Genomic DNA, 56,972 nt, shown 5'->3' with positions numbered 1-56,972 from the left:
GAGTTCGACCGCGATGTCCACCGGCCTAACCCAGTGCGGCATGCAACGCTGCGCCGAACCGTGCGACGCCGAGGTCGATCTCGTCGGCGGTCACGACGAGTGCCGGGATGAGTCGGACGACGTTGGCCGAGGGGCCGCAGGTCAGCGTCAACAGACCCTGGGCCGTGGTGGCCTGCTGCACCGCGACGGCGGCAGCGGCGTCGGGCACGGTGTTGCCGGCCGCGTCGGTGGTGATGAACTCGATGCCGGCCATCAGACCGAGGCCGCGGACGTCGCCGACGCCCGGGAATCGTGCACACACCTCACGCAGGCCGGCGAGCATCTGCTCGCCGCGCACGCGGGCGTTCTCCACGAGTCCCTCGGCCTCGATGACCTCGAGGGTCGCGATGGCAGCCGCCGCGGCCACGGCATTGCCGCCGTATGTACCGCCCTGCGAGCCCGGCCACGCCTTGCTCATCAGCTCGGTCGGCGCGGCGATCGCCGAGATCGGGAAACCGGAGGCCAGGCCCTTTGCGGTGATGATGATGTCGGGAGTCAATCCCTCGGCGTGCTGGTGGCCCCAGAACCTGCCCGTGCGACCGAAGCCGGCCTGCACCTCGTCGAGGATGAGCAGGATGCCGTGCCGGTCGGCGCGTTCGCGCAGCCCCTGGAGGAAGCGAGGCGGAGTCGGCAGGTAACCGCCGTCGCCGAGGACGGGTTCGATGAGGAACGCGGCGGTGTCGTTGGGGGCGACGCGCGACTGCAGGAGGTAGTCGAGCTCGCGCAGCGCGAAGTCGACGGCGGTGTCGGTGTCCCAGCCGTAGCGGAAGGCATAGGGGAACGGCGCCATGTGGACGCCGCTCATCAACGGGGAGAAGCCGGCCGAGAATCGCGTCCCCGCCGTGGTCAGGCTCGCCGCGGCCACCGTGCGGCCGTGGAATCCGCCCTGGAAGACGATGATGTTCGGCTTGGCGGTCGCCATCCGGGCGAGACGAATCGCGGCTTCGACAGCTTCCGAACCGGAGTTGGCGTAGAAGACAGAGTCCAGGCCTGCCGGGAGGACCGCACCCAGACGTTCGGTCAGCTCCAGCAGCGGCGGATGCAGAACCGTCGTGTACTGGGCGTGGATCACCTTGGCGCACTGGGCCTGTGCGGCCGCGACCACATGCGGGTGGCAGTGACCGGTGCTGGTGACCCCGATGCCGGTGGTGAAGTCGAGGTAGTCGCGGCCGTCGGTGCCGTGAATCCAGGACCCCAGGGCATGGTCGACGACGACGGGCGTCGCCTGTTTGAGCGCAGGACTGAGCGAGGCGGTCTGATGGGTGCGGGTGGGGGAGTCAACGCCGGCAGTCATGGGTACACCGTGACGGGAGATCGTACGATTGTCAACAATGTGACAGTCAGCGGTGGTGGGGGTCCTTTCGATACGGCTCCTCGCTGCGCTCGTCGCCTACTCAAGGAGCGGGAGGGCTCCGTTGTCAACCGGAGGTCCGGCTTGGAGGTTGAGCCGGTAGCGAGCGGAGCGAGCCACCGCGTCGAAACCTCGCGCCACGCTGGTTGAGCCGGTAGCGAGCGGAGCGAGCCACCGCGTCGAAACCTCGCGCCACGTTGGTTGAGCCGGTAGCGAGCGGAGCGAGCCACCGCGTCGAAACCTTGAGCCGGTCGGTGGGGTGTGGTGGCGGGCGGGTTTCGACGCGACGCCTCGCTTCGCTCGGTGTCGGCTCAACCGGCATTGGGGTTGCTCGGTGTGTAAGTTTCGGCGCGTCGCCTCGCTTCGCTCGGTGTCGGCTCAACCGGCATTGGGGTTGATCGGTGTGTAAGTTTCGACGCCTCGCTTCGCTCGGTGTCGGCTCAACCGGCGGGGGGTTGCTCGGTGTGGCAGTTTGGTGTCTCGGCTCGTGCCTACTCAAGGAGCGGGGAGTGCGTCGTCCACTCGACGAGTGCAGGGGGATCGGGGTTACGGTGGCCGTATGAGCACCCGACGACCGGTCCTCGCGCTCCTCGGTGCCCCAGGTGTCGCGCCGCCGCCGAACCTCGACCAACTCGCCGACCTCGCCGAGATACGCCATTGCGTCGCAGACGATCTCGCGCAAGTCCTACCTGGTGCGGACGTGTTGGTGTTGTGGGACTTCTTCTCTCGCGCGCTCGCCGACAACTGGGGTGACGCGACGTCGGCGCTGCGCTGGGTGCACGTCTGCGCGGCCGGGGTCGACTCGTTGCTCTTCGACGAGTTGACCGCCTCTGACGTGGTGGTGACCAACGCGCACGGGGTCTTCGACCGTCCCATCGCGGAGTTCGTTCTTGCCTCGATCCTCGCGCGCGACAAGCGTTTACACGAGTCGATGGCCCTGCAGCGCGATCATGTCTGGAAGCATCGCGAGACCGTCGGCACGTCTCGGGGTTCGGTCCTCGTGATCGGCACCGGCGGGATCGGTCGTGCCACCGCGCAACTACTCCGTGCGGTGGGGATGCGGGTCGTCGGTGGAGGGCGGACCGCGCGGGAGTCCGACCCCGACTTCGGTCGGGTCATCCCCACCGCCGAGCTCGCCGATCACGTCGGCGACTTCGACAACGTCGTCACCATCGCGCCGCTGACCTCGCAGACCGCTGGGATGATCGACGCTCGAGTGCTCGCGGCGATGAAGCCGGGAGCGCACCTGATCAACGTCGGACGCGGGGAGCTCGTCGACGAGCCGGCGCTCGTCGAGGCGTTGCGCGCGGGGCACCTCGGGGCGGCCTCGCTCGACGTGTTCGCCACCGAACCGTTGCCCGCCGACAGTGAGCTGTGGGATCTTCCCGGTGTCGCGATCTCGGCGCACATGAGCGGCGATGCCCTCGGCTGGCGCGAGGCGCTGGCCGAACAGATCCTCGACAACCTGCGCAGATATGTCGGCCTGGAGGCTCCTGCGGACGGTGCCGCGCTCGCCGAGACGCTGGTCAACGTCGTCGACAAAGAACGCGGCTACGTAACGGCCACACTTCGACAGGGCGGATGACGTCGCCGCGGCCCTGCCGATAGTAGGCTGTAGCGCGATGACCACCGTCTATTTCCTGATCGCCGCCGTGGCACTCGCGGGTGCGGGCGTCCTGTTGTGGCTCGACCGGCAGCGGTCGAGCGTCGCGCGACACCAGCGTGCGGTCTGGGGGGACGAGCACGAGTTCAAGTTCCGCGAGACGGACACCAAGCTGCGCAAGGTGTTTCGCAGGGCGACGATGAATGTCCCCGATCATGTCGAGGTCCGCGACGTCGCGTATGGCCGCTACGGCGGCGTGGAGACCGTCGTCTTCGATCTCGCCGAGACCGCGACCGTGATCGCGGTCCGCCGCTCGTCGCCCTCGCCCGTCGTCGTGGACCTGCGTCACGAGGATGTGCTGGCGCCGGCCGAGGAGGACGTCGAACTCCTCGGTGCGATGGGGCCGCGAGTCATGTTCTCCAACAACCTCGACGTCGCGCGCCGTGTCTGCGACCGGCGGATGGTCGCGCTGGCCAACAAAGCCCCGGCGTTCGTCGAGGTGCTGTGGAACGAGGGCAACTGGGCGCTCGGTTCGCTGCCGTTGACCAACGACCCCGCGACACTCAACACCGGCCTCGAGGTGGTTCGTCGTTTCGCCGACCTGCTGCGTGTTCTCCCGCCGGTGCGCGAACCCGAGGACTCGCCGGACCCTCGCGATCCACACGGACCCACGCGCGCCGAACTCGCCGACGAGAAGACCGAGTCGATGCGCGACAAGCGTCGTCGCCAGGCTGCGGCGGCTCCCGCTACGGAGGCTTCTGCGGCAGCCAGGCCGAGCGCGCCGCCGGTCCGCAAACCGCCGGCGACAGGTGCAGCGCAGACGACGACCGGCCGGGGCATGGCCCCTATGCCCGTCCGCGGTTCCGGCTCGCGGAAGCCGGAGGATTCGCGTCGCCCAGACGACACGGGCGATCGCTCCAACCGTCACCGCAGCTGATCCGACAGGGCTGATCTGACGGTGTCGCGGACACCGTAGGGTAATCGTCATCCAGTGCACACCGGCCCACGGCCGGCGAGTTCGAGAGTGAGTAGTCGCATGTCCTCGTCAATCCCGGTTTCCGACGACACGCCACCCCAGGTCGACTCGGCGGGCCGGGCACGACTCGCCGAACTGGTCCGCGAACTCGCCGTCGTGCACGGCAAGGTGACGCTCTCCTCCGGTAAGGAGGCCGACTACTACGTCGACCTGCGCCGCGCCACCCTGCATCACGAGGCCTCTCGGCTGATCGGCCGGCTGATGCGCGAGCTCACGGCCGACTGGGATTACGTCGCCGTGGGTGGATTGACGCTCGGCGCCGACCCGGTCGCGACCTCGATCATGCACACCGACGGCCGCGACATCGACGCCTTCGTCGTGCGCAAGGCCGCCAAGGCCCACGGTATGCAGCGTCGGATCGAAGGACCCGACATCGTCGGCCGCAACGTGCTCGTCGTCGAAGACACCAGCACCACGGGTGCCTCACCGTCGACCGCGGTGGAGGCCGTGCGCGAGATCGGCGGCAACGTCGTCGGTGTCGCCACCGTCGTCGACCGTGCGACCGGTGCGGACGCCGTCATCACCGGGCTGGGCGTGCCCTACCGCTCGCTGCTCGGGCTGAGCGATCTCGGCCTTGCCTGACGCGCTCGACCCAGACACCAGCGTCGCCGGTCCCACCGAGTGGGTCACCGGACCGCCGGTGGGTGTGGGCGCGTGGTCCGTCGAACATCCCGACGAGCCTATCCCGGACGACGAGCGCCTCGACCCCGAACTGCTGGCGAACGGGGACACCCGCAACGTCGTCGACGCGTACCGGTACTGGAAGCGCGAGGCGATCGTCGCCGACATCGACTCGCGTCGCCACCCACTACACGTGGCGATCGAGAACTTCGCCCACGACGCCAACATCGGCACTGTGGTGCGCACCGCGAACGCCTTCGCCGTCGCAGCGGTCCACATCGTCGGGCGTCGTCGATGGAACCGTCGTGGTGCGATGGTCACCGACCGCTACCAGCACCTCATGCACCACGACACGGTCGGGGACCTGATCGACTGGGCTCGGCGCGAGGGGCTGGCCGTGGTGGCGGTGGACAACACCCCTGGATCACGGCCGCTGGAGACCGTGGAACTCCCGCGCGAGTGTGTGCTGCTGTTCGGCCAGGAAGGTCCGGGCGTGAGCGACGACGCGCAGCGGCAGGCGGACATGACGGTGTCGATCGCCCAGTTCGGATCGACCCGCAGCATCAATGCGGGTGTCGCGGCCGGGATCGCGATGCATGCGTGGGTACGCCAGCACGCCGACCTCGGTGACGCCTGGTAGCGGACCTCGATACCGGTTCGCGCCTCCGCGGTTCGGGGCCTACTCGGCCGGCGGGGTGGTGGCCGGGTCCTTCGACGGGGCCAGCGGCTCCTCCTCGACGACACCCTTGCGCGACCGCAGGATGCGCTTGACGATCTCCGAGATGATCGGCAGCACCGACACCAGCACGATGATGATGAAGATGTAGTCGACGTTGTCGCGGATGAACTCGATCTGCCCGAGGAAGTATCCGAGCAGTGTCACACCCACGCCCCAGGCCACCGCGCCGACGATGTTGTAGGTCAGGAAGACGGCGTACCGCATGCGGGCAGCGCCGGCGACCAGCGGTGCATAGGTCCGGACGATCGGGACGAAGCGGGCCAGGATGATCGTGACCGGGCCGTGCTTCTCGAAGAACTCGTGGGCCTCGTCGATGTAGGCCTGTTTGAGGACCTTCGCGTTCGGTGTGAACAAGGTGTAGCCGAGTTTCTTGCCGATCCAATACCCCACCTGGTCGCCCAGGAACGCAGCGATCGGGATGGTGACCAGCAGCACCCACAGCGGCGCGAAGGGCTCGATCTCCGCCGACTTCGCCGCGACGATCAGGCCTGCGGTGAAGAGCAGGGAATCGCCCGGGAGCAGCGGGAACAGGAGCCCCGACTCGATGAACACCACCAGCAGCAGACCCGCCAGCATCCAGGTGCCGAACGAGTTGAGCAGGTTGACCGGATCCAGGAATCCCGGCAGAAGAGCCAGGTTGGTGGTCGTGGTGGCAAGTGCTGAGTCGATCACGGGATCCCAGAGTACCCACGAATGCGACCTGGGCAGAATCTCGCGAAATCGACGACGACGAATCGCGCCGGGATCGGGAGCGGGGCGTGCGACCGGTTCGGCGGCACGAGACGACTTCACCGGATGGTCCCGCCCCGCCATCCCGACCGGTCCGAACTAAGCTCCTCGCATGATGTCCGGTTCGTCGAACGACCCCTCCCAGCACCCCTCCGCAGACCCCGACGACACCGCGGACGTGATCGTGGTGGGCAGCGGGTTCGGTGGCGCCGTCTCGGCATTGCGGCTGGCCGAGCAGGGTCGGCGCGTGCTGGTGCTCGAACAGGGTCGTCGGCACTCGCCCGAGGATCTCCTCGCCGCCCGCACCGACCCGCGCAAGTACCTGTGGATGCCGGAGCTGGGGCTGAAGGGCTTCTTCTGGCAGCGGGTGCTGCGACACGTCGGCATCATCGGCGGCGCCGGTGTGGGAGGCGGCAGCATCGTGTGGGCCGGCGTACTCCTGGAACCCAAAGAGGAGTTCTTCACCGACCCCGCCTGGCCCGAGGTGGTCGACGGATGGCGCGCCCAGCTGACCGCGCACTACCGCACCGCCGCCCGCATGCTCGGACGCGAGACGACGCGGTTCGTCGGCGAGATGGACCGCCACCTCGAGACCACCGCGGAGAAGATGGGCGCAGGACAGACATACGGCCCCACGCCCATGGCGATCTGGTTCGGTGCGCCCGGTGAGGAGGGCGTCACCGTCCCCGACCCGTTCTTCGACGGCGAAGGCCCGGATCGCACCGGGTGCCGGCTCTGCGGAGCCTGCCTGATCGGCTGCCCGTACGGCAGCAAGAACACCCTGGACCTGAACTATCTGTGGCTCGCCGAGCGCCGGGGAGTCCGGATCAGCCCGGACACCCGCGTCGAGACCGTGGCCGCGATGCCGGAGGGCGGATACGAGGTCCGCACCGCCGACGGTGAGGTCCTGCGCGCGGCCGAGGTGGTGCTGGCCGCGGGCGTGCTGGGCACGGTCGAGTTGCTGTTCCGCTCCCGCGAGCAGGGGCTGCTGCCGCACGTCTCGCCCCGATTGGGTCACGGGGTGCGCACCAACTCGGAGGCCATCACCGCGGTTCTCGCCGACGATCCGGACGCCGATCTCACCCGAGGCCCGACCATCTCCAGCGAGTTCTATCCGGACGAGGCCACGCACGTCACCCAGAACCGGTACGTCGGCGGTTGGCACATGCGTCTGCAGCTCGGCCCGCTGATCGACGGTGAGGTCCCTTCCCGGCGACGGCGCGCGGCGCTGGCGGAGCTCGGCCGCCACCCGTTCCGGCAGCTCCGGCTGATGACCGCGCGCAACTTCATCGAGCGCCTGAGCGTGTTCACGGTGATGCAGAACGTGGAGAACGAGATCCGCCTGGTGATGGACCGCTCCCCGGTCACCCCGTGGCGCCGCGTCCTGCGGTCTCGAACCGGTGGGGCCGCCCCGGCCCCGAGCTACCTGCCGCAGGCCAATGAGGTGGCCCGGAGATTCGCCGAATCGGTGGGCGGCCGGCCGCTCAACCTGCTGCTGGAGAGCGTGGGCGGCAAGTCCATCACCGCACACGTCCTCGGCGGGGCCGCGATGGGGACCGACGCCTCCGACGGCGTGATCGACACCGACCACCAGGTGTTCGGCCATCCCGGCCTGTACGTGGTGGACGGCTCGTCGATCCCGGCGAACGTAGGTGTCAACCCCAGCCTGACCATCACCGCCATGGCCGAGCGGTTCGCCGCCCGCTACCGTGCCCGCCGGACCTCGTCACCCGACCACACCTCGAGCATCGGAGCACAGTGACCACCACCCTGCCCACGTCCCTGGGGCGCCTACGCACCCTGTTCTCGGAGACGTCGCCCCCGACCACGCTGCCCGCCCCCGGCGACTACCTCATCACCTTCGTGGGACCGGCCCCTCTGAAGGCGATGGCGCCGCGGGCGATCGCGCTCGGCGGGATGCGGGGCTGGCGCGGGAAGCGGTTCGCCGCCGATGGTGACGCCGTCAACCTGGTCGACGACGCCGACGGCTCCCTCCGCGAGCTGATGCCCATGCAGGTGACGCTCGAGCCCTCATGGCTCGACGGCCGGCCGGTCATCGTGTGTTCATACGGGCAGGACGGACCGATGCCGTGGCGGTGGGTCCGTGACGAGTTCCGGGCACTCGACGACCGCCGGCTGCTCGGGCTGACCTTCGCCGGCGGCCGGTGGTCCGCACCGCTGGCCGCGCCGTTGTTGCTCACCCGCTCCTGAGCCGAGGACGGTGCAGGTCCGGGGCCTCAATGGTGGGCGCACCCGCCGGTGTGGCACCTGCCATACTGAGGGAAGTCCGGCCGCGGGAAGTCCGGCTGCTCGCCACGGAGAACAACCGACGGCGAGAGAACCCGAACACCAGAGCACATCAACACCCTGGAGGATTCGTCGATGCCCATTGCAACCCCGGAGCAGTACGCCGAGATGTTCGACAAGGCGAAGAAGGGTGGTTACGCATTCCCCGCGATCAACTGCACCTCGTCGTCGACCATCAACGCCGCGATCAAGGGCTTCGCCGACGCCGGCAGTGACGGCATCATCCAGTTCTCGACCGGCGGTGCCGAGTTCGGTTCGGGCCAGGGCGTCAAGGACATGGTGACCGGCGCCGTCGCACTGGCCGAGTTCGCGCACGTCGTCGCCGCCAAGTACGACGTCTTCATCGGCCTGCACACCGACCACTGCCCCAAGGACAAGCTGGACACCTACGTGCGCCCGCTGCTCCAGATCTCGCAGGAGCGCGTCGACGCCGGCCGCAACCCGCTGTTCCAGTCGCACATGTGGGACGGCAGCGCCGTGCCGCTCGACGAGAACCTCGAGATCGCCAAGGAACTCCTCGCCAAGGCGGGCGCCGCCAACATCATCCTGGAGATCGAGATCGGCGTGGTCGGCGGTGAAGAGGACGGCGTCGAGAACGAGATCAACGACAAGCTGTTCACCACCCCCGAGGACTTCGAGAAGACCATCGAGGCCCTCGGTGCCAGCGACTCGGGCAACCGCTACCTGCTCGCCGCGACCTTCGGCAACGTTCACGGCGTCTACAAGCCGGGCAACGTCAAGCTGCGTCCCGACGTGCTGAACACCGGCCAGGAGGTCGCCGCCAAGAAGCTGGGTCTGGCCGACGGCGCGAAGCCCTTCGACTTCGTCTTCCACGGCGGCTCGGGCTCGCTGAAGAGCGAGATCGACGAGGCGCTGAGCTACGGCGTGGTGAAGATGAACGTCGACACCGACACCCAGTACGCCTACACCCGTCCGGTCGCCGGCCACATGTTCGGCAACTACGACGGCGTCCTCAAGGTCGACGGCGACGTGGGCAACAAGAAGGTCTACGACCCGCGCAGCTGGTCCAAGAAGGCCGAGGCGAGCATGAGCGAGCGCGTCGTCGAGGCCTGCAACGACCTCAAGTCGAACGGCAAGTCGCTGACTGCCTGATCGTCTGACACACGATTCTGCCCGCACCCGGAAGGGTGCGGGCAGAACTGTTCTCCGGGGTCGAGGGGAGAGGTGAGGCGGCCGCAACCGGCGTCAGGAGGTCAGCAACCCGACCATCACCGCAACCGCCAGTGCGATCATCACGAGCGCGGCGACGACGACCGCCGGGTCGGTGCGCGAACCTGACCCGGTGCGGGAACGCGCATCGGTGTCCCCGGGATGTGCCGGCCGGATACGCCGCGACGGGCCGCCCGAAACCGGCGGCGGCGTGGGTCGTCGAGGAGTGAAGTAGGCCGGGACGTCCGAGGACTGCTCCCCGGACTCCGGCCGGCCTTCCTGCCGGTCCGATCGCGGGGCGTGGGGCGGCGGAGGGGATGTGGTCGACGGGGGACCCCACCCCTGACCGCCGGTCACGTGGGGTTACACACCTTCCAGGCATCACCGTCGCGCTGCAGGTTCAGCGTCACGGTCTCGGGTGTCTCCGGCGAGCTCGTGTGCACCGCGACGACCTCGACCACTGCCAGGTCGCCGCCCTCGACGACCCGGACGGCGTTGATCGCCTGCGTCTGGACGAGCTCGTTGCGGGCCTTCTGCGCGTCGTAGGTCTTCTGGTAGGCGGCGTCGTCGAAGTCCGTGTAGAAGGCGTGCAGCTCGCCACACGTCACCGACCGCAGGGTCTCGAGATCGCCTTCGTACAGCGCGGTTGTGTAGTCCAGCGCCACCTCGGCGGCCTCGTCGGCCGGCGGGGTCGCCGTCATGTTCTGGTAGGCGAAGATGCCGCCGATGGCCGCCACGATCACCACGAGGAGCGCGACGACGGCGATCAGCGGACCCTTGCCGCGTTTCTTGGTGGTCTTCGACGGCTTGCTGCCGGGGATGACCTGAGGCTGGTGGGTCGTGGTCGTCCACTCGCCGGTCGACGACGGGGCGACCGCGGGCTCCGGGACGGTGTCGGTGCGCTCATCCGTCGCCGGCGACTTCGTGCCCGCAGCGGTCGCACCGGCAGCCGCGGCCCCGGCGGCTGCCGCCGGGATGACCTTCGTGGCGGCGTCCGAGTCGGATTCGTCTTCGGGCACGTCCTCCGACGCGGCGCTCAACTCGTCGGTGTCCTCGGCAGTCGGCGGCAGCACGATCGCCTCGGTGGGTGCCTCGCCGGACGGCGCCTCTTCGTCGGTCTCGGTGTCGTCGGTCTCGGTGTCCTCGGCTCCGGTGCCCTCGGTTCCGGTGGCCTCGACCTCGACGGGCTCGTCCGACGCGGCCTCGTCCTGGACCTCCGTCTCGGTGGCTTCGGCGGTCTCGGTGGGCTCCGCGGTCTCGGCGGCAGCGTCTCCGGCGGGCTCGGTGGCGGCCTCGTCGGATTTGGTGTCCTCTTCTTCGATTGCCGCAGTGGAGGTTTCGGCTTCCCCGTCCGCGGCTGCGTCCACCGCTTCGGGTTCGCCGGTCTCATCCTCGACGGAGGTGTCCTCGTCGGACTCGCCGGTGCTCGCCACGGCAGCACCGGCGGCTGCTGAGCCCGCTGCGACGGCGGCGACGGTGGCGCCAGACTCACCGGCGTCGTCGGCGTCCTCTGCTTCCCGGGTCTCCGATGCACCGGACTCAGCCGACTTCTCGGTGCCCGACTCCTCTGCGCCCGACACCTCTGCGCCCGGCACGGCGGACTCGTCGTCGTCCGCTGTCGTGGCCTCCGCCTCCGCCTCCGCCGTAGACGCGCTCGCCGGGTTTTCGACTGCTTCGGTTTCGGTCTCGGGCGCCGCAGTCGCGTCGATGTCGTCGAGATCCTCGAGTTCGCTCGGGTCGGGAAGGTCCTCGCGGCGGATCACGGTGGTCTTCGAATCGCTCGGACCCAGACGGGCGGGCTTGCTCGTCGGCGCGGCCGGGGTCTCTTCACCGCTGGTGCCCGCATCATCGGCCCCGAGCGGATCGATCGTGTCCAGATCCTCGAGATCCTCGGGTGACGGGAGATTGTCCCGACTGATCACCTGGGTGGCGCCGTCGATCCCGCGTCCGCCCTTCGGCTTCGGTGCCTTCGCAGGGCGGGGCGCGTCAGTAGCGTCGGTGCCGGTGGCCGCCGCCCCGTCGGCCTTGTTTCCGTCGGCCTGGTTCTCGGCGGTGTCGTTCTGGGTGGGATCGTCCACGGTTGGCTCGTGGCCCTCTCTGCTGGTGCTCCGGTTCCCGGCGTCCTCGCCGGTCGGAACATTATCCGGGGTGGTGTCTGCGATGTCCGTGTGAGACCCGGAATCCTGGCCGGACTCCCTCTTCGGCCCGGGAGGACTCAACGGGTCGGTGCCCGGTGTGTGGCCGGTCCGCCGCGCGCGACGTTCGTCCCGGACCTGGCGCAGCGTCGAGAGTGCTTTGGTGACAGCAGTTCTCGGCCCCTCTGATCGAGCCATCGACTGATCACCCCGCATTCTTGCCCATCGCATGGTTTCGGTCCGGCCGCCGAGTGACTCGGTGACAGGACCGATTGCGTCATTCACCCTAGCGAATCGCCGGCCGGTCGAGCACTAGGGCGTTCGGTCGATACGGTCGCCTCCGCGGTCACGATGCTTGAATGGGTACATGACGTCATTCGGAGATCTCCTCGGCCCGCAACCGGTTCTGCTCACCGGCGACGACGACGCCGAGTCGGACCTGCTCAACGGGGCTGTCCCCGCCGAGGTCGCGGCCGCCCATCCCACGGCCTCCATCGCGTGGGCATACCTCGCCGAGGCGGCGCTCGAGACCTCGACGGCTGCCGGTGAGGCGGGTGACACCAGCGCGGTGATCGCGGCCTACGCCTACGCCCGGACCGGCTACCACCGCGGCCTCGACCAGCTGCGCCGTCACGGATGGAAGGGCTTCGGTCCCGTCCCGTGGAGCCACGAACCCAACCGCGGCTTCCTGCGGTGCGTCGGCGCGCTCGCGCGCGCCGCCGAATTGATCGGCGAGGAGGACGAGCATCTGCGTTGCCTCGACCTCCTCAACGACAGCGACCCCCGGGCGGCCGCCGAGCTCGGCCTGGTCTGAGCGACCCGCGACCCGTCGAATGCCGGCAGCCGCGAGCGGTTCGTATCCGCGCCGGGTCTACGACTCCCTGCCCGGGACCGTCAGACGACGCCTTCGGCGTCTGAAGATATCTCTCGTCCCGATCGTCCAGTGCGCGCTGGCCGCCGGGGTGGCGTGGTGGATCGCCATCCACGTCTTCGCACATCCGGACCCGTTCTTCGCACCCATCGCGGCTGTCATCTCGCTGGGACTCGGTCTCGGACGCCGATGGCGTCGATCGGTCGAACTCGTCGGCGGTGTCGCGATCGGCATCCTCGTCGGCGACCTCTTCATCGGGGTGGTCGGTGAGGGCGCCTGGCAGATCATGGTCGTCGTCGTCCTGGCCATGTCGCTGGCTGTCGTGCTCGACGACGGTCTGCTGATCCCCATGCAGGCGGCGTCGTCGGCCGTCCTGGTCGCGACCCTGCTGCCGCCCGGCGGTGTCGCCGGGTTCCACCGCGCGATCGACGCGCTGATCGGCGGGGTTGTCGGGATAGCGGTGGCTGCGTTGTTCCCGGTCAACCCGGCCAATCGGGCGCGGGAGGACGCAGCGGGCGTTTTGCTCACCATCCGAAACGCGGCGCGGTCGGTCGCCGCGGGTCTGCGCGACGGGGATGCGGAGACGATAGCCGCGGCGCTCGAGGCCGCACGCGGGACGCAGACGGCCATCAACAACATGCGCACCGACATGACCGGCGGCCGGGAGGTCACCCGGATCTCGCCGCTGTACTGGGGTTCGCGTGACCGTCTCGACCGGCTCGTGAGAACCGCGGACCCGATCGACAACGCGGTCCGCAACTTCCGGATCATCGCCCGTCGGTCCCTGGCCGTCACCCAGCGCGGTGAGCGGGTCCAGCCGGCGATCATCGAGATCATCGAGGACGTGGGCGGAGCGTTCGAGGTTCTCCGGGAGATGATGCTGGCCGACCCCGGTGAGGACCCCGACCCCGTGGAGGCCGCGCGCGTCATCCGCTCGATCGTGCGCAAGGCGCCCACCGACCTGGCCGTGAACAGCCATCTCTCGGAAGCCGCGCTGCTCGCGGAGGTCCGCTCGTTGCTCGTCGACCTGCTGATGATCGCGGGGTTGCGCCGGTCGTCGGCGCTGGCGACCCTGCGGAGCTGAGGCCGCCCGCCGGACACGGCGGACTGTTGCCACATATGCGAACTTGTGCATATATTGACCGCCATCATGGGTCATTCACATTCGCATTCCCACACCCCCGGGACCGGTGCCGCGGGGGAGCGGCGGCTGTGGCCGATGGTGCTGGCGGTGGCTCTCATCGGCGGGTTCTTCGTGGTGGAACTCGTCACCGGCATCGTGGTGAACTCCCTCGCCCTGATCGCCGACGCCGGGCACATGCTCACCGACGTGGTCGCGCTGATCATGGGGCTGATCGCGTTGCTCCTGGGCCGGCACGGCCGTACCACGGACACCCGCAGCTTCGGGTGGCATCGCGCCGAGGTGTTCACGGCCGTCGCCAATGCGGTCCTGCTCATCGGGGTCGCGGCCTTCGTCCTGTTCGAGGCCATCGAGCGCATCGGCAACGATCCCCAGGTTCCCGGCCTCACGCTGATCGTCGTGGCACTGCTGGGTCTGGCGGTGAACCTCGTCGTCATGCTCCTGCTCCGCGCAGATGCGCAGGAGTCCATTGCCGTCCGCGGCGCCTACCTCGAGGTCCTGGCCGATGCGGTCGGCAGCGTCGGGGTCCTGATCGCCGGCATCGTCGCGCTGACCACCGGGTGGGGTTACGCCGACATCGTGGTCGCGGTCCTCATCGCCCTGTGGGTGGTGCCGCGGGCACTCCGGCTCGCCATCGACGCGCTGCGCATCCTCAATCAGCAGGCGCCCGCGCACGTCGACGTGGAGGCGCTGCGTGCCGACCTCGCCGGTATCCCCATCGTCGACGACGTCCACGACCTGCATGTCTGGACGCTGACCACCGGGATGGACGTGGCCACGGTGCATCTCGGCAGCAGCCGCCCGAACGCCGAGGTGCTCCCGGCGGCGCAGGCCGTCCTGGCCCGTCACGGACTCGAACACGCCACCGTTCAGGTGGACCCGAACGACGATCAGCGACGATGTCGTGACGAGATGACGTGGTGAGCCCGCGTCGCTGAACCCAAAATGTCGGTTATGCCTTAAATTCCCGGCATGGAACGACGCGACTTCCTCGCGGTCCTCGCGGCCGGCACGGTGGGGGCCCTGAGCGCGAGCACCGTGACGGGGTGCGCCTCGCCGGTCCCGGCCGCCGAGATCACCCCGTCCGGCACTCCGCTTACGCTGCCCACCTCGCCGGCCGGCCCGCCCACGCCGGCCTTGTCCCGTGCCGGACTGCTCCCGCCGGCCGTGGGAACCCGTCGCGCGCTGCCCGCCGAGCCGATCACGCGACTGCCGGGCAAGGGCAGGCACATCGCCCTCACGGTTGACGACGGCGCCAGCTCCGAGGTCATCGGGGCCTACGTGGAGTTCGCCCGTGACACCGGTGCGCGGTTCACGTTCTTCGTGACCGGATCGTTCGACGGGTGGACCGATCACCGCGCCGAGCTGGCCCCGCTCGTCGAATCCGGGCAGATCCAGCTCGGCAACCACACCTGGACCCATCCCGCTCTCACCGAACTCTCGGCCAAGGGGATCGCCGACGAACTCGGACGGACGAAGCGGTTCCTGAAGAAGAACTTCGGCGTCGACGGCACGCCGTACTACCGACCACCCTTCGGCTACCACAACGCGGCGGTCGACGCGGTGGCCGCCGACCTCGGCTACACCATGCCGACGCTCTGGTACGGCTCTCTCTCGGACTCCGGCCTGATCACCGAGAGGTACCTCGTGCAGTGCGCACGCAAGTACTTCCGGCCGCAGACCGTCGTGATCGGCCACGCGAACCACGATCCCGTCACCAAGGTCTATCCCGAGCTGGTCGAGATCATCCGCCACCGGAAGCTGCGCATGGTGACGCTCGACGACTATTTCGCGTCCTGACCGCCACGACAGCGGACCCCGCCGATGCAAGCCGGGCGGGGATTTGCGCTCACGCTGATTCGTAGTCGTCGACACCAGGCGTCTCGCCGCTACCGTGAGCCGGTCATGGCCTCATCTCTGCGGACTTCCGCCTCCCCCACGGTTCACGAGACCGACGCCGAGCGCCGCAAGCGACTCCGTACGGTCGTGGCCGCGAGTCTCCTCGGCACGACGGTCGAGTGGTACGACTTCTTCCTCTACGCGACCGCCGCGAGTCTGGTGTTCAACACGCTGTTCTTCCCCGACCAGAGTTCTTTCGTCGGGACGCTGCTGTCGTTCGCGACATTCGCGGTCGGATTCGTCGTGCGACCGATCGGCGGAGTGATCTTCGGGCACATCGGCGACCGGATCGGACGCAAACGCACCCTCGCGATCACGATGGTCATGATGGGCGTCGCCACCGCGCTGATGGGTGTGCTGCCCACGGCCGCGTCGGTCGGCGTGATCGCCCCGATCCTGCTGTTGCTGCTGCGCATCGTGCAGGGTTTCGCGCTGGGCGGGGAGTGGGCCGGCGCCGTTTTGCTGTCCGTGGAGCACAGCCCGAACGGCAGAAGAGGTCTCTTCGGCAGCATCCCGCAGATCGGGCTCGCCCTCGGTCTCGCGCTGGGCACGGGCGTGTTCGCACTGCTCCAGGTGGCGCTCGACGACGACGCGTTCCTGACCTACGGCTGGCGAATCGCCTTCCTCGTGAGCATCGTGCTCGTCGTCATCGGATTCGTGGTGCGGCTGAAGGTCGACGAGACCCCGGCGTTCACCGAGGTGGCCGAACTCGCCCAGAAGTCGACGGCACCGATCCGCGAGGTCGTGCTCCCGCCGAACACCCGCAACACCGTGCTCGGACTGCTCGCCCGCTGGGGTGAGGGGTCGGCGTTCAACACCTGGGGCGTGTTCGCGATCGCGTACGCAACGAGCGAACTCGACATGGAGAAGGTTCCGGTCCTGGTGGCGGTGACCATCGCCTCGCTGGTGATGGCCGTGCTGCTCCCGGTGTCCGGGCTCCTCACCGACCGGTACGGCGCCAAACCGGTCTACCTCGCCGGCATGACCGCCTACGGGCTGTCCGTCTATCCCGTGTTCGCGCTCTTCGGCACCGAGAACCTCGTCTGGTTCACCGTCGCCCTGGTGATCGTGTTCGGCGTGGTCCACGCCCTCTTCTACGGTGCCCAGGGCACGCTGTTCGCGAGTCTGTACCCGACGCAGGTCCGCTACACGGGTCTGTCGGTGGTCTACCAGTTCTCCGGTATCTACGCCTCCGGGCTGACCCCGCTGATCCTGACCGCATTCATCGGTGCGGCCTCCGGGTCGCCGTGGGCGGCCGCCGGCTACCTGGTGCTGACCGCGGTGATCAGCGTCGTGGCCTCCTCGTTGATCCGTCGCGAGGACCTGCACCTGACCACCGGGAAGGACGCCGTCGCCGAGTCCGCCGGAGATCCCACGCAGACGCCGGCCCCGGTCCCGGTCGGCTGAGCCGGCCTGTCAGGGGCGTACGAGCAGCAGATCGGTGACGTGGCGGTAGAACGTCGACCGCTTCAGTACGCGCTCGTTCACGACGCCCTCGCGTTCCACCACGATGTTGGTGCCGCCCGTCTGCACCGCCCGGCCGGCGACCCACCGTCCCGGCAGCAGCCAACGCTCGACCTGGGCGCGCAGGCCGGGACCCTCGAGGGTGGGTTCGATGAGGACCGAACGCACCTCGCCGTCGAAGAGTCGTTCGCTGTCGACGTAGGACTCGCCGTGCAGTTTGGCGCCCTCGGCGCCGAGATGACGGGCACTGCCGAAGATGACCGTCGCGGCGTCGTCGCGGATGAGCGGCACCGGGCTCGCGGTGCCGTTCTCGGCCAGCTGACGGGCGGCCGGCCCGTGTGGGAGGCGGTACCGGCGCGTCGCCGGGGTGCCTTCTGCCGAGACGTATGCGACTTCCACGTCGAGACGTTCGGTGGCCATGAGGGCGGCCACGACCTGCCCGAGGAAGGTATCGTTCTCCTCGGCGACGGTGGGTGCGAACCGTTCGGCGACACGGGGTTCGACGATGAGGCGGGTGACGGCCGCATCGGACAGGGCGTCGGTCACGGCGGCACGGATCGTCTTCTTGTCGTCGGCGCGACCGGCTTGGGTGATCAGGGCGAAAGGCACGCGGATAGGGTATCGGGGGCTTCGACACAGTAGTGTTGGTGAGGTTTGTTCTGATCAGTTCAAGCGCGCCACACGAAGGAGTACCTGAATCATGGCCGCGATCGTGCTTATCGGCGCCCAGTGGGGCGACGAGGGCAAAGGGAAGGCCACCGACCTGCTCGGCGGCCAGATCAACTGGGTTGTCCGGTATCAGGGCGGCAACAATGCCGGCCACACCGTCGTACTCCCGTCAGGTGAGACCTTCGCCTTGCACCTCATCCCGTCGGGCATCCTGACCCCCGGCGTGCAGAACGTGATCGGCAACGGCGTCGTCGTCGACCCCGGTGTGTTGCTCACCGAGCTGGGCGGACTCGAGGACCGCGATGTCGACACCTCCGGCCTCCTGATCTCGGCCGACGCGCACCTGTTGATGCCGTATCACGTGGCCATCGACAAGGTCACCGAGCGCTTCCTCGGCAACAAGAAGATCGGCACCACCGGCCGCGGCATCGGTCCCTGCTATCAGGACAAGATCGCCCGCGTGGGTGTCCGGGTCGCCGACGTCCTCGACGAGAAGATCCTCGCCCAGAAGGTCGAGGCCGCGCTCGAACTGAAGAACCAGATCCTGGTCAAGATCTACAACCGCAAGGCCCTCGATCCGGCGCAGGTCGTCGACGAGGTGCTCGGTCAGGCCGAAGGATTCAAGCACCGGATCGCCGACACCCGGCTGCTGCTCAACCAGGCGCTCGAACGCGACGAGACGGTGCTCCTCGAAGGATCGCAGGGCACGCTGCTCGACGTCGATCACGGCACCTATCCGTATGTGACCTCGTCGAATCCGACTGCGGGCGGCGCTGCTGTCGGTGCGGGTATCGGCCCCAACAAGATCACCACCGTCCTGGGCATCCTGAAGGCGTACACCACGCGCGTCGGCTCGGGCCCGTTCCCGACCGAACTCTTCGACGAGCACGGTGCCTACCTGGCCAAGACCGGTGGCGAGGTGGGCGTGACCACCGGCCGCGCCCGACGCTGCGGCTGGTTCGATGCGGTGATCGCGCGATATGCGACCCGAGTCAACGGCATCACCGACTACTTCCTCACCAAGCTCGATGTGCTGTCGAGCCTCGACACCGTGCCGATCTGTGTGGCCTACGAGGTCGACGGCGAGCGCATCGAGGACATGCCGATGACCCAGACCGGGTTCCACCACGCCAAACCCATCTACGAAGAGATGCCCGGCTGGTGGGAGGACATCTCCCAGTGCAAGACCTTCGAGGATCTGCCCCAGAACGCGCAGAACTACATCCTGCGACTCGAAGAGCTGTCCGGTGCGCACGTGTCGTGCATCGGTGTCGGACCGGGCCGCGACCAGACGATCGTTCGTCGCGCCATCGTCTGACCCTTCGATACGCCCCTCCGCAAGGTCCGGGGCTACTCGGGGCTCCGATGTCAAGCGGTGGTCGGGGTTGCTGGCTGAGCCGCCGCGTCGAAATCTCGCGCCATGCTGGTTGGTTCGGTGGGTGGGTGTGGCAATCGGGTTTCGACGCGACGCCTCGCGTTGCTCGGTGTCGGCTCAACCGGCGTGGGCTTCTGCTGGCGAGCCGGTAGCGAGCGGAGCGAGCCGCCGCGTCGAAATCTCGTGTCGTGCTGGTTGGTTCGGTGGGTGGGTGTGGCAATCGGGTTTCGACGCGACGCCTCGCGTTGCTCGGTGTCGGCTCAACCGGCGTGGGCTTCTGCTGGCGAGCCGGTAGCGAGCGGAGCGAGCCGCCGCGTCGAAATCTCGTGTCGTGCTGGTTGGTTCGGTGGGTGGGTGTGGCAATCGGGTTTCGACGCGACGCCTCGCGTTGCTCGGTGTCGGCTCAACCGGCGTGGGCTTCTGCTGGTGAGCCGGTAGCGAGCGGAGCCACCGTGTCGGAACCTCGTGTCGTGCTGGTTGGGTCGGTGGGTGGGTGTGGCAATCGGGTTTCGACGCGACGCCTCGCGTTGCTCGGTGTCGGCTCAACCGGCGTGGGGCGAAGGATCTGCCAGCCACGCCCCGTGAAGTCCCGAGGGAACGCGGAGCGGTAAGTCCACAGTCGCGATCGGGCCGTCCTCGGGTGCGTCCACGGTGAGCAGGTAGAACCGAGACGTCATATCGGTGGGGTCCGTGCCGATCGCACCCCAGTAGTCGCGTTCAGCACCCGGGATGTAGATCGGTTCGCCGATCGCGGCACCCGGCGTCCAGACCTTCTCCGTCCCGGCGACGAGGTCGTGGAACCACAGGCTGTCGAGGTCGCCGCTGTCCCTCGGTCCCTTGGCGACGCTGGCGATGCGGTGATGCTCCCGCGTCAGCATCCGGTCGTCGACCCGGGGGAACTCCATGTCCGGCTCGGTGCTGTTCAGGACGGTCTTGGTGATCCCGGCGTCGGGTCGGATGACTGCGCGCGTCAGCGACGACGACGCTCGTGTCGGCTGGTCGGCGAAGCCGCCCGGATAGGTCCATTCCACATAGTCGACGGTCACCGATCCATCGGGATTGTCGAAGGCGTTGGCGAAATGCCAGACCCAGAACGGGTCGGCGTCGACCCAGCGCACCGCGGTGCCGTCCCGCGGGATCAACGCGATGCGCGTGCCCCGCTGCGGTTGCCAGGACAACAACGACCCGCCGCTCATCACGGACTCGATGTCGAAGACGAGCGGGCACACGAACAAGACGATGTACCTGCTGGTCAACGCCATGTCGTGGATCATGATCGGCGCATCGAGGCCGTCGACCGGCGTCGGCTCGCGGGTTGCCCGCCCGTCCGGACCGACCACCGCCCAGGTCAGGTAGGGCGCCTCGAGGACGTAGTTGAACAACACCAGTTCACCGGTGGACGGATCGATCTTGGGGTGAGCGGTGCTGCCGACGAACATCGCGCCGTCGCAGTCGGTGCGGGCCAAGGTGGCGAGATCCGCGGGTGCGAGCTGATACGGCCGGTCCGCCTCGGCCATCGCCAGCAACCGCCCACCGTGCCGCACGATGTTGATGTCGGGGAGTTCGCGCACGGTCCCGGCCAGCTGGTCCCCGACCTCGGCTGCCGACGGAGTGTAGCCGTCGGTGATGCCCGACCAGATGGCATGTCCCGCAGCCTCTTCCGCCAGCACCATCGGGGTGCGGACGAACCGGTTGCGATACGACGCCCGGCCGCCGTCGAAGCCGATGCGGTGCACCATCGCGTCGCCGTCGATCGGGTAGACGTACGAGCCGATCGGGTCGAAGCGCAGGTTTGGTCCGTTGCGCAGGTAGCTGCCCCGCAGGTCGGCGGGGATCTCACCGCTGACCGGCAGGTCGGTGGCGTCCACCTCGTCGCGCTGTGGGGCGAACACGCCGGTCAGGAACGGGTTGCGGGACATGTCGACCGGCGCGGGCCGGGTCGGGACATCGGATGCGGTCATGGCGCTGCTTTCGGCGAGCCGAGGGAGACGATGATGCGTCCAGGTTAGGGTGTTCACCCAGGTCGTGGCGCCCAGTTCCCCTGCTCGTCCCGAATCCGAGGGCCGCACACGGGCGATGACGGCGGTCGTCGTGATTAGCTTGGGCATGCTTGCGAGACGGGGGAGCCGCGACTACGGGTCGATCCTGCTCGGCTCTGCCGACGAGAGCGGTTTCGCGCAGCGGGTCCGGATCCAGACGTTGCTGACCACCTCGATCGTCGTGGCGAACCTGGTCGGCGCGATCGTTGCGGCCGCGCTCGCCGCGGTCGGCATCCCGGAACCGACCGTCTTCACCGCCGAACTGTGGTGGGTCAACTTCATCGTGGTCCCGGTGTACATCCTCGCCGCGTTCGTGATCGGCATCGGATGGGGAACGGTTCTCGGCGTTCATGTTCTGCGGTGGGTCATCCGCGACGAGGTTCCGACCAAACGAGACGCGCGCCGGACGATGCGACTGCCGTGGCGGCTGTCGCTCGTGCAGGGTCTCCTCTGGTCGGGTGCCGCGGTGATGCTGACGATCATGTACGGCATCGTCGATCCGCAGCTGATCCCCAAGACACTGTTCGTCGTCGGACTGAGCGGTGTCGTCGTGGTGGCGATCTCCTACCTGTTCATCGACTTCACCCTGCGTCCCGTTGTGGCCGACCTGATCTCGGCCGGATTCCATCGCCGGAAGCAAACGGGCGTGAAGTCCCGTGCGGTGGTGTCGTGGATGGTCGGCTCGGCGATCCCGATCATCGGCATCCTGCTGGTCGTGGCGTTCGGGGTCGCACGCGACGAGACGTCCAAACTCGATCTCTTCGTCGGGGTGACGGTCCTGGGACTCACCGCTCTGTTCACCGGTCTGCTGCTGACCCTGTTGTCGTCGATGAGCATCACCGGGCCGATCCGCAGCGTACGGGCGGGGATGAACCGCGTTCGCGCGGGCGATCTGGACAACGCGGACCTCGTGGTCTACGACGGCACCGAACTCGGTGACCTCCAGGTGGGCTTCAACTCGATGGTCACGGGTCTGCGGGAACGGGAGCGAATGCGCGACCTGTTCGGCCGGCACGTGGGCCACGAGGTCGCCGAGGCGGCGTTGTCGTCGGACCCCGAACTCGGCGGCACGGAGCGCGTGGCCGCCGCGCTGTTCGTCGACGTGATCGGGTCGACGACCCTTGCGGCGCAACGCCGTCCGACCGAGGTCGTGGAGATCCTCAACAAGTTCTTCGCGGTCATCGTCCGGGCTGTCGAGGACAAGCACGGCCTGGTCAACAAGTTCGAGGGGGACGCGGTCCTCGCGATCTTCGGCGCGCCCATCGAACTCGACGACCCGGCCGGTGCGGCGCTGGCGGCTGCGCGACGCATCGTCGCCGACCTCGCGGTCGAGGTCCCGGAACTGTCCGCGGGTGTGGGCGTGAGTTACGGGTCGGTCGTCGCCGGAAACGTCGGTGCCATCGAACGTTTCGAGTACACGGTGATCGGCGACCCGGTGAACGAGAGTGCCCGGCTGTCCGAACTCGCCAAGCGGGATCCGGCGAGTCCGCTCGCTGCGGGCCGTGCGGTCGACGCCGCGGACCCGGCGGAGGCCCGGCACTGGCGGCGACAGGAGACCCTGTCACTGCGTGGCCGGACCGCCGAGACGATCGTTCACGCGGCCGCCGTCGGGGAGGAGACGACGACCGCGCACACGACGCCGGGGGAGAAGGCGCCGGGGGAGACGGCGGCCGGGTGAGAACTCAGATGGCGTCTTCGGAACTGATCAGGATGCCGTCGGGCCCGACGATGCTGAGGCCGAGCCCCTCGAACACGGAGTACTTGTACCCGTTGTTGTAGGCGACGAAGTAGTGACGGCCGCTGCCGTTCTCCTGCTCGTGAACCTCCGCCACCGGAATGCACAGGGTGTTACCGGTGCTGCGTGCCACGCCCCGGTACTCGAGGCTGCCGTCGCCCCACTCGCAGATGGTTGCGGCCGACTTCGCGGTGACGACCGAGGTGACGGTGTGCTGGCCGGCGTCGCACGACGGCGCGATCGGGGCCGCGGCGGCCGACGAGGTGCCGGTGACCAGAGCGCCGGCGGCCAGGACGAAGGACGCGCCGGCGGTGGCCAGGCGGATGTGGGTGGTCTTCATGAGAACCGAAGTTAGAGCAGAACTGTCGTCTGCAACATGGGCAGAACTCCCCGCCATCGGTCGGATGGATGACCCTTCGATACGCCCGGGGTCACGCGTCGCGGTCGTCCTGTCCCTCGGCGAAATCCAGGCGGCGGAGCGCGACCCGGAGGACCTCGTCGTCGATGCGTCCGGCGTTGCGTTCCTCGATGAAAACCTTGCGCTGCAGGTGCAGGAGTTCAGTGCGTATCCGGGAGCCAGCAGCGGTGGGGCTCTCGCCGATCGCCTCCGGGCCACGGCCGAGTTCCTCCCATGCCACGTTGCGCTGCGAGGTGATCCACTTGTGCATCAGGACCACCTGCATGCGTCGGGGGTCGTCGTCGGCCAGACCGGCCGCGATCTCCTCGAGTCGCTGCTCGGCCTCGCGCGCGGCACGGTCCTGAGCGGCGGCGTATGCGAGACGGTCCTGTGCGCGTTCGTCGCCGGTGACGCCGAGCGCCCGCGCCACCCAGGGCAGCGTGGTGCCCTGGATCAGGAGCGTGCCGACCACGACGACGAACGTCAGGAGCAGGATCTCGGCACGTGCCGGGAACGGCTCGTCGGCCTCGGTCATCAGCGGGATACCGAACGCGGCGGCGAGCGAGACGACCCCGCGCATACCGGCCCACGACACGATGAACACCGAGGACGGGGTGGGAACGGTTCGCGTTCGCGGATACGGCGGACGAACAGGCGCGGCAGGTACGCGGCCGGATAGATCCAGATGAACCGGATCAGGATCGTGGCGGTGAGGACCGCTGCGGCGTCGATGCCCACCTGGACCCAGGACTCGCCTTCGACGCCCTCGATGATGAACGGCATCTGCAGACCGATGAGGAAGAAGACGAAGGCCTCCAGGATGACGTCGATCGACTTGCGGACCGCCTCGTCCTGCAAGCGGGTCGCGTAGCCGACGCGCACCGAGCGCTGACCGAGGAACAACCCTGCCGTGACCACGCCGATGACGCCGGAACAGTGCAGTTGCTCGGCGACGAAGTACGTGGCGAACGGGACCAGTATCCCGATCGCGGTCTCCATCGGCGGATCGGTCAGCCAGATACGCACCCACGACACCGCGATGCCGACGACGAGGCCGACCACGAGACCGCCGAGCGCCGCGACGGCGAACGTCAGAAGACCCTCACCCAGCGAGGTCGTGACACCTATCGCGGCGGCCAGCGCGATTCGGAACGCGGTGAGGGCCGTGGCGTCGTTGAGCAGACTCTCGCCGCCGAGGAGCGTCATGACGCGGCGGGGCAGGCCGAGGCGCCGGCCGATCGCCTGCGCGGACACCGCATCCGGCGGGGCGACGACGGCGCCGAGGACGAGCGCCGCGGAGAGCGGGAGGTTGGGCACGGTGAGGTGGGCGACGACCCCGACCACGAAGGTCGTGGCCAGCGGCAGACCGACCGCCAGCATCCCGATCGCACGCCAGTTGGCGCGGATCGCCTGATAGGAGCTCTCCTGCGCGGCCGAGTAGAGCAGGGGCGGCAGGATCAGGAAGAGCACGAGTTCCGGGTCGAGCTCGGGTGCCGGCATGTTCGGAATCCAGCCGGCCGCCAGGCCGAGGGTCACCAGGACCAGGGGCGAGGACAGCCCGTAGCGACGGCACAGTGCAGCAACCGCCACCGCGACGACCGCGACGAGCAGAAGCGATGCACTCATCCGAGCGACTGTAATCGCCGGATGCGCCGTTGATAATGGTGAACATGCAGATCTTTCGCCGGTCCTCGACCCGCGGCGGCCAGCGGTCGGGTCCGGCATCCGCCGCCGACGACTCGTCGAACCCGTCGGCGCGCTGCCCCGAGCTCGCCGCGGTCGCGGACGGGTCGATCCCGGTGCCGGAGCCTGCTACGGGTGAAAAGCTCTGCTGCGAGGGTTGTGTGGCGATCGGCGAGGATCACTGGGCGCATCTGCGAATGTGCCTGCGGTGCGGGTACATCGGCTGCTGCGACTCCAGTCCGCGGCGGCATGCGACCGCACACTTCCACGAGACCGCCCATCCGGTCATGCGGTCCGCCGAACCCGGCGAGAGCTGGCGGTGGTGTTACGTGCACGAGGTCATCGGCTGAGAGCCGGACCACGACACCGCCCTGACCGGGTGTCACCGTGGAAGAAGATGTACTGACGACAAGTAGGATTTGGGAATGACGTCGAACAGCGAGAGCGCGACCAGCGCGGATCAGCCGGCGCCGACGATCGGTCCGCCGGACGTTATCGGCACGCCGCTGAGTCCGACGGCGACCAAGGTGATGGTGCTCGGTGCGGGCGAACTCGGCAAAGAGGTCGTGATCGCGTTCCAGCGTCTCGGCGTCGAGGTCGTTGCCGTGGACCGGTACGCCAACGCGCCCGGCCAGCAGGTCGCCCATCATGCCGAGGTCATCGACATGACCGACCCGGACGCGCTGCTCGCCGTCATCGACAAGCACCGGCCCGCCTACGTGGTGCCGGAGATCGAGGCCATCGCCACCGCGGCGCTCGTCGACGTCGCCGAACGTGGCATCGCCGAGGTCATCCCGACCGCGAGTGCCGTGGTCGCGACGATGAACCGCGAAGGCATCCGCCGCCTCGCCGACGAGGAGCTGGGCCTGCCGACGTCGCCGTATCTCTTCGCCGACACCCTCGAGGAACTGACGGTCGCCGCCCGGCAGATCGGATTCCCGTGCGTCGTGAAGCCGGTGATGTCCTCCTCCGGCAAGGGACAGTCGGTGCTGCGCGGACCCGACGACGTGGCGTCGGCGTGGGAGACCGCGAACACCGCCGGCCGCGTGCAGGGCAGCCGGGTCATCGTCGAGGGATTCATCGAATTCGACTATGAGATCACACTTCTCACAGTTCGTGCCATCGATCCCCGGACCGGCGTTCTCACCTCGCACTTCTGCGCGCCGATCGGTCATCGCCAGATCAACGGCGACTACGTGGAGAGCTGGCAGCCGCATGAGATGAGTGCGGACGCGCACGCCTCGGCGACATCGATCGCGGCGCGCATCGCCACCGCTCTGGGCGACGGAAAGCTCGCCGGCCGTGGCGTTTTCGGAGTCGAGCTGTTCGTCAAGGGGGACGACGTCTACTTCTCCGAGGTCAGTCCACGTCCACACGACACCGGCCTGGTCACCATGGCGACCCAGCGGTTGTCGGAGTTCGAGATGCACGCCCGCGCGATCCTCGGCCTGCCCGTCGACGTCACGCTGGCGTCGCCCGGCGCTTCGGCGGTCATCTACGGGCAACTCGACGAGCCCGCCATCGGATTCGAGAACGTCGCGGCGGCACTCGCGGTGCCCGAGACCGACATCCGCCTGTTCGGCAAGCCCGAGAGCTTCCATCGCCGGCGTATGGGTGTGGTCACGGCGACCGCCGACGACGTCCCGGCCGCCCGTGAGCGCGCCGTGCGTGCGGCGTCGCTCGTCTCGCCGGTTCCCGGTCGGGCCGCCGTCCGGAAGGCGACGGTCCTGCCGCCGCCTCCGCCCGCGCCGCCTCGTCGTCCGGGACCCCCGCCCGGGCACTCAGGACCTCCGCCGGGACACTCGGCACCGCCGCCGGGAGCCGCGGGACCTCCGCCCGGGCCGATCGGTCCGCCGCCCGGCCGCCCCGTCCCGCCCGGCCGTCCCGTTCCGCCACCCGGACCGCGTCCGGCGCCTCGTCCCCTCGGCGGTCCCGGTGGCCAGCGTCCGATCGCTCCCCCCGGGGCGCCCCGTCCGGCCGGTCCGCCGCGCTCGGCATCCCCGGGTCAGTCCCCGGTCATGACGTCCCTGGTGAAGACCGGGGATTCCGCCGACGGGGCGGCCCCCGGGTCGTCCGTCGCCGGCGAGTGACCGGGCGACGGACAGGTGCCGCTCTGGGGTGAGCTGCTCGTTGCGGCTGTCATCGTCGTCGGTCTGATCGGGATCGTCGTCCCGATTCTGCCGGGAACGCTGCTGATCGTGTGCGCGCTGTTCGTCTGGGCGCTCGTCGTCGGCGGCTGGGCCTGGTCCGTGTTCGCCGCGGCGATCCTGGTGATCGCGGTCGGCGAGGTCATCAAGTATCTCGTCGCGGGAAAGTCGTTGCGCACCGACGGAATCCCGAACCGGACCGTCGTCATCGGCGGACTCGTCGGGATCGTCGGATTCTTCGTCGTGCCGGTGATCGGGCTGTTGCTCGGATTCGTGGTGGGCGCGATCGTCTCCGAACTCGTGCGGACCCGAGGCCTCGAGCAGGCCTGGCGCGGTGCGCTCGCGGCTCTCAAGGCGGCGGCCAAGACGATCGGTATCGAACTCCTCTTCGCGCTCGTCGCAACCAGCATCTGGACCGGCGGCGCCTTCGTCTGGTGAGGGCGCCTTCTCCGCGTGACCTCTACATACGATCGCCGGCACTCTCGCGTGTGTACATTCGCGCTCGGATGGGTATGTACGCCGATGGCACGATGCCACGTGAGTCCGAGGGGAGGAGTGCGCGTGGGCCTACTCAAATGGAGCAAGCGCCCGGCGGCAGGAGTCGAGGCGCGCGCACCCGGGGTGAATGTTCTTCGCGGACTGGTCGCTCGGGCGACCACTCCGCTGCTCCCCGATGATTACCTTCATCTGATCAACCCGCTGTGGAGTGCGCGTGAGCTGCGCGGCAAGGTCCTCGACGTCACCAAGGAGACCGACGACACCGCGACGGTGACGATCCGCACGGGCTGGGGATTCCCCGAGAACTACAAGCCGGGCCAGTACGTCGGGATCGGCCTGCAGATCGACGGCAGGTGGCACTGGCGCTCGTACTCACTGACCTCGATCGGGTCGTCCGAGCAGGACAAGACCATCGCGGTCACGGTGAAGGCGAACCCCGACGGTTTCCTGTCCTCCCACCTGGTCGACGGGGTGAGTCCCGGGACCATCATCCGGCTGCAATCCCCACAGGGCGATTTTCACCTACCGGAGCCGGTGCCGGGCAAGATCCTCTTCGTCACCGCGGGCAGCGGGATCACCCCGGTCATCGCGATGCTGCGCCAGCTGAGGTCGCACGGGCAGACGCCGGACATCGTCCACATACACTCCGCCCCCACTCGCGACGACGTGATCTTCCTCGACGAGATGGAGCAGCTCGCCGACGAGGCCGACAAGTATGAACTCAACCTCCAATTGACAAGGGAGATGGGTAAATTCGACGTCTCACGGATGGACGAGTGGGCGCCGGACTGGCGTGAGCGGGAATGCTGGGCCTGCGGCCCGGTGGCGCTGCTCGACGCCATGGAGGCGCACTACGAGGACGGCGGCCTGCGCGAACGGTTGCACATCGAACGGTTCACCATTGCCCGCACCGATCACGGCGGCGAGGGCGGTACCGTCCGGTTCGCGATCTCCGACAAGGAGGTCGAGGTCGACGGCGCCACCACACTTCTCGAGGCAGGCGAGGATCTCGGCATCCAGATGCCCTTCGGGTGCCGGATGGGGATCTGCCAGACCTGCGTCGTCCCGCTGGCGGGTGGGTACGTGCGCGACCTGCGCACCGCCGAAGAACGTCGCGAAGGAGAACGAATCCAGACCTGCATCAGTGCAGTGTCCGGTGAATGCACCCTCGATCTGTAGGAGGCTTCATGGCCATCACCGACATCGACCAGTACGCCCACCTCACCGACAGTGACATCGAGACCCTCGGTGCCGAACTCGACGCGATCAGGCGAGACATCGAGGACTCCCGCGGTGAACGCGACGCGCGCTACATACGGCGCGCCATCACCCTCCAGCGCGGTCTCGCGGCCGGCGGGAGACTCGCACTGATGTTCAGCAACAGGAAGATCGCCTGGGCCGCGGGCACCGCCATGCTCTCGCTGGCCAAGATCATCGAGAACATGGAACTCGGGCACAACGTGATGCACGGGCAGTGGGACTGGATGAACGATCCTGAGGTCCACTCGTCGTCGTGGGAGTGGGACACCACCTGCCCGAGCGCGCAGTGGAAGCACTCCCACAACTTCGTCCACCACAAGTACACGAACGTTGTCGGGATGGATGACGATGTGGGCTACGGAATCCTGCGCGTCACCCGTGATCAGCCGTGGGAGTGGTGGAACCTGGGCAACCCGATCTACAACCTGACCCTCGGCACATTCTTCGAATACGGTGTGGCGCTGCATCATCTGGAAACGGAGAAGCTCCGCAACGGTGAGAAGACCTACCGTCAGGCCGCGAAGGACCTGCGGGTGATCGGCACGAAGGTCGGCAAGCAGGCCGCCAAGGACTACCTGATCTACCCGGCCCTGGCGGGACCCAACTGGAAGACGACGATCACCGCGAACTTCACCGCCAACATCATCCGCAACTACTGGGCGTACATGGTCATCTTCTGCGGCCACTTCCCGGACGGGGCGGAGAAGTTCACCGTCGAGGAGTTCGAGAACGAGGACCAGCCGCGCTGGTACCTGCGACAGATGCTGGGGTCGGCGAACTTCAAGGCCGGTCCGCTGATGCGGTTCATGAGCGGCAATCTCAGTCATCAGATCGAGCACCATCTCTTCCCGGACCTGCCGAGCAGTCGGTACGAGGAGATCGGGGTGCGGGTGCGGGAACTGTGCGACAAGTACGACCTGCCCTACACGACGGGTTCGCTCCTGGGCCAGTACGCACAATCGTTCCGGACGATCGCCAAACTGGCACTGCCGAATTCGCTTCTGAAGGCGACCGCCGACGACGCGCCGGAGACCGCCTCGGAGCTTCGGTTCGCGATCCGCGAGGGTTTGAGCGACCACTTCGGTGTCGATCCGGCGACGGGAAAGCGTCGCGGTCTCCGAACGGCGTTGCGGGAGTTGCGGAACTCGCCGGTGCGGTCGGCGAACGTGGGTCGGGCCGCAACGGCATAGTGTTCGAACGGAAACCGTTGCGCCACCTCGGATATCGCGCATCGTAGCGGACCGCACGACGATACGCGACATCTGCGAAAGCGTCTCCGGGTGCACGGAGTCCATGCCAGAATGGCGCCGTGCGCATCGGGATGACGATGCCCGTGATGGAGCCGGACCTCGACGCAGGCACGCTTCATTCGTGGGCCACCACCACCGACGACGGCCCGTTCAGCTCCCTGTGCTGGGGTGAACGCATCGCGTTCGACAACCCCGAGTGCCTGACGTTCCTGGGCGCGGCAGCCGCCTGGACCCGGCGGGTCCCGCTGGTGATGACCGTCGTCGTGCCGCAGCTCCACGCCGGTGATGCTGGCGAAGTCGCTGGCCACCGGCGACCTGCTGTCGGAGGGGCGGCTGACGGTGGCACTCGGGGTCGGTGGCCGGCATGAGGACTACCGGGCCGTCGGCGCGGACCCGTCCACCCAGACCATGCGGCAACTCGCCGACCGAGCCGCGACCATGAAGCGGGTGTGGGCCCGCGAGAAGCTCACCGAATCGGTGCTGCCGGTCGGTCCGCCGCCCCATCGCACGGGCGGCCCGACGCTGCATGTCGGCACCACCGGACCCAAGACGATCCGCAGCGCCGTCGACTGGGCCGACGGCATCGCCGGGGTCACCCTCGACCTCGACACGGAGAAACAGAACGCACTCTTCGACGTCGCCCGCTCCGCGTGGGCCGAGGCCGGAAAACCGGCGCCGCATCTCGCGACGTCGTTCTGGTTCGCGATCGGCGACGGTGACGGTCCGCGTGCACAGGTGACACGCCATCTGCACCACTACATGAACTGGATTCCGTCGGAGTTCGTCGACGCCATCGCTCCCACGACGGGCTGGGCAGGTACCGAGGCCGAGCTCGCGGACGTCCTGCGGCGGTTCGCCGACATCGGAACCGACGAGGTGCAACTCATCCCGACGAGTTCGGACCTCGACCAGCTCCGGCGCGCCGCGGATGTGGTCGCGGCGTTCGCCTGACTAGTGGTCGGCGTCCCGGCCGGGGCGCAGCGAGAGGACCACAGCAGGGCGGCTGCGGCCGAGAGAAGGCCCGAGAAGATCAGGCACAGGTGCATGCCGTCGAGGAACGCGTCGCCGAGGGCGTTCATGACCGTGGGCGTGTCGGCGCCGAGGTCGAGACCGGCGACCGCGCCGAGACCCTCGCCGTCCACGGCGGCGACGACGCTGTCGCGCATCTCGTCGCCGATGCCGGCGTCGGTGAGCTTGCCCGGGAGCGAGTCGACGGCACCCGCCGTCAGCAACGCGCCGAGAACGGCCGGTCCGAGTGCGCCACCCACCTGCCGGAAGGCATTGTTTCCGGCCGCCGCCATACCCGCGAGCCGATAGGGCACCGCGGAGACCGCGGTCGCGGTCATCGGGGCAATCAACAGGCCCATGCCCAGGCCGAGCACGATCAGGCGCCAGCCGATCGAGACGAACGTGGTGTCGGCTTCGATGGTGAGCAGCGCGAACTGCGCGACCGCGACCATGGCCAGGCCGCCGCCGATCATGACGCGTGCCTGGACCCGGTGCATCATCTTGCCCGCGAGCGCACCCACGACCATGGAGGCGCCGTTCATCAGCGCGAGTCGCCAGCCGGCCTCGATGGTGCCGAGTTGCTGGACCATGCCGAAGTACATGCTGAGCACGAAGATGAAGCCGATCAGAGCCAGGAAGCTGATCATCGCGATCAGTGTGGTGACGGTGAAGGCGCGGCTGCGAAAGAGCGCGAGGTCGAGCATCGGGCTGTCCGAGCGGAGTTCGACGGCGACAAAGGCTGCACCCGCGACGACGGCGATCACCAGGGCGATGATCACACGGGCATCGGCGAGCCCGTTGACGCCGGCCTCGATCACGCCGAAGACCAGTGCGGTGACCGCGACGGCGGCCGTCACCTGACCGGCCCAGTCGAGGCGTCGGGTGTGCGGGGCGCGGGATTCCGGCAGGACGGCGAGTGCCACCGCGAACGCGGCGACGGCAAACGGGATGGGCAGCACGTAGATCCAGCGCCAGCCCATGCCCTCGGCCACCGGGCCCGCGATCAGCGGGCCGACGGTCAGCGCCAGCATCAGCGACGACGCCCAGATGCCGATGAACTTGCCGCGTTCACGGAAGTCGGGCACGGCGTGGCTGATGAGCGCGAGGGTCGTCGGCAACAGTGCGGCGGCACCCGTGCCGGCCAGAGCCTGACCGGCCCACACGAGCTGGATCGATTGCGCCGACAGTGCGACGACGGCGCCCAGTGCGGACAGTGCGAGACCGGTGAGATAGACCTTGCGGCGGCCGTGGACGTCGCCGAACACTCCTGCCGTGAGGATGAACGCCGCCATCGGCAGAACGAAGGCGTCCTGGACCCAGGACAACTGCGCGGTCGAGGCGCCGAGCGCGTTCCCGATCGCCGGCAGGCTGACGGCGACGCTCGTGATCGGAAGGTAGGCCACGAAGACGCCGATGCAGGCCATCACGACGGTGGCGGTCCGGCGCTCCGGCGGAGCGGGCAGGGCGGTGGAGGTGGACGTGGTGGTCACGCACTCTCGCTTCGATCTCGGGTGGGACTGGGCGGCGCCCGGTGGCCGGACGTGACCACAGGTCGTCGTCTCGGGAGGACAAGGCGATGGTTGCCGCGCGAAGAAGCGCAGACATCCATTGTCCGGCGGCTCGGCAGGGAAACCGCAACCAGCGCGGCGTACACGGAACATTGCGTCAACCAGACCGGTTCGACGAGTAGTATTCCTCCATCATGGGCGACGTCGACGGCACTATCCTCCGTGCCCTCCAGGTGTATCCGCAGGCGTCGTTCCGCCAACTCGGCGAGGTCGCGGGCATCTCGGAACAGACCGCGGCGAGGTGCTACCAGGCGCTGCGTCGTGCCGGGGTGATGCGGGTCGTGGGGATCGTGCGGCCGGCGGTGCGTGGCCATTCCGAATGGGTGGCGCGGGTGCGGTGCCGGCCGGACCGCATGGAACCGCTCGCCGCGTCGCTCGCGCGTCGTCGTGACGTCGGCTTCGCCTACGTGGTCTCCGGAGGCGCCGAGATCATCTGCATCATCCGCGCACCGATCGGTGCGGGCGGCGACGACGTGCTGCTCAATGCACTCCCGACGCGGGCCTCGGTCATCGACGTCCGTATCGACCTCGTCCTGCACGCCTTCGACGTCGGACTCCCCGCGTCGAGATGGACCGGCTTCGGCGGTGAGCTCTCGGAGTCCGCCCGGACACTGTTGATCTCGAGCGCTACCGCGAGCCCTCTCCCCGGCGACGACGAGGCCGGGACCGGCGGTGAGGACGTACCGGACGAACCCCGCGAGAATGTACGCCTCGGCGACGACGCACCCCTCGTCGACGCGCTGACCCAGGACGGCCGACTTCCACATCGCGAGCTGGCACGCATCTGTGGCTGGACGGTCGGGCGCGTCCGGCGCCGTCTGCGCACGCTCGAACGCAGCGGCGCGTTGCACTACGACGTCGAGATCCTGCCCGAGCGTCTCGGTTTCGGTCTGAGCGCGACGCTGTGGCTCACCGTGACGCCGTCGGCGATCGACGAGGTGGGTGCAGCGCTCGCCGCGCACGACGAGGTGGCGTTCGCCGCGGCGATCAGCGGTGAACACAACCTCATGGTCGCGGTGATCTGCCGGGACACCGACGACTTCTATCGATACCTGCGCACCAGGGTCGCGTCCGTGGCCGGAATTCTGGGCTACTCGGTGAGCATCCGCGTCCGGCGCCTGAAGCAGAATGCGTCACTCGTGGTGCAGGGACGCCTGATTCAGCCCGGATGACCCCGAATCACCGGTGGACGACACGAACCTGCCGTTCGGAAGCGCCGGTCGAAGGCGGCGTGCGCGGTAACTTGCACGTGTGACCTCGCCGACGGCCGACAACCAGGGACTGGTGAGGTTGTGCGTGCTCGCCGTCTTCGCCGGGTGTGTGACCGGTGTCCTGGGCGGCGCGTTCCGGTGGTGCCTCGACCATCTCAACCGGTGGCGGTTCGAGATGCTGCAGTGGGCCGACGGACTCGGCGCACCGGGATGGTTCATCCCGGTCGCGGTGACGGCGGCCGGCGCGGCCTTCGGCGCGCTCGTCTCCCACCTCGTACCGACCGCGGCGGGCAGCGGAATCCAGCATGTGGAGGCCGTCGAACGAGGAGAAGCGGGACCTGCGCCGCTGCGGGTGATCCCGGCGCGGTTCTTCGGTGGTCTCGCCGCGATCGGATCCGGTCTGATCCTCGGCCGTGAGGGGCCGACGGTGCACATGGGTGCGGCGGTCGGATCGGAGACCGGACGACGTGCCGGACTCGACCAGTACGATGTCCGCGTCATGCAGACCTCGCTCAGCGGAGCAGGTCTCGCCGTTGCGTTCACGGCGCCGGTGGGCGGTGCGCTCTTCGCGCTCGAGGAGGTGACCCACTCGTTCCGGATTCGAGTGGTGGTACCGACCATTCTCGCGGTCGCCGCCGCGGTGGCCTGCGGACACGTGATCCTCGGCGACCGGCCCGACTTCCGGGTCGGCGTGGTGGCCGCGCCCCCGATCACCCTGCTGCCGGTCTTCGTGGTGTTCGGCCTCCTCAGCGGTCTCGTCGGAATCGCCTACGGGCGCACGGTTCTCGGGGCGATCAACGCGGTTCGCGGGATCACGCGCGTCCCGCCGATCGCGAAGGCCGCGGTCATCGGTGCGATCGTCGGCGGCCTGATGGCCGTCGACACCGATGCGGCCGGTGGGGGAGACGATCTCGCGCAACAGATCTTCGACGGTTCGGTCGTGCTCCCGGTGGTGGCCGCGCTGTTCCTGGTCCGGTTCGTCGCCGGTCCGCTGTCTTATGCCGCGGGAACCCCGGGCGGCCTGTTCGCGCCGATGCTGGCGCTCGGCGCACTGTGGGGCGTCCTGTTCGCCGCCGGCCTCGACGCCGTGCTCCCGCAATCGGATTCGACGCTGCGCGACGCCATGGTGCTCGCCGGCATGGCCGCACTGTTCGGCGCGGTGGTGCGGGCGCCGCTCACCGGCATGGTCGTGGTGATGGAGATGAGTGCGACGACCACCGTGGCGGTGCCCATGCTCGCCGCGACCGCGGCGGCCGTGCTCGTCGCACACCTCTCCGGGACGCCGCCGGTCTACGACTCGCTGCGTGAGCAGATGCTCGCCAACGATGCCGCACGACAACGGGACCCGGGGTCCTAGAACGCGCGGGTGTGCGCTCCGAGCGGCACGATCAGTGGCCCACCCGAGATCGGGTCGGTCATGACATGAGCGCGCAACCCGAAGGCCTCGTCGAGCATCTCCGCGTCGATGACCTCGGCCGGCGCGCCGGTGGCGACGATGGCGCCGTTCTTCATGACGACGAGTGAATCGCTGTAGCGTGCTGCGAGATTGAGGTCGTGCAATACCATGACCACGGTTTTGCCGTGCTCGTCGCGGAGGCGTCGGACGAGGTCGAGGACGTCGATCGAGTGGGCGAGGTCGAGGTAGGTGGTCGGCTCGTCGAGCAGGATCAGGTCGGTGCCCTGCGCGAGGGTGAGCGCGATCCAGACGCGCTGACGCTGACCGCCGGAGAGCGCGTCGAGGGTGCGGTCGGCGAGTTCGAGGGTGTCGGTCATCTCCATCGCCTCGGCCACCGCGGCCTCGTCGGCGGCCGTCGCCTGCTGATACCACCGCTGGTGCGGATGCCGGCCCCGGCCGACGAGATCGGCGACGGTCAGACCCTCTGGCGCGACCGGATTCTGGGGCAGGATCGCCAGGGTCCGCGCGACCTGCCTGGGGCGGACATGCGAGATGTCGTCGCCGTCGAGGTAGACCGTGCCGGCCTTCGGCGGCAGCAGGCGCGCGAGGCATCGGAGCAGCGTCGACTTGCCGCAGCCGTTGGAGCCGATGATGGTCGTGACCTGGCCGTCGGGGACGTCGATGTCCAGGCCGTCGATGACCACCCGCTGGTCGTAGCCGACGGTGAGTCCGGTGCCGCGCAGGCGGGACGTCGCCTGCGAGGTGTGGTCGGCGGGGGAGATGGTCATACGGTCGCCTTCCGGGACATCGCGATCATCAGGTAGATGAGGAACGGTCCGCCGATCGCGGCGGTCACGATTCCGACGGGCAGCCCGCCGGGTAGCACCGTGCGGCACAACAGATCTCCGCCGAGCACGAGCGCGGCGCCGATCAGGCCGGACAGCAACGGCGTCGGTACCGCGGTGCGGGCCAGCCGCAGCGCGATCTGCGGGGCCAGCAGTGCGACGAAGGCGATCGGTCCGGCGGCGGACACACACAGCGCACTGACCAGGACCGCCGTCAGCAACAGCGTGGTGGACACCGCGCCGGTCCGGACGCCCAGGCCGCGCGCCAGATCCGGACCGAGGCTGAGCATTCCGATCTGCCGGGACAGCACCACGATCACGACGACCCCGACCGCGACCCCGCCGACCACCGGCCAGACATTGGACCAGCCCACGTTGGCGACCGATCCGACCAGCCACACCTGGGCACGCCCGACGTCGTGGATGTCGGCGCGGGTGAGCAGGAAGTTGGTGAGCGCCTGCAGCATCCACGTCATGCCGACGCCGATCAGCACGAGGCGGAACGGGTTGATGCCGCTGTTGGCCTTGCGGCCGGGCCAGGCCAGCACGTACATCACCGCGGACGTCAGGAGCGCACCGATCATCGCCGAGGCCGGGACGCCGAGGTCGCCGAACCAGCTGCCCCAGCTCGTCGTCGAGAAGGCGATGGCCGCGACCGCTGCCGCACTCGCTCCTGCGGTGATGCCGAGGATGTCGGGGGTGGCGAGGGGGTTCTGGGAGATCAGCTGGGTGATGGACCCGGAGAACCCGAGGCCGATGCCCACCAGCAGGCCGACGAGGGCTCGGGGGAGCGCGACGTCGAAGACGACGACGTTCTCGATGCGGGTGCCGCCGCCGAGCAGGATTCGCGCGACGTCGATCGGGGTGAGCGGGAAGTCGCTGACGCCGACGCCGGTCAGGAACAACACCACGGCGAGCGCCGCCGAGACGAGCGCGACGATCAGCATGCGCGGACGCACGACGACCGAGACCGGCTCGATCGCGAGGCGGTAGCCGCCGGGATGCGGCGCGATGCTCCGTGCACGTGGCCCGGGCGTCGGCGTCTTGAGGTCGGACGTGTTCATACGGATGCCAACCTCTGCCGACGGACCATGACGATCAGGAACGGGGCGCCGACCAGCGCCAGCATGACGCCCACCTGGACCTCACCGGGGCGTCCGACGACGCGGCCGAGGATGTCACAACCGACGAGGAGGATCCCGCCGAACAGCGCCGAGTACGGGATGATCCAGCGGTAGTCGGCGCCCACGACTGCACGAGCGATGTGCGGCACGACCAGACCGAGGAACACGATGGGGCCGCAGGCGGCGGTGGCGGCGCCGATCAGCAGGGTGATCGTCAGGATGCCGAGCGCGCGGATGAGCACCACCCGGGAGCCGAGGGCCTTGGTCATGTCGTCGCCCAGGCTCAACACGTTGAGGAAGAAGCCGCTCGCCAGCGCGAACACCAGCCCGACGGCGATGAAGGGCAGACTCGCCCAGAACACGTCGATCCCGCGGCCGGCGGTCGAACCGACGCTCCAGAACCGCCACTGGTCGAGCGAGTTGGTGTCGACGAGCACGATCGAGGACGTGATCGCGGTGAGCATCGCCGTGAGACCGGTCCCGGCGAGCACCAGGGTCAGCGGACTCGAGCCGCTCAGCGCCGACAGACCGAAGACGACGGTCGCGGCGATGATCGCGCCCAGCAATCCGAAGAACATGAAGGCCACGGGACTGGTGATCCCGAGCAGGTAGATCCCGCCCACGACGGCACAGGCCGCGCCGGCGTTGACGCCGAGCATGCCGGGGTCGGCGATGGGGTTGCGGGTGTGTCCCTGGGTGATGGCGCCGGCCGCGCCCACGGCCAGGCCGGCGGACAGGCCGAGCAGAGTCCGAGGGACACGGAGGTCCCAGACGATGCCGTCGACGTCGGTGTCCTTGGTGATCTGCGGTATCCGGAGGTCGACGAGGGCCGACCAGATCTCGGAGATCCCCGCGGCGAAACTCGTCCAGACCTCGTCGAGCGGGACCGGGCGGGTGCCGAAGAGCACCGAGGCGATGACCAGCCCCACCAGGGCCGCGATCAGCACCGGAATGCCGAGGACACGGAGGGAGCGGCGCACGAAGGGTTACCTTACCAACGCAGTTCGACGGGCCTGACGGTGCGGCGCGGTGGATGTCGTTCGGGTAACGAAAGACCCACGGAACCCGAACGGAGGCCGTGTCTTCGGTAACACTGCTTTGAGTTCGAATCGATATGTTCAGTGTTTCCAGGGTTGCGAAAACAGGAGGATCGATGAAGTCACTCAAACGTGCCGTTGTCGGGGTGCTGGCTGCGGGGAGCATCGCAGCAGGCACGCTGGTGGGTGCTGCGCCCGCCCAGGCGGCCGTCCCCAACCTTCAGATGACGGGTGGGGTCTATTGCCAGTTCGGAGCACCGGGTACGCCGTGGAACCAGGCGTGGAGCATGACCCGGTTCATGCGGGTAACCGCGCGTGACGGCGAGTTCCGCAATGTCACGCTGCAGGAGATCAACGGCGCGACCAAGTTCAAGTCGCAGCTGAAGAAGGACGAGTCCCTCACCATCAAGACCACCTGGTTCGGCTGCTTCCCGTCATCGATCGCCGGGTACGCGATCTCCGACTACGCCGAGAACCTGACGGACAACGCCGGCTTCTGGTGGAACATGCGGCGCATCGACAACCCGTTCGACAGGTTCGGTGCCGGCTCGTCGGCATCGGCGGCGCTGTCCGGCGGCGGCACCGACGTCAAGGGAATTCCCGCGATCCCCGGTCGGTAGACGCCGAACCGCTGAACGAACGACGAGGGGCGACCGGTGAGAACCGGTCGCCCCTCTCGTGTGGTCTGGCGGTGTCGATCAGGCCGACGGGCGCGCCACCTTGTGGGGCTCCGACGCGGCGAGCATGTCCTCACGCTCGACGACCTTCACCCGCTCACGGCCTTCGGCGGCACCCAGGGCGCGCTCGTGCTCGTCGAGGCGGTACCAGCCGTCCCACGTGGTGAACGGGATGCTCTTCGACTCGAGCAGCTCGATGATCGCGTCCTCGCCGGGCGCGGCGGGCTCGAGCAGCTTCTCGGCCTCCATGTCCTTGAGGATGCAGTCGACGGTCTCGTTGGCGTCGCCCTTGGTGTGGCCGATGAGGCCGACCGGACCACGCTTGACCCACCCGGTGGTGTAGACGCCGGTGAGCTGCTCACCCTCGTCGAACACACGTCCGGCCTCGTTGGGGATGACTCCCGCCTGCGAGTCGAAGGGGATCTCGGGCAGGTTGTCCGACAGGTAGCCGACCGCCCGGTACACCGCGCCGACCTCCCAGTCGGTGATCTTGCCAGTGGGCTTGACGTTGCCGGTGCCGTCGAGCTGGGTGCGCTCGGTGCGCAAGCCCACGACCTTGCCGTCCTCGCCGAGGATCTCGACCGGGCTCTCGAAGAAGTGCAGGAACAGCTTGTGGATCGCACCCTGCTTCGGTTCCCGGATCGCGTAGTTCTCGATGATCGTCGCGACCTGGTCGGTGATCTTCGAACCACGACGGGCGACGGCCGAGCCCTCGTCGTAGTCGATGTCCTCGGGGTTGACGATGACCTCGATGTTCGGCGAGTGGTCGAGTTCCTTGAGCTCGAGCGGGGTGAACTTGGCCTGGGCCGGTCCGCGGCGACCGAAGACATGCACCTCGATCGCCTTGTTGGCCTTCAGACCCTCATAGACGTTGGCCGGGATCTCGGTCGGCAGCAGCTCGTCGCCGGTCTTGGCCAGCACGCGCGCCACGTCGAGGGCGACGTTGCCGACGCCGATCACGGCGACCTTCTCCTGCTCCAGCGGCCAGGTGCGCGGGAAGTCCGGATGACCGTCGTACCAGGCGACGAACTGCGCGGCGCCGTAGCTGCCCTCGAGGTCGATGCCCGGGATGTCGAGCGCACGGTCGTCGGTGGCGCCGGTGGAGAAGATGATCGCGTCGTAGTGCTGCTTGAGCTCGGCCAGCGTGATGTCGGTGCCGTAGTCGACGTTGCCGAGCAGACGGACCTGCGGCTTGTCGAGCACCTTGTGCAGCGCGGTGATGATGCCCTTGATCCGCGGGTGATCAGGCGCGACGCCGTAACGGATCAGACCGAACGGAGCCGGCATACGCTCGTAGAGGTCGATGCTGACACCGCGGTCTTTGGCGGTGTCGGACTTCATCAACGCGTCGGCGGCGTAGATCCCGGCGGGACCCGCACCGACGATCGCAACCCGCAGCGGGCGGCTGTTGTCACTCATGGAGTAGGTGTCTTCCGTTGCTCGGCGCGCCCCGACGCAGGTGCTGGATGCGAAACCCCTGATCCTACTGTCGACACGCTTGGATATGGCCTATCCCTTCTACGGTAGGCGCTCGGTGTCCCCGGCCAAAATCTCCTGTGAGGTAATCCTCACTTCTCGACGTCATCGTGACGACGCCCGCGGCCGGAGCGTTCCCGGGCGCCGGGCGGTTGCCACACGGTCGCGGGCATCGCATTCGCCGCGGGCGACGGGACGTGCGGGAGCCTGCAGAAGCCGGGCGGAGGTCACACCCGGCCGGTCTATACACTTCGCGCCATGGCCAAAGCTGCAGGCGGGGGCCCCGACAAGCCCTCCGGTAAGGGCGCCGCATCCCGGAACACGTCCCGGGGCGCCGCGTCCTCGAAGAAGCCTGCGTCCGGTGAGGCCGGATCGCCGAACGAGGACGTTGACGCCGCCCTCGTCGAGGAGGCGCCGCCCAGTTGGAAGAACGCGTGGCCGTTCTTCGCCGCGGCGGGATTCGTCGGACTGGTGGTGCTCGCGATCGTGCTCTCCAGCATCTCGCGGCCGGCGGAGGAACGGGTCAGCGACGACGCGCTGGTCCAGTACGCCATCAACGACCTCTACACGGCCAAGAACGGCCCCGACTACGCCGAGTACCGCGCGAACACGTGCGATGCCGACCTCGACAAGCCCGGGTTCCCCTCCGAGGCGCAGTTCGTCGCCGAGAACCAGGCGTCGCTGGACCAGAACGGCCACATCGAGATCCCCGAGATCACCGACCTGGTGGTCGACGGTGACCGGGCGACCGCGAAGGTCCATTGGCACTATAAGAACAAGTCCGAAGACAAGCAGGTCGTGGAGACGACCGTGGTGCGCGAGAACGGCGAATGGAAGGTGTGCTCCTCATGACCTATGCCGGCGACCTGACCCCGCGGGAAGCGTGGGAGAAGCTCGAGAACAATCCCGACGCGGTCCTCGTCGACTGTCGGACGCAGGCCGAGTGGTCGTTCGTCGGTGTTCCCGACCTCGAGGTGCTGGGTAAACGCACGATCTTCGCCGAGTGGACGACGTTCCCCGAGGGTCGACGCAACGAGCAGTTCGTCGAGCAGCTGCGCAGTGCCGGGGTGACCGATGACCACGAGGTCATCTTCCTCTGCCGCTCGGGGCACCGATCGATCGGTGCGGCCGAGGCGGCGACCGCCGACGGAATCGGCAAGGCCTACAACGTGGTCGACGGATTCGAGGGTGCCCTCGACGGGAACGACCATCGCGGCGCGTCCGGATGGCGTGCCGAAAATCTGCCGTGGAGGCAATCGTGAGTGCTGATCTGTCCGTGAGTCGTGAACTGCCGGAAGGTCTTTCGCCCGACACCATCGCCGTGCGCGGCGGCCTCGCGCGATCCGGGTTCCACGAGACCGCCGAGGCGCTGTACCTGACCAGCGGATACGTCTACGACTCCGCCGAGGCTGCCGAGCGTGCCTTCACCGGCGAGGACCAGCGGTTCGTCTACTCCCGATACGGCAATCCGACCGTCCACATGTTCCAGGAGCGCCTGCGTCAGCTCGAAGGTGCCGAAGCCTGCTTCGCGACCGCCAGCGGAATGGCCGCGGTGTTCGTGGCGCTCGGCGCCCTGCTCAAGGCGGGCGATCGGCTCGTGGCGGCGCGCAGCCTGTTCGGCTCCTGCTTCGTCGTGTGCAACGAGATCCTGCCGCGCTGGGGCGTGGAGACCGAGTTCGTCGACGGTGAAGACCTCGAACAGTGGGAACGCGCACTGTCGAAGCCGACCGACGCCGTCTTCTTCGAGACCCCGTCCAATCCGATGCAGATGCTCGTCGACGTCGCCAAGGTGTCCGAGCTGGCGCATGCCGCAGGCGCGAAGGTGGTGCTGGACAACGTCTTCGCCACCCCGCTGCTACAGCGCGGTCTCGATCTCGGCGCCGACGTCATCGTCTACTCGGGCACCAAGCACATCGACGGTCAGGGTCGCGTGATGGGTGGTGCCGTCCTCGGCACCAAGGACTACATCGACGGTCCGGTCCAGCAGCTGATGCGCCACACCGGTCCGGCGTTGAGCCCGTTCAACGCGTGGACGCTGGTCAAAGGCCTCGAGACGATGCGCCTGCGGGTCGACGCCTCGGTGGCCTCGGCACTGCGGATCGCCGAGTTCCTGGAAGCCGACCCACGGGTCCGCTGGGTGAAATATCCGTTCCTGCAGTCGCATCCGCAGTACGAGCTGGCCAAGAGCCAGATGACCGGCGGCGGCACCGTGGTGACCTTCGAGCTCAACGACCACGACGGCATCGACGGCAAGAAGCGCGCCTTCGAGGTCCTCAACGCGCTGCGGGTGGTGGACATCTCCAACAACCTCGGCGACTCCAAGTCGCTGATCACCCATCCGGCCACCACCACGCACCGCGCGATGGGGCCCGAGGGACGTGCCGCGATCGGTCTCAGCGACTCGGTGGTTCGCCTGTCGGTCGGGCTCGAGGGCGTCGAAGACCTGCTCGCCGACCTGGATCAGGCGCTCGGCTGAGCCCTCGCACCGGGCTCTCCTGCCGGCCGGTCGTCGCGGTGGCCGTCACGCTGCCCGGGCCGGGCGCTCGTGCCGGAATCTGAGTACGGCAAGGGCCACCGCGATGGGCAGGACACTGACGGTCAGCATGGTGAGTCGCACGGCGTCGGAGAAGTCCGTTCCCAGGTCGAGGCCGCCCACCTGCTGCAGCAGGTTCGGGTCGTATCCGACGCCACCGTGGCTCTGCGCCACCGCGCTCCGCGCGGCGTCCACAGCCTCTTGTCCCTGTGTCACCGTCAGACCCCGCTGCTCGGTGTCGGCGAGCCATTCACGCTTGAAGAACGCATTCAGGAGGAGCAGGTACACGGTGGGCCCGAACGCGTAGCCCGTCATCCCGAAGGCCGTCTGCACCGAGGCCACTGTTCCGGACTGACCACTCGGCGCATGCGCGAGCACCGTCTCCGACACCGACGTGGAGCTCACCATTGAACCGAGGTTGTACATCCACACGGCCATCACGAGCAGCCACAACGCCATCGTCGGGCTGACCGTGACCGCCATGAGCAGCCCGGCGGCCGCCATGGTCGCCAGACCGGCGACCATCACCGGTCTCGGCGAGAACTTCTCCATCAGACTCCCGGACATGATCAAGGCGCCGGCGATCAGCAGCGAGCCGGGAAGGAACAACAGTCCGACCGTCTGCGGTGACAACGCGAGCACCACGCTGCCGTACTGCCCCAGGACGATGCTGAGCCCCGCGATCAGGAAGTTGAGTGTGAAGGCCGCCGCGAGCGCCACCGTGAACGTCCGGTTGCCGAAGAGTGACAGGTCCAGCGCCGGTTCGGGAGTGCGGCGTTCGTGGCGGACGAAGAGCACCGCGCCGAGGACGCTGACGAGCAGCGGCAGCCAGGTCTGGGGCCGGAGCACGCCGTTCTGCGCGGCCGCGAGTCCGATGACGAGGGTCAGGAGTGCCACCCCGATCAGGACGATGCCGATCACGTCCAGCTTGGCACGCTCCTGACGAGGCGACTCCGGGACGAACCGTGCCGTGAGCAGCATCGAGACCACGGCAAGCAGTGGTGCGACCAGGAACACGAGCCGCCAGCCGAGACCCGTCACGGCCCAGCCTGTCAGAGCCGGGAGCACCCCGCAGAGAACCATCTCGATGGCGACGAAGATGCCGATGGCCTTCGGTCGCTGCTCTTCGGTCACCGACGTCTTGAGGAGGGCCAGCGATACCCCGAGCAGGGCCGCCATGCCCAGGCCCGCCACGACGCGCATCGCCAGGAGGAAGCCATACCCGGGCGAGAGCATGGCGAGCACATCGGCGACGGCGACCACGGCCAGTCCCGACATCAGGAGTCGTCGGAGTCCGATCGAGTCGCCGAGATTTCCCGCGCCGAGGACGGACGCGGCCATGACCAGCGTCGACATTCCGCCCAGCAATCCGACACCGGTAGGCGGGACGTCGAGTTCCCGGCTCACCTGCGGCAGATTCAGGCTCAGCACCAGTGGATCGACGGCCGTGATCGTGAAGGCCAGGGACAGCGCGAAGATGATCGGCAGAATGCTCGTCTGGGTTGTCGACCGCTCCGCAGGCACCCGCTACGCCTCCCTGCCCCTTCGCCCCGACGTTCATCGACTCTAGCGCCGACCTTCATGGCCGGAGGCGAGATTGCGGGAGGGCGTGCTCACCGGAGGGTCAGTTCACGATGTCTGCGAGGGGGATACCGAGCGCGTTGAACACGGTCCGTAGTTTGAACTGCGTCTCGTCGAGTTCCGCCTGCGGGTCGGAGTGTTCGACGATGCCGCCACCCGCCCAGGTGCGCAGACTCCGACCATCGGCCGCGAGCTCGGCGCACCGGATGCTGACCATCCATTCGCCGTCGCCGACGGCGTCGCACCAGCCGACCGTGCCCGCGTAGAAGCCACGATCGCCCTCGACCTCGCGGATGATCTGCGCGGCAACGTCACTCGGGGTTCCGCACACTGCGGGTGTGGGTCCGAGGAGTAGTGCGAGGTCGAGTGCGGTGACCGCCGGATCGCGCAGCGTCGCGCGGATCGGGGTGGCCAGATGCCACATCTCGCCGGTCGACTCGAGCTGTGGTGTCGACGGTGCGTCGACCTCGTCGCAGAGGTGCCCCAGGCGTTCGCGCAGATGGTCGACTACGAACGCGTGCTCGGCGAGATCCTTTGTCGACGCGGCCAACTCGTCGGCGGTCGCCCGGTCGACGGCCGGGTCGGCGGACCGTGGTGCCGAACCCGCGTAGGGATGGCAGGTCACGGTCGAACCCGACTTGCGCAGCAGCGCTTCGGGACTGGCGCCGAGCAGCCACGAACCCGAACCCGTCGCGGCGCCGAGGTCGACGCCGAAGGCGTTGTGCCCCGCGTTGCCGCCGGCGAGTGCGTCGAGCAACTCCGCGGGCCGGATCTGTTCGTCGAGCACCAGGTCGACGCTGCGCGCGAGCACGACCTTCCCGACGTCGCCGGCGACGATGCGCTTGACCGCATGCGCGATGCGTTCGCGGTGCTCATCCCTGTCTGGGTGGCTCACGGTCGACACCGCTCGGCGCGACAGCGGCGCACTCCCGGACAGGGGCGCCTCGCCGGTGCGGAGCCGCGCGGGAGCCACCAGCGCCGCGGGGTCGCGGGCATCGAACGGGATCGCCCCGGTCAATGACCCGACCTCACCCGCCCGCAGCGCGGCGGACGCCTCGTCGACGTCGGTGAACGACCCGACCACCCCTTCGCCCCGCACGGTGCCGTGGGGACGCGACAGCACGAAGACCTCACTCGATGACACAACAGCTAGGGTACAGGTAAGCCTGTCCTAACTTCGAATCACGGTGATCCTAAATTGACACCCTCGGGCGGGATCCGCGAACCTTGTCGCAGGTCATGAGTGCCAGTGACAAGCCCCGGCTCGCTGGTCGGCAACCCTCCTCCGCGGTGGGGTGCTCCGGGTGACGACCTGGCTGCGTTCGAACCCGAACGCGGCAAGTGTGGATTCTCGAGGAGTTCTCGTCATGACTGCTGTGCTGTCGGCACCCGTCACACCCGCCCGTCCTGTCCGCGATGCACCGGTGTTCGCCGACCGTGGGCCGTTCATCCCCGCGCTTGCAGCGGTCGTCGGCTCGGATGCACAGGTCCCCGTCGCCGCCGGGCGCAGCGTCGGTTACGCCAATCTCGACTACGCGGCGAGCGCGCCGGCGCTGGCGTCGGTCGCCGCGCAGGTCGCCGAAGCCCTCGGCGAGTACGCGAGCGTGCACCGCGGCGCGGGCCACCTGTCGCAGATCACCACCCGCCGATACGAGGCCGCGCGTGAGACCGTCCGCGAGTTCGTCCGCGGCCGCGTCGACGACACGGTCGTCTTCACCCGCAACACCACCGACGCGATCAATCTCGCCGCCCACATCACTCCCGGCGACGTCGTGGTCCTCGACATCGCGCACCACGCCAGCCTGCTGCCGTGGTGCGCACCGAAGGACGACCGCACCCGCGCCCGCGTGGTGACCGCCTGCAACACGATCGAGGACACCCTCGTGGCGATCGACGCCGAACTCGCCTCGCAGCCGGCCTCGCTGCTCGCGGTGACCGCCGCGTCGAACGTCACCGGTGAGGTCCTCCCGATCGGCCGGCTGGCCTCCATCGCCCACCGCCGTGGCGCGCGCATCCTGGTCGACGCGGCGCAGCTCGTCGCGCACCGTCCCATCTCGATCGTCAGCCACGGCATCGATTACCTGGCCTTCTCCGGCCACAAGGCGTACGCGCCGTTCGGCGCCGGGGTCCTCATCGGCCGTTCCGACTGGTTCGACGCCGCCGACCCCTACCTCGCCGGCGGAGGCGCGACCGCCGACGTCGACCTCCCTCGCGGCGGCAACACCGCCGGCGCCACCTGGCACACCGGCGCTGCTCGTCACGAAGCCGGTTCGCCGAACGTGCTCGGTGCGGTGTCGATCGCCGAGGCGTGCACCGCGCTGGCCGAGCTGGGACCCGAGGCCATCGGTTTCCACGAACTCCGGCTCAGCGAAAGGCTCGACGCCGGACTGGCGCGCATCGACGGTGTGCGACCGCTGCAGATCTTCACCGACTCCACCGACCGCGTCGGCATCGCCGGGTTCACCGTCGACGGCGTCGCGCCGCGGGCCGTGGCGGAGTACCTGAGCGACGAGCACGGAATCGGCGTGCGCGACGGCAAGTTCTGTGCCCACCCGCTGCTCAAGCGGCTCGGTCATCCGGAGGGTGCCGTCCGTGCGAGCTTCGGAGCGGGCACCACCTCCGACGACATCGACCGCCTGCTCGACGCACTCGCGTCGCGCTGCGTCACCACGACCATCACCCGACCCGAACTCGACGAGGGGTACCCGGCATGACCATCGAACTCTCCACATCGCCCACCGCTGTCACCATCGGTCGTCCGGGCTTCCAGGTCGCGGTCGCGGGAGATGCTGTGGCATTGACTTTCCCGATCGTCGTGCGTCGTCAGACGCTGCGGGACGCCCAGCGTGCACGCGCGCTGCTGCGGGCGGGCACCCACGACCAGGCGAATTTCGCGGTCGCCCTCGAGGTCGAGGTGGCCATCGCGCCGCACGCGGCGTCGGCTCGCGCCGCCGTTGAGCACGCCGGTTCCTCCACCGACGACTCGGAGACCATCCGCTACGTCGGCACCGCCCACGGTCTGATCACGCTGCTGCGCGACATCTACGTCGCCGAGGTCGCCGACGCCGTGATCCTGGTCCCGATCGACGGTTCGGCCACCGACCGTCGAATCCGCGAGCAGGTGCTGCCGGTCTTCGCCGACGTGCGTCACCGCGTCGCCTGACGACGCCGGAGCGAAACGCAACGACCGCCGACGACAGCATGTGTCGTCGGCGGTCGGTGTACGACTCCTGAGGTGGCGTCAGCCGCGCGAGGGCTCGTTGGCCTCCTCGGGATGTGCCGCGAGACGGTCGATGGCCTCCTGGGCGACCTTCTCGGCAGCCTCCCGGCCGACCCAGCCGCCCGGCTGGACCTCCTTGCCGGGCTCGAGGTCCTTGTAGTGCTCGAAGAAGTGCGAGATGGGGCCCAGTTCGAACTCCGACACGTCGGAGATGTCCTTGATGTGGTCCCAGCGCACGTCACCCGCGGGCACGCACAGCAGCTTGTCGTCGCCGCCGGCCTCATCGGTCATCGTGTACATACCGACGATGCGGGCGCGCACGATGATGCCGGGGAACACCGACTCGGGCAGCAGGACCATCGCGTCGAGCGGGTCGCCGTCCTCGCCGAGGGTGCCGTCGATGTATCCGTAGTCGGCCGGGTAGCCCATCGAGGTGTACAGGTAGCGGTCGAGGTAGACCTTGCCCGTCTCGTGGTCGACCTCGTACTTGTTACGGCCACCTTTGGGGATCTCGATGGTCACATCGAATTCCACTGTTCCTCCTGGCAGTTGCGGATCGGGGGTGTGATCGCCCGGGCGGCCCAGATGGCCGCGCGTCGCAACAACGATACTGTTAGTCCGACGACCTCGGACTTCGTACCCCCGCAGTTCGCGGGTGTGGCGGATGTCCGGGTCGCTCACATCCGACATTCCGGCCGGGTGGTGCGCCGACCAGTGGCGTCGTCACCGTCGGTGTGCAGTTCGAGAGATCCGGAGGCTTCGTGGGCGCATCCACCAGACCCGCAGGTCGCGAAGGCAGACCCCGCAGTCGCAAACTCCTCTGGTGGACGATCGCCGCAGTCGTGATCCTCGCGCTGGCGTCGACCGCGGCAGTGGTCGTTGCACTCCGGCTCGACAAGGAGGCCGAGCTGCCGCCGGGAATCCCGCCGCAGCCCGCCGCGATCTCCGTCGACCCGCGGATCGACCCGGTCGTCGCCTCCGCCCCGTCGCCGACGCCGGCCGGGGTGTCCCGAGCGATCGCACCTGCACTGCGGAATCCGGCGCTCGGCGTCCTGAGCGGCATGATCTCCGACTCGCTGACCGGCGAGATCCTGTGGTCGCGCAATCCCGACCGTCCGCGTATCCCCGCGTCGAACGACAAGGTGCTCTCGGCCGCCGCCTTCCTGGAGGCGATGCCGCACGACGCGCGGGTGACGACCACCGTCGTCGCCGGGTCCGACGGACAGGTGATCCTCAGGGGTGCCGGCGACCCCACGCTGTCGGCGCAGCCGGCCCGCGCGGACACCTTCTACAGCGAGCCCGGCCGCATCGCCGACCTCGCCGACCAGATCAAACAGGCCGGGATTCCGGTCTCCTCGGTCGCGGTTGATCTCAGCGCCTTCTCGGGTCCGACGATGGACCGCACGTGGGACCGTCGAGACATCCAGGGCGGCGACATCGCCCCGATCGAGTCGCTGATGGTCGACGGCGCCCGGCTCGAGCCGCTCGACGAGTACTCACCCCGCTCGGCGACGCCCGGAATCATGGCCGGGGAGGCGTTGGCCGCCGCGCTGGGTGTGGACGCACCGGTGACCGAGGCATCCGCACCCGCGGGCGACCGCGTCATCGCGCAGGTCGAGTCCGCGCCCCTGGTGACACGGGTCAACGACATGCTCCGCCACAGCGACAACGTGCTGGCCGAGACGCTGTCGATCGAACTCTCGGTGCATCGCGGTGGACCGGCGACCCTGGCCGCCGGAGTCGACGCCGTCGAGCAGGTCCTCTCCACCACGTTCCCCGACCAGTGGGAGGGCACCACACTGGCCGACGCGTCGGGCATCTCCTACGCCAACCGCACCACCCCCGCGTTGCTCGACGCGGTGATGACAGCGGCCAGCGGACCCTCGCGGCCGGCGCTGCGACCGATGCTCGACGGACTGCCGATCGCCGCCGGCACCGGCACCCTCGCCGACCGTTTCCCGATCGCCACCACTCCGGGTGCCGGATGGGTGCGCGCGAAGACCGGAACACTGACCGGGGTCAGTTCGTTGACGGGCATAGTGCAAACGATCGACGGCCGCGTGCTGTCGTTCGCCCTGATGTCCGGCGGCACCTCGCCGGCGGACGCGAGACCCGCCCTCGACGCCGTGGTGGGCCAACTCAGAGAGTGCGGGTGCCGATGAGCATGCCTGGAACCGACAGCAAGACCGAGGTCGAGCCGGTGAGTGAGGACACTCGCCTGAGCATCGGGTCGCAGATCGACTGGCCCCTCGCCGCTTCGACCGCGAAACGCCTCGTCCGGTCCGGCCCCAAGACCACGGCCTACACCTACGAGGCCGCGCAGGCCGAACTCGGCGACGCGGCGACTCGGGCGGAGGCACCGGTTCGCGAGATCACCGGTCTCGCCGACGGACTCCGCATCCCGACGACCCGCATCCTCGACCGGCCGGGCTGGATCGACGCGGCCTCCGACTCGATGCGATCGATGCTGGGGGCCGACGCCGCCGGCACCGACGTGGGTTCGCACGGCCTCGCCGCCAAGTTCGGCGGTGTCCAGGCCGGGGGTCTGCTGGCCTTTCTCTCCACGGCCATCCTCGGCCAGTACGATCCGTTCACGCCCGACCCGGAGACCGGTGAACCCGGCGTGCTGATGGTCGTGACACCCAACATCATCAACGTCGAACGGCAGCTCAAGGTCGTGCCGTCCGACTTCCGGCTGTGGGTCTGCCTCCACGAGGTGACCCACCGCGTGCAGTTCTCGGCCAACCCGTGGCTGCGTGATTACATGCAGGACAACGTCGCCGTGCTCACCTCCGAGACCGGTGAGTCGGCCACCGAGATCGTCACGCGGATGACCAAGGCACTCAGGGGGTCCGAACCCCGCGAGAAGGGCATCATCGGCGCGATGCAGCTGCTGCAGAGCCCTGCGCAGTTCGAAGCCTTCCAGCGGATGATGGTCCTGGGCACGCTGCTCGAGGGCCACGCCGATCACGTGATGGATGCCGTCGGCCCGGCGCACGTCCCGTCCGTCGCGCGCATCCGCACCGCATTCGACAAGCGCCGCAAGGCACCGCAGAACCCGGTTCAGCGCATCATCCGCGCTCTCATCGGCATGGACGCCAAGATCGCGCAGTACATCCGCGGCAAGGCCTTCGTCGACGAGGTGGTGGAAACCGTCGGCATGGATCGGTTCAACACGGTGTGGACCTCACCGGACACGATGCCGCTCCCGGACGAGATCGACACCCCGCAGGCATGGATTCGACGCGTGCTGTGACGCGGGTGGTCGCGGAATTCGCGACCACCTGGCTCGACGGTCCGCGCTCATCGGTCTGTGTCGGGCTGTCCGGCGGCGCGGACTCGCTCGCCCTGACGGCGACGGCCGTCGGCGCGGGACTCGACGTCACCGCGCTGGTCGTCGACCACGGTCTCCAGAAGGGTTCCGCCGGCGTCGCCGCCCGCGCCGCCGAGACCGCACGCGGACTCGGTGCGGACGCGCGCGTGCTCGAGGTCAGGGTCGGGACCCGCGGGGGACTCGAAGCCGCTGCCCGGGACGCACGGTACGCGGCGCTCGACGCCGCCCGGGAAGGTCGACCGGTACTTCTCGCGCACACCGCCGACGACCAGGCCGAGACGGTACTGCTCGGACTGGCACGCGGTTCCGGGGCACGATCGATCGCCGGCATGCGGGCGTGGAAGGCGCCATGGGGGCGGCCGCTGCTGCCGGTCCGCCGAATGCAGACGCTGGCCGTGTGCACCGAACTCGGCCTGGCGATGCACCACGACCCACACAACCGCGACCCACGGTTCACCCGGGTGCGGTTGCGGGCCGAGGTGATCCCGTTGCTCGACGACGTGCTCCGGGGCGGCGTCGTCGACGCGCTGGTCCGAACCGCGGACGGCCTGCAGGACGACAACGACGCCCTCGACGGCTGGGCGGAGACGGTATGGGGGAGTGCCGCGACAACCGGCGGGCTCGAGATCGCACCGCTGCACGATCTGCCGCGAGCTGTGCGGACCCGGGTGATCCGCCGCTGGCTGCTCGACATCGGGGCGACCGAGCCGACGCACCGGGTCATCGGCGCGGTGGACCGGCTCGTCGTCGGGCCCGCAGCCGGGGGTGCGCAGGTGGCGATCGGCGGCGACCCGGGCGTGCGGACCGTCGTGGAACGTGTCGACGAAAAGCTGACGGTCCGCCTCACCGAGAGGTGAGACGGACCGTCGTGTCGTCGATTCAGCGCATCACCGCTTCTTGGGCGGCGTGAACGGCGAGTTGATCGTGTTGAAGTAGTGGATCGCTGCACCGATCAGCGTGCCACCGCCGCCGATGGCGAGACCGACGAGGCCGCCGACTGCAGCCGCCGGCGCGACTCCGGCGAGACAACCCACGACTGGCGCAGCGAGCTGCAAGACCGTGCAAGCGAATACTCCGCCAACGATCGCGCCGATGATTGTGCCGACCAATGACGAGACGCTCGTGCCCGCACTCAGCTGCTGCTGGAAGCGTGTCAGCGCCTGGTCGTCCCGCTCCTGACGGGTCTGAGGTGCGGCGACCTGGTGCCGGGCGATGCCGCGGACCTTCTCCACCTCCACCGGATTCACCGGCACAGCTCGCGCCGCATTCTTGGACGGAATCAGCGTGACTTTGTTTCCGGCCTCACGTGCGTCGATCGGGAATTGCAGGTACTCGCTGCGATAGGCGAGGGGCATGCGGAAAAGCTCCGTGCCGGATAGATCCCGAATCGACAAAGCCCCGTTTTCCGTGCTCGCCGACGCATTGTGAAGGGTCAGTGTCAGCGACGACGCATTCCACGACGCGTCGTAGGTGGGGATTCCGGGTTTCTTCGGTGCTGCCTGTGCGGTACCGGCCAGGGCCGTGATCGCAACTGTGGCAAGAGATATGGCAACGGCGACCAATGTTCGCGTGCGGATACGCGACAAGGCCCCGTCCTGTCGATCTGTTGACATAAGAGATAGAACTTTCCGTGGAGGGGATAGTTCCCCAAGGGGGTGTCGGGGAACTGAGAACGATCGTATTCGCAGGGGGTGACATTCCCTGCATCACCCGCGGTGACACGGGGCTCATTCACGTTCACAAACCACATCGCGTAATAGTCAGGTAATGTTTCACGAGTGGCCGATGTTACTGTTCGTTACCCCACTGTGACGCAGTTGAGCGGGTGGAGTCGTCGTTTAGTACGAACAACTGACACTCGCGTCAGCCCGATGTCGGCCCGCAGTTCGCACCCGTCGTCCATGTGACCCGGGAAACATGACAAGCTGTGAAGGTGCAGTCTGCAGACCCCTATGCCGCTGACATCGATGCTGTTCTGATCACCGAGGAACAGATCCGGCAGCGCACCGTCGAACTCGCCCGGTCCGTCGCCTCCCGTTACGCCGAGATCGAGGACGACCTGGTCCTGATCGGTGTGCTCAAGGGCGCGGTCATGTTCATGACCGATTTCGCCCGTGCCCTGCCGATCCCGTCCCAGCTGGAGTTCATGGCGGTGTCGAGTTACGGGTCGTCGACCTCCTCGTCGGGCGTCGTGCGAATTCTCAAGGACCTCGACCGCGACATCGAGGGACGCGACGTGCTGATCGTCGAGGACATCATCGACTCCGGCCTCACGCTGTCGTGGCTGATGAAGAACCTCGCCACGCGTTCGCCCCGCAGCATCGAGGTGTGCACGCTGCTCCGCAAGCCCGAGGCCGTGCGGTCGCCGGTGCGCGTCGCCGACGTGGGCTTCGACATCCCGAACGAGTTCGTCGTCGGATACGGACTCGACTACGCCGAGCGATACCGGGACCTGCCGTACATCGGGCGCCTCAAGCCCGCGGTCTACAGCAGCTGACCCGTCGGCGTCCACGCGACGCCCGCGCGTCGTGGCGGTGGATCTTCCGCGGGAACGGTTTCACCAGCGTGATCGTTGACCGGTAGCCTCAATGTGTACGTCGATGGGAAGGACATGGGAACGGAGTGGGCGCCGGGACTCGATCCCGCGCGCCGGTCGGACCCCCACCAACTGGCATGAACCGTAAGACAGTCTTCCGCAACCTCGCCATCCTGGCGCTCGTCCTGCTCGCCCTGTGGGGCTGGAGCGTGATGAGCAACTCCGACCGCGAGTACCGGGGCGTCGACACCTCCGTCGCGCTGGAGCAGCTGAACAAGAAGAACACCAAGTTCATCAGCATCGACGACCGCGAGCAGCAGCTGCGCATCGAGCTCAACTCCCCGATCAAGGTCAACGACGCCGACGCGGACAAGATCAGCACCAAGTACCCCGCACAGGCCGGTGACCAGATCTTCGACGCGGTCCAGAAGACCGGCACGAAGTACACCACCAATGTGAACGAGCAGTCGGTGCTCTGGCAGATCCTCATCTTCGTGCTGCCGATGATCCTGCTGTTCGGTCTGTTCTTCTTCGTGATGAGCCGCATGCAGGGCGGCGGCCGCGGTGGCGTCATGGGCTTCGGCAAATCGAAGGCCAAGCAGCTGAGCAAGGACATGCCGAAGACGACCTTCGCCGATGTCGCCGGCGCCGACGAGGCCGTCGAGGAGCTCTACGAGATCAAGGACTTCCTCCAGAATCCGGCGCGCTATCAGGCGCTGGGCGCGAAGATCCCGAGAGGCGTGCTCCTGTTCGGCCCGCCCGGAACCGGCAAGACCCTGCTGGCGCGCGCGGTTGCCGGTGAGGCCGGTGTCCCGTTCTTCACGATCTCCGGCTCGGACTTCGTCGAGATGTTCGTCGGTGTCGGCGCCTCCCGTGTGCGGGACCTGTTCGAGCAGGCCAAGAACAACAGTCCCTGCATCATCTTCGTCGACGAGATCGACGCCGTCGGCCGCCAGCGCGGCGCCGGCCTCGGTGGTGGCCACGACGAACGCGAGCAGACACTCAACCAGCTCCTCGTGGAGATGGACGGCTTCGGTGACCGGTCCGGCGTCATCCTGATCGCGGCGACCAACCGGCCCGACATCCTCGATCCCGCGTTGCTGCGCCCCGGGCGCTTCGACCGTCAGATCCCGGTCGGCAACCCCGACATGGCCGGACGTCGCGCGATCCTCAAGGTGCACGCCAAGGGCAAGCCGATCGATTCCGACGCCGACCTCGACGGTCTCGCCAAGCGCACTCCGGGCATGTCCGGCGCCGACCTGGCGAACGTCGTCAACGAGGCCGCGCTGCTCACCGCACGTGAGAACAAGCAGACGATCACCGCCGAGGCGCTCGAGGAAGCCGTTGACCGTGTGATCGGCGGACCGCGTCGTAAGAGTCGGATCATCAGCGAACACGAGCGCAAGGTCGTGGCGTACCACGAGGGCGGCCACACCCTGGCGGCCTGGGCGATGCCCGACCTCGATCCGATCTACAAGGTCACGATCCTCGCGCGCGGCCGCACCGGCGGCCACGCCCTGGCTGTCCCCGAGCAGGACAAGGACCTGATGACGCGGTCGGAGATGATCGCCCGCCTGGTGATGGCGATGGGTGGTCGTGCCGCCGAGGAACTCGTCTTCCACGAGCCGACCACCGGCGCGTCGTCGGACATCGACCAGGCCACCAAGATCGCACGGGCGATGGTCACCGAGTACGGCATGAGCGCGAAGCTGGGCGCCGTGCGATACGGCCAGGACCAGGGCGACCCGTTCCTGGGTCGTTCGATGGGTGCGCAGTCGGCCTACTCCGCCGAGATCGCCAACGAGATCGACGACGAGGTCCGTCGTCTCATCGAGGCGGCGCACACCGAGGCGTGGGCGATCCTCACCGAGTATCGCGACACCCTCGACGTGCTCGCCACCGAACTCCTCGAGAAGGAGACGCTGACCCGCAAGGATCTGGAGAAGATCTTCTCCGAGGTCGTCAAGCGTCCGCGGATCACCGCGTTCAACGAATTCGGTGACCGGACGCCGAGCGACAAGCCGCCGGTGAAGACGCCGGGCGAGCTCGCCATCGAGCGCGGCGAGCCGTGGCCCCCGCCGGAGGAGGCGAAGGTCGCCGAGCCCGTCGGTGCCGGGTACCCGGGTGGTGCGCAGGTGCCGGGTCAGGTGCCGAACTACCCGCCGATCTACCCGGAGCCGGGTGCTGCTTCGGGAGGGCCGGTTCCGCCGGCGCCGGGGAACCCGAACCCCCACTACCCGAACCCGCAGTACCCGAATCCGCAGTATCCGGGTCCGCAGAACCCGGGTCCCCAATATCCGAATCCGCAGTATCCGAACCCGCAGTACCCGAACCCGGGTCAGTCCACGCCCGCTCCGGGTGGCCCGTACACCGGTGGCACGCGGCCGGACTACGGTGCCCCGCGGGACTGGTCGGCGCCGGGGTGGCCGCCGGAACAGCCCTCGACCGAGCGTCCCGGCTCCAACGGGACCAACGGCTGGGACCGGCGCGGCGAGAACGGGACCACCCGACCGGACAGTGCCGGTGAGGGTGAAAACGGGCGAAGCTCGTAAGGTTTGACGCATGACGATCAGCAAGGGGCACGACGCCGTGGTGGATGGGCACCGATCGGAGTTCGATCAGGCACGTGCCGAGGCCGCGGTTCGAGAGCTGTTGCTGGCCGTCGGCGAGGATCCCGACCGTGAAGGTCTGATCCGCACGCCGACGCGCGTGGCCAACGCCTACCGCGAGATGTTCGCGGGTCTGTACACCGATCCCGACGAGGTCCTCGCCACCACGTTCGACGAGGACCACGACGAACTCGTACTGGTGAAGGACATCCCGATGTACTCCACCTGTGAGCATCATCTGGTGTCCTTCCACGGCGTCGCGCACGTCGGCTACATCCCGGGTGAGTCCGGCCGGGTCACCGGCCTGTCGAAGCTCGCGCGGCTCGTCGACCTCTACGCCAAGAGGCCGCAGGTCCAGGAGCGGCTGACGAGTCAGATCGCCGACGCCGTCATGCGCAAGCTCGGGCCCCGCGGCGTCATCGTGGTGATCGAGGCAGAGCACCTGTGCATGGCGATGCGCGGCATTCGCAAGCCCGGAGCGACCACCACGACCTCGGCCGTCCGCGGAATCTTCAAGACCAGTGCGGTATCCCGCGGCGAAGCCCTCGACCTGATCACCCGGTGAGTCCGGCTGATCTCCCGATGACCCCGTCGGAAAATCGGATGACTTCGTCAAGCGCGGTCCCGGTCGGCGGTGGGAACCACCGCACGCTGGTGAT

The 56,972-nt window shown here is 68.4% G+C and carries 50 protein-coding genes, 3 pseudogenes and 1 riboswitch (2 of these 54 cut by a window edge); of the genes and pseudogenes, 35 read left to right on the top strand and 18 right to left on the bottom strand.

Going from position 1 to position 56,972, the window contains the following annotated elements; all coding sequences use genetic code 11:
• On the bottom strand, nt 1-42 hold the start of the coding sequence (locus IHQ52_RS23405; RefSeq protein WP_238064010.1) for an FAD-binding and (Fe-S)-binding domain-containing protein. Its footprint begins 3,033 nt before the window's first position; 42 of the gene's 3,075 nt are visible here — the first part of the coding sequence; the start codon lies at nt 40-42; its stop codon lies off the left edge, out of view.
• On the bottom strand, nt 26-1,333 hold the full coding sequence (locus IHQ52_RS23400; protein ID WP_159405264.1) for an aspartate aminotransferase family protein: 1,308 nt from the start codon (nt 1,331-1,333) through the stop codon (nt 26-28). The genes IHQ52_RS23405 and IHQ52_RS23400 overlap by 17 nt, the downstream gene beginning before the upstream one ends.
• A 616-nt stretch (nt 1,334-1,949) precedes the next feature.
• On the opposite strand from IHQ52_RS23400, the gene IHQ52_RS23395 reads away from it, so the two are divergent.
• The 4 genes from IHQ52_RS23395 (at nt 1,950) to IHQ52_RS23380 (ending at nt 5,290) form a co-directional block, all read left to right on the top strand.
• Nucleotides 1,950-2,975: a D-2-hydroxyacid dehydrogenase gene (locus IHQ52_RS23395; RefSeq protein ID WP_238064009.1), complete on the top strand. Its 1,026-nt coding sequence runs from the start codon at nt 1,950-1,952 to the stop codon at nt 2,973-2,975.
• Between the two features lie 37 nt (nt 2,976-3,012).
• On the top strand, nt 3,013-3,930 hold the full coding sequence (locus tag IHQ52_RS23390) for a type III secretion system chaperone family protein (protein WP_159405262.1): 918 nt from the start codon (nt 3,013-3,015) through the stop codon (nt 3,928-3,930).
• 99 nt (nt 3,931-4,029) lie between these two features.
• Nucleotides 4,030-4,611 (top strand): orotate phosphoribosyltransferase, encoded by a 582-nt coding sequence (gene pyrE, locus IHQ52_RS23385; RefSeq protein WP_238064008.1) that lies wholly within the window; start codon nt 4,030-4,032, stop codon nt 4,609-4,611.
• Nucleotides 4,604-5,290, top strand: a complete 687-nt coding sequence (locus tag IHQ52_RS23380; protein ID WP_238064007.1) for a TrmH family RNA methyltransferase — start codon at nt 4,604-4,606, stop codon at nt 5,288-5,290. The genes pyrE and IHQ52_RS23380 overlap by 8 nt, the downstream gene beginning before the upstream one ends.
• A gap of 39 nt (nt 5,291-5,329) precedes the next feature.
• Here the strand turns inward: IHQ52_RS23380 and IHQ52_RS23375 are convergent, their stop codons facing one another.
• Nucleotides 5,330-6,061: a VTT domain-containing protein gene (locus IHQ52_RS23375; RefSeq protein WP_006438111.1), complete on the bottom strand. Its 732-nt coding sequence runs from the start codon at nt 6,059-6,061 to the stop codon at nt 5,330-5,332.
• A gap of 169 nt (nt 6,062-6,230) precedes the next feature.
• Between IHQ52_RS23375 and IHQ52_RS23370 the strand changes: the two genes are divergently transcribed.
• The 3 genes from IHQ52_RS23370 to fbaA all read left to right on the top strand — a co-directional run bounded on the left by IHQ52_RS23370 (nt 6,231) and on the right by fbaA (nt 9,538).
• The gene (locus tag IHQ52_RS23370; RefSeq protein ID WP_238064006.1) at nt 6,231-7,880 is read left to right on the top strand and encodes a GMC oxidoreductase; all 1,650 of its coding nucleotides are present in this window, start codon (nt 6,231-6,233) and stop codon (nt 7,878-7,880) included.
• Nucleotides 7,877-8,329 (top strand): hypothetical protein, encoded by a 453-nt coding sequence (locus tag IHQ52_RS23365; RefSeq protein WP_238064005.1) that lies wholly within the window; start codon nt 7,877-7,879, stop codon nt 8,327-8,329. Before IHQ52_RS23370 ends, IHQ52_RS23365 begins: the two co-directional genes overlap by 4 nt.
• A 171-nt stretch (nt 8,330-8,500) precedes the next feature.
• Nucleotides 8,501-9,538, top strand: a complete 1,038-nt coding sequence (fbaA, locus tag IHQ52_RS23360) for a class II fructose-bisphosphate aldolase (protein WP_238064004.1) — start codon at nt 8,501-8,503, stop codon at nt 9,536-9,538.
• A gap of 93 nt (nt 9,539-9,631) precedes the next feature.
• On the opposite strand, the gene IHQ52_RS23355 is transcribed toward fbaA, so the two are convergent.
• Complete coding sequence (locus tag IHQ52_RS23355; RefSeq protein WP_238064003.1) at nt 9,632-9,952, bottom strand: hypothetical protein; 321 nt, start codon at nt 9,950-9,952, stop codon at nt 9,632-9,634.
• Nucleotides 9,949-11,928, bottom strand: coding sequence for an Rv0361 family membrane protein (locus IHQ52_RS23350; RefSeq protein WP_238064002.1), 1,980 nt, complete (start codon nt 11,926-11,928; stop codon nt 9,949-9,951). Before IHQ52_RS23350 ends, IHQ52_RS23355 begins: the two co-directional genes overlap by 4 nt.
• Nucleotides 11,929-12,097: 169 nt before the next feature.
• Between IHQ52_RS23350 and IHQ52_RS23345 the strand changes: the two genes are divergently transcribed.
• The 5 genes from IHQ52_RS23345 to IHQ52_RS23325 all read left to right on the top strand — a co-directional run bounded on the left by IHQ52_RS23345 (nt 12,098) and on the right by IHQ52_RS23325 (nt 17,048).
• A complete protein-coding gene (locus IHQ52_RS23345) occupies nt 12,098-12,544 on the top strand; it encodes a DUF3151 domain-containing protein (protein ID WP_006438105.1) in 447 nt (148 codons plus the stop codon).
• 19 nt (nt 12,545-12,563) lie between these two features.
• A complete protein-coding gene (locus IHQ52_RS23340) occupies nt 12,564-13,685 on the top strand; it encodes an FUSC family protein (protein ID WP_238064001.1) in 1,122 nt (373 codons plus the stop codon).
• A gap of 66 nt (nt 13,686-13,751) precedes the next feature.
• Nucleotides 13,752-14,666 (top strand): cation diffusion facilitator family transporter, encoded by a 915-nt coding sequence (locus tag IHQ52_RS23335; protein ID WP_159405254.1) that lies wholly within the window; start codon nt 13,752-13,754, stop codon nt 14,664-14,666.
• 48 nt (nt 14,667-14,714) lie between these two features.
• A complete protein-coding gene (locus IHQ52_RS23330) occupies nt 14,715-15,542 on the top strand; it encodes a polysaccharide deacetylase family protein (protein ID WP_238064000.1) in 828 nt (275 codons plus the stop codon).
• Nucleotides 15,543-15,647: 105 nt separating this feature from the next.
• A complete protein-coding gene (locus tag IHQ52_RS23325) occupies nt 15,648-17,048 on the top strand; it encodes an MFS transporter (protein ID WP_024498147.1) in 1,401 nt (466 codons plus the stop codon).
• A gap of 9 nt (nt 17,049-17,057) precedes the next feature.
• Here the strand turns inward: IHQ52_RS23325 and IHQ52_RS23320 are convergent, their stop codons facing one another.
• Nucleotides 17,058-17,714 carry a hypothetical protein gene (locus IHQ52_RS23320; protein WP_024498148.1) on the bottom strand — a complete coding sequence of 219 codons (657 nt, stop codon included), beginning with the start codon at nt 17,712-17,714 and terminating at the stop codon, nt 17,058-17,060.
• A 91-nt stretch (nt 17,715-17,805) separates the two neighbouring features.
• Here IHQ52_RS23320 and IHQ52_RS23315 point away from each other — a divergent pair, with 91 nt between their 5' ends.
• On the top strand, nt 17,806-19,092 hold the full coding sequence (locus IHQ52_RS23315) for an adenylosuccinate synthase (RefSeq protein ID WP_024498149.1): 1,287 nt from the start codon (nt 17,806-17,808) through the stop codon (nt 19,090-19,092).
• 599 nt (nt 19,093-19,691) lie between these two features.
• On the opposite strand, the gene IHQ52_RS23310 is transcribed toward IHQ52_RS23315, so the two are convergent.
• Nucleotides 19,692-21,110, bottom strand: coding sequence for a carotenoid oxygenase family protein (locus IHQ52_RS23310; RefSeq protein WP_159405249.1), 1,419 nt, complete (start codon nt 21,108-21,110; stop codon nt 19,692-19,694).
• Nucleotides 21,111-21,255: 145 nt separating this feature from the next.
• Between IHQ52_RS23310 and IHQ52_RS23305 the strand changes: the two genes are divergently transcribed.
• Nucleotides 21,256-22,866 carry an adenylate/guanylate cyclase domain-containing protein gene (locus IHQ52_RS23305; RefSeq protein WP_238064308.1) on the top strand — a complete coding sequence of 537 codons (1,611 nt, stop codon included), beginning with the start codon at nt 21,256-21,258 and terminating at the stop codon, nt 22,864-22,866.
• 4 nt (nt 22,867-22,870) lie between these two features.
• On the opposite strand, the gene IHQ52_RS23300 is transcribed toward IHQ52_RS23305, so the two are convergent.
• Both IHQ52_RS23300 and IHQ52_RS23295 read right to left on the bottom strand, forming a co-directional pair.
• Nucleotides 22,871-23,263: a hypothetical protein gene (locus IHQ52_RS23300; protein WP_006438096.1), complete on the bottom strand. Its 393-nt coding sequence runs from the start codon at nt 23,261-23,263 to the stop codon at nt 22,871-22,873.
• 91 nt (nt 23,264-23,354) lie between these two features.
• Nucleotides 23,355-24,946, bottom strand: a pseudogene (locus IHQ52_RS23295) (Na+/H+ antiporter).
• A gap of 44 nt (nt 24,947-24,990) precedes the next feature.
• Here IHQ52_RS23295 and IHQ52_RS23290 point away from each other — a divergent pair.
• The 6 genes and pseudogenes from IHQ52_RS23290 (at nt 24,991) to IHQ52_RS23265 (ending at nt 31,109) form a co-directional block, all read left to right on the top strand.
• A complete protein-coding gene (locus tag IHQ52_RS23290) occupies nt 24,991-25,353 on the top strand; it encodes a UBP-type zinc finger domain-containing protein (protein WP_006438093.1) in 363 nt (120 codons plus the stop codon).
• Between the two features lie 75 nt (nt 25,354-25,428).
• On the top strand, nt 25,429-27,093 hold the full coding sequence (purT, locus tag IHQ52_RS23285; RefSeq protein ID WP_096274657.1) for a formate-dependent phosphoribosylglycinamide formyltransferase: 1,665 nt from the start codon (nt 25,429-25,431) through the stop codon (nt 27,091-27,093).
• A gap of 15 nt (nt 27,094-27,108) precedes the next feature.
• On the top strand, nt 27,109-27,588 hold the full coding sequence (locus IHQ52_RS23280; protein ID WP_006437797.1) for a DUF456 domain-containing protein: 480 nt from the start codon (nt 27,109-27,111) through the stop codon (nt 27,586-27,588).
• Between the two features lie 123 nt (nt 27,589-27,711).
• Nucleotides 27,712-28,827, top strand: coding sequence for a ferredoxin reductase (locus tag IHQ52_RS23275; protein ID WP_006437796.1), 1,116 nt, complete (start codon nt 27,712-27,714; stop codon nt 28,825-28,827).
• Between the two features lie 8 nt (nt 28,828-28,835).
• The gene (locus IHQ52_RS23270; RefSeq protein ID WP_006437795.1) at nt 28,836-30,098 is read left to right on the top strand and encodes a fatty acid desaturase family protein; all 1,263 of its coding nucleotides are present in this window, start codon (nt 28,836-28,838) and stop codon (nt 30,096-30,098) included.
• Nucleotides 30,099-30,229: 131 nt separating this feature from the next.
• Nucleotides 30,230-31,109, top strand: a pseudogene (locus IHQ52_RS23265) (LLM class flavin-dependent oxidoreductase).
• A 356-nt stretch (nt 31,110-31,465) separates the two neighbouring features.
• On the opposite strand, the pseudogene IHQ52_RS23260 reads toward IHQ52_RS23265, so the two are convergent.
• Nucleotides 31,466-32,590, bottom strand: a pseudogene (locus IHQ52_RS23260) (MFS transporter); the annotation flags it as partial.
• A 278-nt stretch (nt 32,591-32,868) separates the two neighbouring features.
• Here IHQ52_RS23260 and IHQ52_RS23255 point away from each other — a divergent pair.
• Together IHQ52_RS23255 and IHQ52_RS23250 are read left to right on the top strand one after the other, a co-directional pair.
• Nucleotides 32,869-33,906 carry an Lrp/AsnC family transcriptional regulator gene (locus tag IHQ52_RS23255; RefSeq protein WP_238063999.1) on the top strand — a complete coding sequence of 346 codons (1,038 nt, stop codon included), beginning with the start codon at nt 32,869-32,871 and terminating at the stop codon, nt 33,904-33,906.
• Between the two features lie 79 nt (nt 33,907-33,985).
• The gene (locus IHQ52_RS23250; protein WP_238063998.1) at nt 33,986-35,302 is read left to right on the top strand and encodes a ClC family H(+)/Cl(-) exchange transporter; all 1,317 of its coding nucleotides are present in this window, start codon (nt 33,986-33,988) and stop codon (nt 35,300-35,302) included.
• Here the strand turns inward: IHQ52_RS23250 and IHQ52_RS23245 are convergent.
• From IHQ52_RS23245 to IHQ52_RS23235, 3 genes are read right to left on the bottom strand one after another with little or no spacing between them, the layout of a single operon-like run.
• Nucleotides 35,299-36,129 (bottom strand): ABC transporter ATP-binding protein, encoded by an 831-nt coding sequence (locus IHQ52_RS23245; RefSeq protein WP_238063997.1) that lies wholly within the window; start codon nt 36,127-36,129, stop codon nt 35,299-35,301. The genes IHQ52_RS23250 and IHQ52_RS23245 overlap by 4 nt on opposite strands.
• Entirely contained in the window at nt 36,126-37,250 is a 1,125-nt protein-coding gene (locus IHQ52_RS23240) for a FecCD family ABC transporter permease (RefSeq protein ID WP_238063996.1), read from the bottom strand. Before IHQ52_RS23240 ends, IHQ52_RS23245 begins: the two co-directional genes overlap by 4 nt.
• On the bottom strand, nt 37,247-38,290 hold the full coding sequence (locus tag IHQ52_RS23235) for a FecCD family ABC transporter permease (protein WP_238063995.1): 1,044 nt from the start codon (nt 38,288-38,290) through the stop codon (nt 37,247-37,249). Before IHQ52_RS23235 ends, IHQ52_RS23240 begins: the two co-directional genes overlap by 4 nt.
• A 173-nt stretch (nt 38,291-38,463) precedes the next feature.
• On the opposite strand from IHQ52_RS23235, the gene IHQ52_RS23230 reads away from it, so the two are divergent.
• Nucleotides 38,464-38,967: a hypothetical protein gene (locus IHQ52_RS23230; RefSeq protein WP_159405236.1), complete on the top strand. Its 504-nt coding sequence runs from the start codon at nt 38,464-38,466 to the stop codon at nt 38,965-38,967.
• 78 nt (nt 38,968-39,045) lie between these two features.
• Here the strand turns inward: IHQ52_RS23230 and IHQ52_RS23225 are convergent, their stop codons facing one another.
• Nucleotides 39,046-40,443 carry an FAD-dependent oxidoreductase gene (locus IHQ52_RS23225; protein WP_159405235.1) on the bottom strand — a complete coding sequence of 466 codons (1,398 nt, stop codon included), beginning with the start codon at nt 40,441-40,443 and terminating at the stop codon, nt 39,046-39,048.
• 315 nt (nt 40,444-40,758) lie between these two features.
• Here IHQ52_RS23225 and IHQ52_RS23220 point away from each other — a divergent pair, with 315 nt between their 5' ends.
• From IHQ52_RS23220 to IHQ52_RS23210, 3 genes are read left to right on the top strand one after another with little or no spacing between them, the layout of a single operon-like run.
• Complete coding sequence (locus IHQ52_RS23220; protein ID WP_238063994.1) at nt 40,759-41,352, top strand: Rv0361 family membrane protein; 594 nt, start codon at nt 40,759-40,761, stop codon at nt 41,350-41,352.
• Nucleotides 41,349-41,762 carry a rhodanese-like domain-containing protein gene (locus tag IHQ52_RS23215; RefSeq protein WP_006437783.1) on the top strand — a complete coding sequence of 138 codons (414 nt, stop codon included), beginning with the start codon at nt 41,349-41,351 and terminating at the stop codon, nt 41,760-41,762. Before IHQ52_RS23220 ends, IHQ52_RS23215 begins: the two co-directional genes overlap by 4 nt.
• On the top strand, nt 41,759-42,976 hold the full coding sequence (locus IHQ52_RS23210) for an O-succinylhomoserine sulfhydrylase (RefSeq protein WP_006437782.1): 1,218 nt from the start codon (nt 41,759-41,761) through the stop codon (nt 42,974-42,976). The genes IHQ52_RS23215 and IHQ52_RS23210 overlap by 4 nt, the downstream gene beginning before the upstream one ends.
• Before the next feature lie 45 nt (nt 42,977-43,021).
• On the opposite strand, the gene IHQ52_RS23205 is transcribed toward IHQ52_RS23210, so the two are convergent.
• Complete coding sequence (locus IHQ52_RS23205; RefSeq protein WP_006437781.1) at nt 43,022-44,557, bottom strand: MFS transporter; 1,536 nt, start codon at nt 44,555-44,557, stop codon at nt 43,022-43,024.
• A gap of 100 nt (nt 44,558-44,657) precedes the next feature.
• Entirely contained in the window at nt 44,658-45,737 is a 1,080-nt protein-coding gene (locus IHQ52_RS23200) for an isochorismate synthase (RefSeq protein ID WP_006437780.1), read from the bottom strand.
• Between the two features lie 112 nt (nt 45,738-45,849).
• A riboswitch (SAM riboswitch) is annotated at nt 45,850-45,964 on the top strand.
• A gap of 17 nt (nt 45,965-45,981) precedes the next feature.
• Between IHQ52_RS23200 and IHQ52_RS23195 the strand changes: the two genes are divergently transcribed.
• Together IHQ52_RS23195 and IHQ52_RS23190 are read left to right on the top strand one after the other, a co-directional pair.
• Nucleotides 45,982-47,328, top strand: a complete 1,347-nt coding sequence (locus IHQ52_RS23195; protein WP_006437779.1) for an aminotransferase class V-fold PLP-dependent enzyme — start codon at nt 45,982-45,984, stop codon at nt 47,326-47,328.
• The gene (locus tag IHQ52_RS23190) at nt 47,325-47,777 is read left to right on the top strand and encodes a hypothetical protein (RefSeq protein WP_006437778.1); all 453 of its coding nucleotides are present in this window, start codon (nt 47,325-47,327) and stop codon (nt 47,775-47,777) included. Before IHQ52_RS23195 ends, IHQ52_RS23190 begins: the two co-directional genes overlap by 4 nt.
• 78 nt (nt 47,778-47,855) lie before the next feature.
• Here the strand turns inward: IHQ52_RS23190 and IHQ52_RS23185 are convergent, their stop codons facing one another.
• Nucleotides 47,856-48,368 carry an inorganic diphosphatase gene (locus IHQ52_RS23185; RefSeq protein WP_006437777.1) on the bottom strand — a complete coding sequence of 171 codons (513 nt, stop codon included), beginning with the start codon at nt 48,366-48,368 and terminating at the stop codon, nt 47,856-47,858.
• A gap of 308 nt (nt 48,369-48,676) precedes the next feature.
• Between IHQ52_RS23185 and dacB the strand changes: the two genes are divergently transcribed.
• The 3 genes from dacB to tilS are packed head-to-tail and all read left to right on the top strand — an operon-like array spanning nt 48,677 to nt 52,025.
• Nucleotides 48,677-49,996: a D-alanyl-D-alanine carboxypeptidase/D-alanyl-D-alanine endopeptidase gene (dacB, locus tag IHQ52_RS23180; RefSeq protein ID WP_006437776.1), complete on the top strand. Its 1,320-nt coding sequence runs from the start codon at nt 48,677-48,679 to the stop codon at nt 49,994-49,996.
• Nucleotides 49,993-51,090, top strand: coding sequence for a zinc-dependent metalloprotease (locus tag IHQ52_RS23175; protein WP_006437775.1), 1,098 nt, complete (start codon nt 49,993-49,995; stop codon nt 51,088-51,090). Before dacB ends, IHQ52_RS23175 begins: the two co-directional genes overlap by 4 nt.
• Nucleotides 51,069-52,025, top strand: coding sequence for a tRNA lysidine(34) synthetase TilS (gene tilS / locus IHQ52_RS23170; RefSeq protein WP_040004932.1), 957 nt, complete (start codon nt 51,069-51,071; stop codon nt 52,023-52,025). Before IHQ52_RS23175 ends, tilS begins: the two co-directional genes overlap by 22 nt.
• 30 nt (nt 52,026-52,055) lie before the next feature.
• On the opposite strand, the gene IHQ52_RS23165 is transcribed toward tilS, so the two are convergent.
• Nucleotides 52,056-52,781 carry a DUF8020 domain-containing protein gene (locus IHQ52_RS23165; RefSeq protein WP_006437773.1) on the bottom strand — a complete coding sequence of 242 codons (726 nt, stop codon included), beginning with the start codon at nt 52,779-52,781 and terminating at the stop codon, nt 52,056-52,058.
• 320 nt (nt 52,782-53,101) lie between these two features.
• Here IHQ52_RS23165 and hpt point away from each other — a divergent pair, with 320 nt between their 5' ends.
• The 4 genes from hpt to folP all read left to right on the top strand — a co-directional run.
• Nucleotides 53,102-53,665 carry a hypoxanthine phosphoribosyltransferase gene (gene hpt / locus IHQ52_RS23160; protein WP_024499383.1) on the top strand — a complete coding sequence of 188 codons (564 nt, stop codon included), beginning with the start codon at nt 53,102-53,104 and terminating at the stop codon, nt 53,663-53,665.
• Between the two features lie 176 nt (nt 53,666-53,841).
• The gene (ftsH, locus tag IHQ52_RS23155) at nt 53,842-56,256 is read left to right on the top strand and encodes an ATP-dependent zinc metalloprotease FtsH (RefSeq protein ID WP_006437771.1); all 2,415 of its coding nucleotides are present in this window, start codon (nt 53,842-53,844) and stop codon (nt 56,254-56,256) included.
• A gap of 10 nt (nt 56,257-56,266) precedes the next feature.
• Nucleotides 56,267-56,878 carry a GTP cyclohydrolase I FolE gene (gene folE / locus IHQ52_RS23150; RefSeq protein ID WP_006437770.1) on the top strand — a complete coding sequence of 204 codons (612 nt, stop codon included), beginning with the start codon at nt 56,267-56,269 and terminating at the stop codon, nt 56,876-56,878.
• 38 nt (nt 56,879-56,916) lie between these two features.
• Nucleotides 56,917-56,972, top strand: partial view of a dihydropteroate synthase gene (gene folP, locus IHQ52_RS23145; protein WP_006437769.1) — the start only. 853 nt of this gene lie beyond the right edge of the window; 56 of the gene's 909 nt are visible here — the first part of the coding sequence; the start codon lies at nt 56,917-56,919; its stop codon lies beyond the right edge, outside the window.

Origin of the sequence: Gordonia amicalis (genome assembly GCF_022059885.1) — a bacterium.
In the GTDB taxonomy this organism is placed as follows: Bacteria; Actinomycetota; Actinomycetes; order Mycobacteriales; family Mycobacteriaceae; genus Gordonia; species Gordonia amicalis.
This window is presented reverse-complemented; position numbering and strand designations above follow the sequence as displayed.

Excerpts from the sequence above, each read along its gene's own strand:
- IHQ52_RS23400 (WP_159405264.1), bottom strand. The coding sequence starts at position 1,333 with ATGACTGCCGGCGTTGACTCCCCCACCCGCACCCATCAGACCGCCTCG.
- IHQ52_RS23395 (WP_238064009.1), top strand. The coding sequence starts at position 1,950 with ATGAGCACCCGACGACCGGTCCTCGCGCTCCTCGGTGCCCCAGGTGTC.
- IHQ52_RS23390 (WP_159405262.1), top strand. The coding sequence starts at position 3,013 with ATGACCACCGTCTATTTCCTGATCGCCGCCGTGGCACTCGCGGGTGCG.
- pyrE (WP_238064008.1), top strand. The coding sequence starts at position 4,030 with ATGTCCTCGTCAATCCCGGTTTCCGACGACACGCCACCCCAGGTCGAC.
- IHQ52_RS23370 (WP_238064006.1), top strand. The coding sequence starts at position 6,231 with ATGATGTCCGGTTCGTCGAACGACCCCTCCCAGCACCCCTCCGCAGAC.
- fbaA (WP_238064004.1), top strand. The coding sequence starts at position 8,501 with ATGCCCATTGCAACCCCGGAGCAGTACGCCGAGATGTTCGACAAGGCG.
- IHQ52_RS23350 (WP_238064002.1), bottom strand. The coding sequence starts at position 11,928 with ATGGCTCGATCAGAGGGGCCGAGAACTGCTGTCACCAAAGCACTCTCG.
- IHQ52_RS23345 (WP_006438105.1), top strand. The coding sequence starts at position 12,098 with ATGACGTCATTCGGAGATCTCCTCGGCCCGCAACCGGTTCTGCTCACC.
- IHQ52_RS23340 (WP_238064001.1), top strand. The coding sequence starts at position 12,564 with ATGCCGGCAGCCGCGAGCGGTTCGTATCCGCGCCGGGTCTACGACTCC.
- IHQ52_RS23335 (WP_159405254.1), top strand. The coding sequence starts at position 13,752 with ATGGGTCATTCACATTCGCATTCCCACACCCCCGGGACCGGTGCCGCG.
- IHQ52_RS23330 (WP_238064000.1), top strand. The coding sequence starts at position 14,715 with ATGGAACGACGCGACTTCCTCGCGGTCCTCGCGGCCGGCACGGTGGGG.
- IHQ52_RS23325 (WP_024498147.1), top strand. The coding sequence starts at position 15,648 with ATGGCCTCATCTCTGCGGACTTCCGCCTCCCCCACGGTTCACGAGACC.
- IHQ52_RS23315 (WP_024498149.1), top strand. The coding sequence starts at position 17,806 with ATGGCCGCGATCGTGCTTATCGGCGCCCAGTGGGGCGACGAGGGCAAA.
- IHQ52_RS23310 (WP_159405249.1), bottom strand. The coding sequence starts at position 21,110 with ATGACCGCATCCGATGTCCCGACCCGGCCCGCGCCGGTCGACATGTCC.
- IHQ52_RS23305 (WP_238064308.1), top strand. The coding sequence starts at position 21,256 with ATGCTTGCGAGACGGGGGAGCCGCGACTACGGGTCGATCCTGCTCGGC.
- IHQ52_RS23300 (WP_006438096.1), bottom strand. The coding sequence starts at position 23,263 with ATGAAGACCACCCACATCCGCCTGGCCACCGCCGGCGCGTCCTTCGTC.
- IHQ52_RS23290 (WP_006438093.1), top strand. The coding sequence starts at position 24,991 with ATGCAGATCTTTCGCCGGTCCTCGACCCGCGGCGGCCAGCGGTCGGGT.
- purT (WP_096274657.1), top strand. The coding sequence starts at position 25,429 with ATGACGTCGAACAGCGAGAGCGCGACCAGCGCGGATCAGCCGGCGCCG.
- IHQ52_RS23270 (WP_006437795.1), top strand. The coding sequence starts at position 28,836 with ATGGCCATCACCGACATCGACCAGTACGCCCACCTCACCGACAGTGAC.
- IHQ52_RS23255 (WP_238063999.1), top strand. The coding sequence starts at position 32,869 with ATGGGCGACGTCGACGGCACTATCCTCCGTGCCCTCCAGGTGTATCCG.
- IHQ52_RS23245 (WP_238063997.1), bottom strand. The coding sequence starts at position 36,129 with ATGACCATCTCCCCCGCCGACCACACCTCGCAGGCGACGTCCCGCCTG.
- IHQ52_RS23240 (WP_238063996.1), bottom strand. The coding sequence starts at position 37,250 with ATGAACACGTCCGACCTCAAGACGCCGACGCCCGGGCCACGTGCACGG.
- IHQ52_RS23230 (WP_159405236.1), top strand. The coding sequence starts at position 38,464 with ATGAAGTCACTCAAACGTGCCGTTGTCGGGGTGCTGGCTGCGGGGAGC.
- IHQ52_RS23225 (WP_159405235.1), bottom strand. The coding sequence starts at position 40,443 with ATGAGTGACAACAGCCGCCCGCTGCGGGTTGCGATCGTCGGTGCGGGT.
- IHQ52_RS23220 (WP_238063994.1), top strand. The coding sequence starts at position 40,759 with ATGGCCAAAGCTGCAGGCGGGGGCCCCGACAAGCCCTCCGGTAAGGGC.
- IHQ52_RS23215 (WP_006437783.1), top strand. The coding sequence starts at position 41,349 with ATGACCTATGCCGGCGACCTGACCCCGCGGGAAGCGTGGGAGAAGCTC.
- IHQ52_RS23195 (WP_006437779.1), top strand. The coding sequence starts at position 45,982 with ATGACTGCTGTGCTGTCGGCACCCGTCACACCCGCCCGTCCTGTCCGC.
- IHQ52_RS23190 (WP_006437778.1), top strand. The coding sequence starts at position 47,325 with ATGACCATCGAACTCTCCACATCGCCCACCGCTGTCACCATCGGTCGT.
- IHQ52_RS23175 (WP_006437775.1), top strand. The coding sequence starts at position 49,993 with ATGAGCATGCCTGGAACCGACAGCAAGACCGAGGTCGAGCCGGTGAGT.
- tilS (WP_040004932.1), top strand. The coding sequence starts at position 51,069 with ATGGATTCGACGCGTGCTGTGACGCGGGTGGTCGCGGAATTCGCGACC.
- IHQ52_RS23165 (WP_006437773.1), bottom strand. The coding sequence starts at position 52,781 with ATGTCAACAGATCGACAGGACGGGGCCTTGTCGCGTATCCGCACGCGA.
- ftsH (WP_006437771.1), top strand. The coding sequence starts at position 53,842 with ATGAACCGTAAGACAGTCTTCCGCAACCTCGCCATCCTGGCGCTCGTC.
- folE (WP_006437770.1), top strand. The coding sequence starts at position 56,267 with ATGACGATCAGCAAGGGGCACGACGCCGTGGTGGATGGGCACCGATCG.